The organism is Paenibacillus lutimineralis (assembly GCF_003991425.1).
In the GTDB taxonomy this organism is placed as follows: domain Bacteria; phylum Bacillota; class Bacilli; order Paenibacillales; family Paenibacillaceae; genus Fontibacillus; species Fontibacillus lutimineralis.
On sequence record NZ_CP034346.1, the window covers coordinates 5,132,517 to 5,190,187 of the forward strand.

Here is a 57,671-nt window from a genome sequence, read left to right on the forward strand (position 1 = left end):
GATACACAAAGGAATCATAAGAAGGGTGATATAAGCCATGATAAGCCTGTGTTTCAAGGTATTCGGAAGCAAATTGCGCCAGTTAAGCATCATGTAGGATCCACTCCCCAAAACGTAGTTAAATGTTCTTAAGGCACAAAACAATGAAGGTAAGTATTCGTTCAATCCAAAAAAATTGGCGGGTTCTTTGAGTAGGCAAAAAAAACCTCTTGAACAGAGGTTTTTTTTGCCTAAAGCATAACAACTTTGGTTCTTTATCCACCCGATTATATCACGCGTAAAAACGAAGCTAATAGATATAAAACTTATTGTTTTATATAACAATTCTTAGCGGAGACAGTTTGAAAAATCAGATGATTCCAAACAGTATAAATCCGATGGTGTTGATCGCAAGATTAGCAAACATATGGACCATCCAAGAGGCATAAATGTTGCCATTACGCTCATTCAGCCAGTTAAACAATAAGCCCGCTATTACCAGGGATATAATTAACAAAAGGAACAGCTCGATCGAGAACCAGCTTGTCATTATCGCAATATGATATACAGCAAAAGCCCCCGCACTGAACAGATAAGCAAACCTCCGTCCTGCCAGCTCCTTCAGCGTGAAAGAGGCAAAGCCGCGAAAGAAAAACTCCTCCAGCAGTGAATTCACGATCGATATGTACAGAGCTACAAACACAAAATTGCCTGCATTCACCCCCATATTCTTCTGCAAGGCCCCCGTTACGTTGGTGAAGTCAAATAAAGGACCCAATAGAAAATATCCGCTGAGTATAAGGGTAAATACGCCGAATCCTAGTAAAAGAGACATCAGGAGACCCTTTTTCTCAAAGGTGAACAACCTGCGGAACGGTACCCCACCAGCTATCCTGGCGTAGCTAATCGGCAGTGTCAGAAAGAGGATGATTTTAATGACCGATTTGACTGCGTAATCCGGACGGATTACAGCATCTACCAAACTCATGGCAAGACAGCTTAGGATAATGATGGCAATAAGTGAAGCTGTTTTCCTGCTTGATTTCATAAAAGAATCTCCTTTAAGCAGCTTTTGCGATTCGATCTGATTCGATATATTAGATTTCTATACTCGCCCTTTAATGACCTCTACAAAAAAAAGAAAACGCCCCTGTGTTATCAAAACACCAGAAGCGATTTCTTTATTCATAAGCTTTATGATACATAACAGGCCAGTGCTGCTTGATACGCGCTCTTTGGCCGAAGTCCAATCAGTTTATCCATAGGTTCTCCGTTATGAAACATGATCACCGTCGGCATGGACATGATGCCGAATTGAGCGGCAAGTTCTGGGGATTCGTCACAATCTACCTGATAAACGTCCAGACGCCCCGTCTCCTCTTGACTCAGCTCTTCCAAAATGGGAAGCAGCGCTTTGCAGGGCGGGCACCAGTTGGCTCCAAATTCAACAAGAGTGACCCCATTTTGTTTAATCGCACTTTGAAAGCTTGCTCCATCTATTCGTTGTAAACTCATTTTCATTCCTCCATTTCATCCCATTGTCGTTCATCCAGAATCGATTGCATGCGCTCCTCCAGATTCATTTTGATATGATTCAGCTGGTTTATTTGCGCATCAATCTCTGCGATTTTTTGGCGGAAAATCGGGAAAACCTCCGTGCAAAACGCCTCTTTGTTTTTCATGACGCAATGCAGGAAACCTGCAATCTGCTCGGTCGTCAATCCAAGATTCAGATATAACTGGATCGTGCGCACCTGTTCTTCTGCGAATATGGAATAATCCCGGTAGCCGCTCTCGTCACGAACAGGCTTAAGCAATCCTTGCTGCTCATAATATCGCAGTGAACGGACGCTGACACCGGTACGGGCTGCAAGTTCTCCGATTTTCATGCTATCTGGCCTCCTAGATGAACGATTCGATTTCATTGTAAACCCTGACATTAGTGTCAAGGTCAAGGGGATTTTGACTATTTTAATTTTTCCATAATTTATAGTTGATAGTTGCATCAGTTGAATCTTATTTTCTTCTCTTGAATTTACCTTTAGAGCTCTTACCCCATTGGGGCCAGCGATGCGGCGGCACATGCTGGAGCATCGTATCGAATACCGTTCCCCACTGTTCTTCATTCAGTCTCCCGATGGGATGTTCCCGATTCACCCCCAACACTCTAACCAGCCTCGCAATCTGGGGAAGCGTAAACACGCCCGATAGAGCGGCAAATAACGGTAGGCGTGGATCCCGCAGTCCGTAAGCTGCCAACGATGCAAACTTCGGCAGATGCTGTGTAAGAACGAGAGGATCCTCCCTCCGCTGGATAAAAAGAATGGCGGAATCCACTTTGGGAGGCGGTGCAAAATGATGAGGTGAAACCGCCCGCACGAGCCGGATTTCATATTGCATCCTCCAGCTCAAGATGCGCGGATCTATAATAGGAACTGCCGTAAAACGTTTGGCTGCCCCCTTCTCCACAAGCAGTACGGCTCGCTGCAGCGGAACGCCGGGATGATCCAATAACTTTCTCATAATCGGAGTAGTTATTGAATACGGGATATTGGCAACGACGGTAAAAGGACTTCTTGGGAGAGAGACCTCCAAGAAATCAGATTGCTTGACGCGAATGTTGCTTCTATCTTTCATCTTGTTGAATAGTCTATCAACAAACGCCGAATCTGTCTCGATGGCGAGCACATGTGCCGCTTTCTCTGCAAGCGGATAGGTTAATGCCCCCGTCCCCGCCCCGATATCGAGAACGGTATCAGTAGGGCTAATCTTAGCCAAAGCGATCATATCATGAATCAGTCGTTTGCTGATTAATAGATGCTGCGCGGAAAAGTTGGATTCTTTCTGCCACTTTTCACGACGATTTTTATTATTTTCAGACACCAAAAAGCACCTCATTCATTCGTATAGTAATGAAAAAGGTACAGCACAAATAATCCTGCGCATTTCATAAGAAAATGCCTGGATCTAGATGTTCTGTACCTTCATTAACGAATACGTATGAATGCGATGCAATACATTTTAGGACAGTCCTCCCTTATATGAAACGGCTCATATTACAACCACAGTATAACATAGTCCATCCGCCGATCTCATGGGGAATCTTCGATATAACGATTCTTTACCATCAGCGAACTAGGAAAAAACCTCTCCAGAGGTTTTTTCCTAGTCATATTGACTGCTATCCGCACACACGTATCTCTATAATCTCTGCCCGGGGGCAACCGTTGGTTGCATCCACCACCAAGCGGAGCCGTTCCGAAGAAAGCGATCGATCCAGTGTATGCACTGCTCTGCGCTTCCGGTTATTTCGGACTTCGGCAACGGTGACCCATTCACCATCTATATAAGCCTGCAATCGGTAATCCTTGACCAATTCTGGAATTGCCTCAAACGGTGTGCGGTGATGATGTAGATTGATCAGATCCTCATTCACATCATCGTTAAATGCCAGATGCACCGTGCGAATGGTGACCGGTGCCGGCCAACTTAGCTCCAGCCACTCCGGCGAGTCCTCCTGCAACGAGGCGGACGACCACAGATGCGGCCCCGCATACGGCCGATGATAACCGTCGATCACCTTATCGGGCGCAAAGGCATGTGTCGGCGAGAGAAGACGGAAGCAGATGGACTTGCGGACAAACGGGCGCATATTCCACTGCACAACCGGCTGAGCTGGCTGTTGATCGCCGAAGTCCGGAGATACGATAGGCTGTGGACCTTTCTCGAACACAAGCACCCCAGATTGCGGCTCATCAGACAAATGCAAGGTAATTTGCTCATTTGCTTTAATGATAAGAAAAGCGTTCTGTGAAGCGTCCGGCTTCCAATGTAAGTGCAGCTTAGCCCACTGCCCCACTCCTTTCGTTAACGGAGTCGACACCGCCGTCTTCATCGTATGCGGGACATAGTTTTCACCACGCCCAGTATCCCATAGCTCCAGCTCCAGCGTCGTGTCCTCTGCCGCATCAACAAGCAGATCAATTCCTGTCAGTTCCGGATCAACTGGCAAGAGCAAGCCGATATCGGTGTTTAGTTGATAGGATTCAACCGATTTCTGCACATTTAGCTGCGTCAATGTGCTGGAGGCTGCTAATCGGGCACTCCTTGCCAAATCGTCCGGATCCTCATTGCGGAAACCGATGATGGACGCCCCCTGGCGAAGCAGTGTTTGCTGAAGTTCCCGCATATGAGTCTGGTAGAGCTCACGCGGGAAGATCCCCTTATCTGCGCATAAAGCCGCCCCGGTGCCGGCGGCTTCACCAATAACTGCGCATGTCCCCATCACACGGGTCGTTCCAAACGCCACATGCGAAGCGCTGATATCACGTCCGGCCATCATCAGATTGTTCACGTTGACGGAATACAGTGAACGGAACGGAATATGATAGACCCCATCCGCATGCAAATGCTTAGATCCGCTTTCCACCGAATACATCCCTTGTGGAGGGTGCAAATCGATAGACCATCCGCCGAAAGCTACGCCATCTTCGAACTGGCGCTGCTCCACAATATCGTTCTGGTTAAGCACATAATCGCCAAGGAAACGGCGGTACTCCCGTTTGCCCGGAATCGAGCCCACCCACTCCAGCGTCATATTGTCGGCATCGAATTTGCCGGAATTTTTAATATAGTCCCAGATGCCATAAATCACCGCCCACAACTCGTCGCGGATCCGCTCATTGTCGTGAACCGTATCCATTTCCCCGCCCCACTCGATCCACCAATAAGCACATCCGTTATCGCCACTGCGAATAACGCGCTTCAATGGAATGGTCGTCTTCGTTATATCTATTGCAAAGCTTGGCGGTATAAACTTTACCGGAAGCCCCGCATCCTTCGTATAGAAGAACATCGTACTTCCCAGCGTGATGTCATCTGCAACCTGCGGTGCCCAATCCTCGTTATACTCTTCCTTCGCCTCTCGACCAATGCGATACTTGGCCCCGGCCAGAAAACCGACCAATCCATCGCCCGTACAATCCAGGAACATACCGCTTTCAAAACGAATACGCCGCTCAGAGCCCATCATCCAACCGGTAACAGAACGGATGATCCTGCATCCCGCATCGCCTTTGGCCTCCACTTCATGGACATCGGTATTCAAAAACAAGCGGATATTAGGCTCCGCGCGTACAGTTTCCAGCAAAATCATGTCCCAAATATATGGGTTCCCGTCGATATTGCGATATTGGTTCTCAAGGAATAGCTCGCCCATGATGCCGGTCTCTCGTGCATAACGATTCGTTCCATGAGCGGTAGCTCCGCACACCCAAACTCGTACCTCGCTGCTCGAATTTCCGCCTAGTACCGGACGGTTCTGAATTAGTGATACTGTCCTGCCCAAACGGGCAGCGGCAACAGCTGCGCTCACTCCTGCCAAGCCACCGCCAATCACTGTAATATCTGACTTTATAACTTCCTTTCTCATGATTGAACATCTCCTTAAGGTCGTATTCAATATCCTTGATTTCATCTTATACTGGACACTTCCTTAAATACATGCATCATGTTACGATGGAACATATACTTTATTTCACATATGAGTGGTGATGGAATGAGAAGTGACTTTGCGATCCGCCTAGTAACGCATCTATATTGGATTAAAAAAGAAGCGTTTGCTCTCGAACGGGATATCTACTCTTATTGGACGATATTTGCGGTGGAAGACGGCAGGTTTATTTACCGCATAGGAGATCAGCAGGGCGAAGCCGGACTTGGCAGCTTGGTGGTCTGCCCTCCGAACACCTGGTTTCATAGAAAAACCCTTGAACCTTTAAGCTTTCACTTTATACATTTCACATGGAATGCGGAGCCCTCTCTGGAAGAAATACAGTTGTTAAGTGGAGCTCTGAAAATCACCGACATCGAGCGGCTGCGTTCCAACTATCTCTACCTGCGGATGCTTGCATTGGAACAGGATAAAACCGCTATGGAGCGAAAACAACATCTGGTAAGCGATATATGGCGTTTATACGAACTGGAGACGAATATGCCCAGGGAAATAGGGTTAAATGGAATGCTGGCAGATGTGGAGATGCGAACGGCTGCCCAATTGATCATCGACAATGCATTTGGTCCCATCGATATGAAAAGTCTGGCGCTCTCGCTGCAGCTTACCCCGGTACAGTTGACCAGACGTTTCCGCGCAGCTTACGGAATGACTCCCTCTGAATATACGACCCGGCTCCGGCTGGACAGAGCCAGCAAATTGCTGTTGGAAACAGAGCTTAGCATCGAGAAAATTGCCCAGCTCTGCGGATATGAGAACGGCTTCTACTTAAGCCGCATCTTTCGGAGCAAACGGGGAATGCCTCCTTCACAATATCGCAGCATGCCTCGTGTCTAGCTGCTTCTCAACCATGATCCCTATAAAAAAAGCTTGTAGAGTCGTTGGTTCAACTCTACAAGCTCCCATGCTTAATTGATCTCTGTACCCGTTTTCAGTTGCTCTAACGGCATATCATCAATCCGCAATAGCTATTCTCCTCGCTACAGAACTGTGACGGATACATTAAAATTATTTCCTGCGGTGCTAGTCTTCATGATTCTTAATATATGTGTAGTAGTATCAAAAGTATAATCCTCTCCCGGAATCAACGAGACTCCGTTCAACTTCACATTCGATAAATCAGACAGCCCCGTATATACGTCCAATTCCTCAAAAGGATGATCAAAGCTCATATTGAGTGTCTTGGAGCCGGTATCCCAATTCATGGACTTAAGGTTAATATCCTGATAGGAATGTCTGGTGTCCGTTCCTATTAGAATCGGGTAGACTCCCCCATAGCTCTCCTTCAGCTGGTTGAACAGGATTTGTCCCCAGGCCTGGGATTCGCCCATGCCGGCATAACCCAGCTCATTTCTGATAACGAGCGCATCATCTGTATCCCATTGCGGAAGCTGCAAGAAATAACTCAAGGCGCTTAGCGCTTTTGGGCTCTGCTTGTCGCTATATCCCAAATAAGTTTTGGTAGTGTAGTAGCCCTTATTATTATTGGCATTAATGTCCTGCAAATGAGATTCATAGTTTGCCGCTTTGGGATCGTCAATTCCTTTGAATTTCCTTATTCCAAAAATCACGTTCCCCAGCCCATCATTGTCATTAGCAAACAATCCGGAAGCTTCCGCAGGCAGCAGGTCATATACATATTGAGCGATCTGTGCATAAGTTTTTCCTTCTATAGTTGTTGTATTGTCCAGATCCGCCATAACAGATAATCCATAAAGAAGCGGCCCCAGCTCGCCCCAATATAACGAACCGTTCGACTTGTCATCATATGACGCCCAGTTATGCTGCCCGTAATTCATTAAATTCCGATAATAAATACCGATCGCCTGATTCAATACTTCCCTTGCATCGTTATCTGCTGGATGGCTGCTGCACCATGAGGCTAAGCCCATGATCGGGTAGCCGTAATTCATAAGCCTGCCAAACAAGTAATTATCATACTTGGTCGAGTTATATTCTGTCGGTTCATAGCTGTCAGCGGTTCCTCCCAGCATATGAGAACCAAATCTTATTTTTTCAAGGTATTCGCTCCAGGTCTCACCCTCGGCAATCGTTCCGTTGTATTTAAAGTAAGAGCTACCGTTGGACTGCAAAATCCCCTCGAATCGGTCCGGATTGTTCTTCGCAAGGTCTTCTCCCCTTACAAAACCTTTTCCGTCATCATAGAGCAGCCAGGCATCGCTTCCCCATTGTTTGACGGAGCCGAAAAGTTCCGCTTCCCCGATGCCGTCGTCGCTCAACGCTTTTACAATCAAGCGCGGATTGGTAATCGAACCGCTGGTAGGCGTAATGGAGCCCTCAATCTCGGCTACACCTCCATGAATGCGGACCTTAAAATACACATGGACATTGTTTTCGTCTTTAGTGAACTCAACGACCATTGTATTGGTATCTTCATCAAAGGTAACCGATCTGGTCGTGGGATTGGCAATTTCCACTGGAGTCAAACCATCATAGCCATAAGCAAAGCGAAGAGCTCCCAACGGATCGGAACCATAAGTGCTCTCCGCAAACGTTAATCGAGGAACAGATAGATCACCCGTTACAAAATACAGACCATTATCAAACTTTAGCTGCGGATCTACAAACACACTTGGACCCTGTCCATACCTGAAATCAGCCCATCTGTGAGTAGGTAAGCCTCTTGGCATGCTCTCCTTTACGAAATCAACCAGATTTTGCGTCGTATCCTGCGCATAGGTTTCAGGCAATGTCTGCAAGCTCAGCAATATCTCGGCGGAATCCGTGCTCCATCTCATACTGCTCTCAATATAACCTCTGGTTTCCGTATTCCTGTAGTCCCCTAATTGAGGATCATAATAAATTCTCTGACCCCTCTCCTGAGGCTTGACGGCATAGCTGGATACATTTCTGACCTCCGCCTGATTCGATCGCGCAATGGTGTCCCCATTTAAATCGCAGACATCAACAATATAGACATATGTTTTTTCTGCTTCAAGAGAACTCACGTAGGACAGCGTATTTACATCTGTAATTGTGGCATCAAGGTAATAAGGATGCATTTGGGGCAGATATTGAAAATTTTTATTCCAATCTCCCTCCGTGTAATATCTAAGGCCCGGATATGTCTTGGGAAATTTATAGACTTTATAAGACCCGAAATCATCCCCCTCATACTTCACCCAGTTGATCGTTGCTTGGTTGGAAGCGGGAGCACCCGCAGACAGGGAAAATTCAGGGTATGGAACCACATTAATATCAAACCATATCCCCAGATCAGGCAAAAAGGTGCCATCCGCCTTAATAGGACGCAGATAGATTCTGCTTGTCCCAAGCTCCTCCTGGCCTGTAAAGCTGAACATAAACCTTCCTGTACCTCCGGTTTCGATCCCGGAATAGTTTGGCGCAGCCGGTCTGCTGAACGTAAGCCAATTATTGTAACCGGTAAATATAGAGCTTGTCTCATAAGAATAGCTGGCGTCCATATTGGCCAAGACGACTTCATTGCTTGGCCATCCGAATAGCCATGGCTCGCTGCCGTTATTTTTGAGGTCAACCCAAAACTCTCCCGTCTCACCTGGATGTACAGTAATGGACGAAGCGCTCTCTTGAACATACTGGGCGCTGAAATTGTTATTCGCGTAAGCTACAGGCACGAAGGCGGATAAAATCAAAAGGATCAATGAGCTTGCAAACAGAACCTTCCATTGTTTTCTCCCTTTCCTCATGTTAGCTAATCCTCCCTTTCGGATTGAATCAACACGGTTTCTCCCTCCTGGTATAACGGAGCCTCCTATCTATTCCTTGGCGGCAGACAGGAATGCATCGACCTGCTGCTGATATTCCTCAATTACCTTGTCCAGTCCGGCTTTTTTAAGCTCAGCGCTGTATTGGGCAATCGCTTTTTCCGGCTCCAATACGCCCGCTGCAATTCCGTATTTGTATTTATTCTCTATCGTACTAAGAGCAGCCAGCTCGGTCTTAACCGGTGTTTGATCGAAGTTGAAGCCCATAATCGGACTCAACAGTTTGGTATCCTTATCGAAATTCAGCAATTGCTCCATAAAGTCCGGAGCATCGGTGGCCTTTGGCTTCAGGAACTTCGGATTTTGCCACATCCACTCCGGTGGTGCATATCCAATCGTCGATGCATCTACTCCATCGGGAGTAACAATCTTGCCGTCCTTAATGTCAAAGTGAGTGCCCTTCAATCCATTGGTCATCATATCGTAATTATCTTCGTTTTCCTGAATCCAGTTCAGAAACATAACGGCTCTATCGATGTTTTTCGAAGTTGCGGCAATGCTTTGGAAGTTCCAAGTGGTCGTTGGCATATAAGGCTCATCGGTCAACAATATTTTTACGAACTCAACCTCGGCTCCAGGTACGGAAATATTCCGATAATAGTTGTTATATTCATATACATCCCCGCCGCCAATCGCTGCTTTTCCTGAGTTGAAATCTGCCCGGATGTCACGACCAACCATGACGTCCTTATCGATATATCCTTTTTCATAAAGCATCCGTAAATATCTCGCATCCTCCAAAGTTCCCGGAAGGTCGTATTTAGCTACCGCTTTCAACGTCTTGAAGTTAAATAAAATGCCGTCAGAAACTGTGCTTTGCAACACTTCCCCTGTCTGGTATTGGGCAGGCGGCTCGTTAAATACGATCATTTCCGGATTATTCTTCTTCACCGCTTCGGCATAGGCTAACAGATCATCCATGGTCTTGATCTCAGGCAGGCCGTACTTTTCGCGCAAGTCCTTGCGAATTGTCGCCGTATAGTAGCCCTTGGTCGTACCTAACGCCCCTGCCGGCACGCCGTACTTCTGACCGTTAATCGTGACCGGAGGCCAATATTTACTGTCAAGCGCATCCATGATGGCTTGTCCATATTTGGAGAGAGGCTCATCCAGCGAGGCAAGCGAGTTGGATTTGGCGAACGTGCCCAGAAGTCCCGGATCCGTCCACATAATATCTACTTGATTTCCCGTGGCTAGCATAATCGGCAATTTTTGATAGTAATCCCCCCAAGGAATGTATTGATACTTCAATTTCACGTTAATGCCGTCCTCGGCCAGCTTCTTCTCCAAGGCCGCTGTTACCGTATCCTGATCCGGCTGCGGATCACCCGGATATACGATGTTCAGAGTCACTTTCGGCAAAGACTCCGTGCCGCTGCTTTGAGCTGATCCATTCTCTTGGCCAGCGTTTGTCGCCGCTCCATTTCCTCCATTGGACGAGCAAGCGGCCAAAGCAGCTATCAGCAGTACACTTGCCAGAAAAACCCCAAACGTTTTACCAAATAATTTTTTCATGACCAGACCTCCTGTTTATGATGAGTGCTATCTATACAAACCCTTTCGGGGTGTATACAAAGAAACATGCGCAGGCTAACCCCATATTCAGCCTTTTACACTTCCAATAGTCAGACCTTTGACAAAATAGCGCTGCAGGAACGGATACAACAAGATGATGGGCCCAATGGTCAGAACTGTGGTTGCCATCTTGACGCCCTCCTCCGGAATAGATGCAGCTGCGATCGATGAATTGGATCCGCTTGAGGTCGCGTAAGAAATATTGGAAGTAATCGCCCGAATGAGCAGTTGCAGCGGGTAAAGCTCCCTTTCGTTGATCAGCATAAGCCCGAGCCACCAATCATTCCAATAGCTGATGGCATAAAACAGGCAGATAGTGGCCAGCCCGGGCAATGCGAGCGGTAATGCAATCCGGAATAATAGCTGAAATTCATTTGCTCCATCTATTTTCGCGGCTTCAAAGATTGAATTGTCAATGCCAGATATGAAGCTTCTCAGCACAAGAAGATTAAATGCGTTAATGGTGTAAGGAATAATCAAAGCAAGCAAACTATCGTGCAAGCCCAGATACTTCGTCGTTATGATGTACCATGGAACAAGACCGCCATTAAACAGCATGGTGAAATAGACAAGAAACGAGATTGGCACCGCCATCTTCCATTCCTTTCTCGACAAGGCGAATGCCATCATGGTGGTAATCAGCATGCTAAACAGCGTTCCAACCACCGTAACAAAAGTCGTGACTTGGTAAGCGTCCAGAATGGTGGAGCCTCTTCCAAGCACATATTTGTATGCCGCCCAGGTTACTTCATGCGGGAATATATCAAAGCCGTTCGCACGAATATATTGCTCATCTGTAATCGATGTAGAAATAATGGTCATGAATGGAATAATAGCGACGATAACAAACAAAATCATATAAATATAGGCAAAAGCGGAAATGATCTTATCACTGGCAGACTTGGTTTTCATTCATTATCACACCTATCTGGATTTATCTTTTAGAACAGCGCGGCATCCTTGTCATACTTTCTCACTACGGCATTGGCCGTATAGACAAACAGGAAGCCAATAACGGATTGTAGCAGTCCGATGGCCGAGGACATCCCTACGTCATTCAAGGTTCGAAGCGCCCGGAAGACGTAAGTATCAATGACATCCGTAGTGGAGAACAACAGGCTGTTATCGCCAACCAAGCCATAGATCATGCCGAAGTCGCCATAAAAGATCCGGCCTATAGCCAGCAGAAGCAAAATAATGATCGTCTTGGAAATACCGGGAATGGTAATATGCCAGATCTGCCGGAACTTGTTCGCTCCATCAAGTGCAGCAGATTCATACTGCTCCTGATCAATTCCCGTGATGGCGGCAAGGTAAATAATGCTGTTGAAGCCAACCGACTTCCAGGAGTACAGCAGCACGAGGATGGCCGGCCAATACCCGGCCTGGTTGTACCAACTGACCCCTTCCAGGCCCAGGTTCTTTAACCAATTGTTCACGATGCCGAAATCCGTATTCAGGAAGTTGTACGCAAATACAGCAACAATCACCCATGAAATAAAATTGGGGAGGATTACGAGCGATTGGGATATTTTCTTGAACCAGACCAACCGGATTTCATTAATCAGAACTGCGGTTATTACGGCTAATGCAGTACCTATACCAATGAATAAAACATTTAGGAATAGAGTGTTGAAGACAACCCTCAGTACGGAAAGCGTATCTACGGTTAGAAATTTAAAATTGTTCAGTCCATTAAACGGGCTCCCGAAAATCCCCAGATCCATACGGTATTCCTTAAAAGCTATGACAATACCAGCCATGGGCAAATAACTGAATAACAGGAAGTAGATTAATCCGGGTAACACCAACAAATATAGAAATTTGTTTTTGACTAAATCGGTAAACCTTACATGCAGGGCTCTCCTCATTTTTGCACACCTCATTTTCTCTATGTCGATTCTCTTGCCTCAGGGCCAAAATATAGCGCTTTCAATATCAAATCACAAGTTTAAAAACTAAATATTCCTTTTAATAAAGTAGGTTAGACACGGCAAAAAAACATACATAATGCCGATCTATGCATTTCAAACCTCAATCTGTGTAAATATCCTCAGTATCTTCCAAAAAATCGTCGTTAAAAAAAGACGTCCCTGGGGAACGTCTCAAACTCAAAAGCTAGTGTTTCTTCCGGTATTCGGTTGGAGCCAAACCCGTATGCTTTTTATACCAGGTTACAAAATAGGAGGAATTCAGGAACCCTACTTTTTCCCCGATTTCCTTGACCGTTAGCTTGGAATCCTTCAAATATTGATTCGCCTTCCGAATTCGCAGCTCCGTAACATACTCAAGAAACAGACTGTTAAACAATTCTTTGAACAGCCTGCCGAAATAAATGCCGTTGTAGTGAAATCGTTCGGCTACCATTTCAATAGATAGCTCGGGATTACCATACTGCTCCTCAAGAAAAGCGGCAATCTTCTCCGCTAAATCCGACTTCTGCTGCTTTTTGTTTTCCTTTGAGCGGCAAATGGTCGTCCCAATAAACTCAACAAACCACTCCTCGATTTGCTGCAAAGATTCCTTCCGCTCCAGGCTCCCCAGCATTTCAATAAAATTGGAGGAGGTTGTCGAAACCGAGGGATTAGCAGAGGTAGCTGTAATCACGGAAAATAATAAATGATGCACCGAAAGCCGTATCTTATGATATGGCGCGAGTCGTAAGGAAGCAAAAATGTCTGCTACAGCCGCTTCAACCTTATCCTCCCTGCCTGCCTTGATGATCTCAAGAAGTGTTTTCTGTTTGGCATTTGGATAGTCAAAATCGTTATTCAGCCGTGATATCGCATCTTCGTAAGTAATAATGCTGCCCTCTCCACGAACAAGACGGTAAAGGGAAGCTTCTTTCGCACTTATATAGGAGTCGCTAATCTCTTGAGCGCTCAGAGCAGCACGTCCAATACCGATGGTTACCGTGATCCCATAAGTGCGAGCAACCTCCTGCTGAAGCTCCAGCATCGCGCTCATCACGGCATCAGGCAGAGCCGCTTCTTCTCCGCTGAATATAAGCACGATATCATGATCTACCTTAACCATTTCACTGAGAACGCGGGACAGCATAAACTGCTCGGTGAAGCTATACAGGACCGTGCTGATGGTATGGTCAATCTCTTCCTTCCGTTCGGCCAGTTCACGAATGTTATCCAGCTTCAGAACAGCCACATACAAAGCGGCGCTTTTCAGTAGATCGACATGCAGCTTATACTCCTCTATATCCTCCGGCTCCGGATTCCGTACCCCATGCAGCAGCTCCTTAAGGTATTCAGCCTTTAGTGATACTCGCGATTTTCGGCTAGAAGCTTCCAACTGTTCAAATTGTGTAGCAATATTGGAATAAAATCTTGTCAATATCTCCATTTCGCTAAGTTTTCCTTCCGGCAGCTGCCCCGTATAGGCCTGGAAGCGAAGCGTATTGCGGGCAAGCCTGGATAGCGGTGAAGACAGCAGCCCGCTGAGAAGCGCAGACACACCCATGGCCAGAACAAGCAGCACCAGGCAGGTTATAATCGCCACCTGTCGAATTGCTGAGATCTGCGCCGTAGCCGTATCGTATGGAATGACAGAGACAAAATACCATCCAAGCTGCTCCGAATAAAGAGAAGACACCATGGACAGGGTCTGATCTATCTTATCTGTAAAGCTTTCATTTTGATCTGCTTCTATAATACGCTGTACGTAATTCCGCTGGGAAATATCAGCAAGGAACCCGCTCTCCTCGAAGCCAAACACGATATGACCTTCCTGATCCAGGATCATAAGGCCATCGTTGCTTTTCGTCTCATCCTCTTGATGATTCACAAAGCTGTCTATGGTCAAATTGACTATAATAGCACTAGTAATATCATTGGTTTCCAGATTTTTATCATAGTAGAAAATGGTATATACGTTCTGAACAGACCGCGTCGCTCCCTCGATGGACAGCTTGCGGGGAACCGCGCGGCCCAGACTCTGGACGGGAGCCTCTCTCAGCCACTCGATCGTTGCGGCTTCGGCATGCGCTTTATCGCGATCCGTCCCGATTAGCGTTTTGCTTTGTCCGTTATATAACGTTATAGAATAAATATTTTTATTGGTCAGCATCAGGTCATTTATTTTTCTCAAGGACGCATTATTCAGATAATAGTCGCCCGCCGCTTCACGGCTGTTGATGGATCTTATAATGTCATTATCCACAGATAATTGCAGCGTAATCAGTCTGGCCTGATCGATGATGAACTCGAACATGCTTGAGCTTTGCTCCAGCCGTTTTTGCGAGATTTCATTGATCTGTTCCGTTGAGCTCTTGGAGAAAGCATGGTACAGCAGGACGGTCATAGTTAAGGTAACAGCGGCAAGCAGCACAACGAAAGAAAAAAAGAACTTGACAAACAGCGACCTCAAATGGATTTTCTCTCTGATATACTTCATCCTAGTCCCCCTTGTGTTGTTACCCGCCACAATCATTATAAAGCGCTTTCATATTGATGGTAATTAATGATGTTAATTATACCACACCTGTACATGCATGTTTCCCTCGATTCGTATCCGGGCCCGGATAGGTGGTTGATTTAAAATCATACTGCAGAAATTACTTTGAAATGATGTTTCCGTAACCTGCAAAGGGGTAGTCAATCACGATTCTTCCTGCCTCTGTATCCCCTATGCCGCTATACAGGTCGCATTTTCCGTCCTCGCGCATCACGATGCCTGAAGAGAAGGCACAGTCCGTCAATTCCGGCTTTTTGGCCGGACCGTCGGGATAGCAGGTTCGGGTGCCAATGATTTTCTGATCCATAGCAACATGATGATTCACATCCAGAACAAATGAAAAATTCATATAGACCTGCTTCATCCCGCCGTCTTCCTCAGTAGTCTTGTAACAGATATGACCAATGACGCCAATATTCCCGCTGTCTAAATAATAGGCCTGGTTGCAGCCTCCCCACTCATTTTGCTCAAATAAACCATAGATGTAAGGTGCATTCTCGACTACCTCCATCGTGAGCTCGTCAAGACTGTTAATGACGGTGAAGCCGATCATCGATTCACTGCCAAATGTCCTGCGGATCTCCTCGCTCCGTGGTCTGGAGAATACCCCAATCCTTCCCCCGTCCATTTCAACCAAACGTATATCCTTCATATACTCGGGTCCTGTAGTGAAATAATGCAAATCGTAAATTTCCGTACCTTTGTAAAAATATCCGAAATACGTATCGACGCTGTTTTGCTGGTAACGCACATGTGTTCCGCCCATAACCAAGGTATCGCCGATTAGGCAGATATACGGATCTTCCAACGGATAGATCATAGAATCAGGGACCAGCGTCCATTGGTCTTTGCCAGTCTTTTCAAACAGCCGTACCCAGGAGCGGGCCCATTCGCTGCGTCTTTCCATTCGACCGAAAATATATTCCCTCCCTTTCCACTGGAACGGAATCGAGACATTATATACATCGTAGCCCTCTACTCCATAAAATGTAAGCTTTGCCCTTTCATAAATAGACTTATTCATCTCAAAATGCTCTCGCCGCTCTATCAAATTCATTGACCATTATCCCTCCGTTTGTCTTCGTGACTTGTCGATTAGTTTATCATGGACCGGCACCGGAATCTTACTTATATTTAGCCACGGACTACGCTATTTTTGCATTTACACAAACACCTTTCGAATAATATACCAACAGTTCAAGCTTTATATAATCCAAATAAGCTATACATTATTAAATAGAATATGCTATTTTGATGTTAGATAAGGAGGGAGCCGAAGGATGAACATTCAGATTCAGAAGCTGACCGCAGAGGGAGGAATTGACGCCGAGTCGGAGGGACATTACAGGGATATAACGGGGATTGAAAATACATCAGGCCCCCACACCCATGATTTTTTTGAATTTTTCGTCATCATTGAAGGATCGGCTTATCATTGCATTAATGGTAAAAGAGAACTGCTGAATGAAGGCGCGCTTGTGTTCATGCGTCCGCAGGATGTCCACTATTATGAACAATTGCCCGGCACCGATTGTCGGCTGATCAACCTGTCATTTTATGAAAAGACGCTGCTGGATTTGCTTGCCTATCTCGGTCCGGGATTTCCCAAGGAATCGTTCCTTAGTGCGGCTTTTCCTATCGTCATCCAGCTATCCCAGCAAGAAAAGCGGCTGTTACAGCATCGTATGGAAAAGCTCTATCGAATTCCCCAGCATGAGAAGCAGTGGTATCGGGCCGAGCTTCGAGCTCTTTTAGCAGAAGTATACAGTCATTATCTAATGCATTCCGTTATTCCAGGAGTTAGCCAAAAACCCGCATGGTTTCTCGATCTTTGCAAAGAAATGAAAAAGCCGGAGCACTTTATTGAAGGTGTCCCGGCGATGATCCGCTTATCCGGCAAATCTCACGCCCACTTATGCCGTATGTTCAAGGAATGGGAGCATGAGACGCCTCTGCAGTATTTGAACCGGATTAAACTGCAATATGCGGAAAATTTATTACTCCATTCCGACTGGAGCATACTGGATATCTCATTAGAGGCCGGGTATGGAAATCTGGGGCATTTTTATAAATCGTTTAAAAAGCTGTTCGGCAGAACGCCCCAAGCCCACCGAAAAATGCATCATACCAAGCTCACTCCATTGGTATGAGTTATACAAAGCAGGGCAACGCTAACCACTCCCGATCTTCAGGGCCAACATCGCCAGCGCCGTCGTGTTCAGTCTCGTCCGCAGCTTGGCTGACTTTTCAGTTTAACCAATTCAGCTTGTACGATCGTGAGGCGGACGTAAAAAGCGCAAAGGCTGCTTGCCTTCGCGCTTAACTTTTGTATGCTTATTCCAGGAAAAATTGCATCGTCCGATCCGACGACTCCGGCAGATACTCGTGTCCAAAGTCAGGATAAATAACGAGCCGCTTCTTCGCATTCATTTTATTGTAGGCTGCAAATTGCGTTGACGGCGGACAGATGGTGTCCATCAATCCAACGATCATCATCACTTCGCCTTTTATCCGTTCAGCCAGAAACTGTATGTCGATATAGCCGAGCTTCTCGAATATTTCCTGCTCGCGCTCATGCAGCAAATCATAATAACGGAAATATGTGCGCAGTTCACTGTAGGCTTCCTGATCCAGATCCATGTCCCAAGTGCGTTTGTAATCGCTAAGGAAAGGGAAGATCGGTGCCAGTTTCTTCACCCTTGGTTCCAATGCGGCACAGGCTATTGTAAGCCCGCCTCCCTGAGATCCACCTGCTACATATACGCGATCCGGGTCAACTTCTGGAAGTTCCATCGCTATCCCAGCAAGTTGTGCCGTATCCAAGAATATGTGGCGGAATAGCAGTTCATCCGGACGATCATCCAGACCGCGGATAATATGTCCATGGTGGGTATTGCCCTTCACCCCGCCTACATCCTCCGAGCTTCCCCCTTGGCCGCGGCAATCCATAGCAAGCACAGAGAATCCTAGCGAGGCATAGGCCAGTTTCTCACTCCAATCTCCGGCATGGCCAGAATAGCCATGAAACATAACTACTACCGGGTGAGGCGCCATTGTATGCTTGGGGCGCACATATTTCGCGTGAATCCTCGCTCCCTTCACACCGGTGAAATACAGGTCGAAGCATTCTGAATTCGGTACTTGAAAGCTACTCGGAACAAGCTCAATTTGCGGGTCCACCGTACGCATCTCCGCCAGAGCCCGCTCCCAGTATTCATCAAAATCCGCCGGACGCGGATTGGTTCCTTGATAGGTTCTTAATTGCTCCAAAGGCATATCGATAATTGGCATATTTCCTCTCCTCTTCCCCCCACATTCGGCTCTCTTAACTTAACTTGGAACCGGCAACACTGATGAGTCACTCCCTTCCTATTTTCTTCAGTTCACCCTCAGCTTCCCTATGGCTTGTCTTCTTGTATCGGGAGGATAATTGTCACCGTGGTGCCTTGAAATTCCTCGCTCTCTATCGAGAGCTTCAACGGCTCCCCATAATACAATCGCAGACGCTGATAGACATTTATTAGTCCCACACCGCTGGAACGGCCCGTTGAATTCCGAACCCGAGACCGCTGCTCAGCCGCTGCCTCCGGCTCCAACATCAGCGATTGTCTGACCCGCTCCAGCTCCTCTTCGCTCATGCCGATGCCATTATCTTGTACGGTTAGCATCAAGACAAGACCGGACAACTTGGTGCGAATAAGCAGTTCGCCTTTGCCATATAAATCCTCGATTCCATGCTGCAGTGCATTTTCAATGATCGGCTGAAGAATGAATTTCAGAACGGGCAGCTTCATCGCCTGATCATCCAGCTCCCAGCGGACAATGAATTTGTTCTGGAAGCGCAGCTCCTGAATCGTCAAATAATTACGCGCATGCTCAAGCTCATCGGATAGGGCTACAACCTCGCTGCCTGTATTGATCGTGAACCGGAATATTTTGGCCAGCGATTTAACCATCGTGCTTACTTCCGTTGCTCCATACTGACGTGCCCGCATATTAATCGCTTCCAACGTGTTATACAGAAAATGCGGATTGATTTGCTGCTGCAGCATGCCTAGCTCAGCCTTCATCCTGGACGTAACAAGCTTCTTCTCGCGAATTTCTTTATCCACATTTTCCTGCATTAGCTCGTGAATTTGTCGAAGCATTTGATTGAAACTGGCAACGAGCCGGCCGATTTCATCACGAGGCTGCGCTTCATCGGTATCCGTTCTTCCCACCAATAGCGGTTCCTCATTCTCGATAGCCTGCTTCAACCGCTCGATCGGTCTAACGAGCAAATAAGCGATCTGTCTCATTACAAGGAGTATGATCATTATGATGAGCACAAGTAGAAGGCCGAACCGGTAGAACATCGAATGGATCTTCAGATAAACGTCATCGATGGTCATGAAGATATACGAATACCAGCCTGGCTTCTCAAGACCGCGTTGAATAACCACTTGGTTGCTGCCTTCCACCTGTTGAATCTGCACGTCCAGTTCTTCCTTATTTGGAACGCTCCATTGACTGACCGCAGCTTCCTGGAATGATTTGGGTGTAAGATGCGAGTAGATTAATTTACCCTCATGATCGAGGATAACGAAGCTCTGCTTACGGTCTGTCGTCGCATACGAGAAGGCATCCTCCTTCAATACCACCTGCAGGAAAGCCGTAGTCGGCCTGTCCGCCACACCGGACGAAACCTCCAGCTTCTTCACAAGCATTAGAGCCGGGTGGCCGTATACATCCTTGAGTCCAGTCAACCAGACCATCTCTTCCGCTTCAAGCTGCTCCAGCACATTCTTCTCATAGGAATGCAGCTTGAACAAGGTGCGATTATTATTAAAGACTGAGGAATATTTGGCTACTCCGCTCACATCATAGATTACAAAATAAGAAATATCATTGAGTCCCGGATAGCTTGATACCGTGAAATCATCCATATTTCCTCTATATAAATAAGGTGAGGTCAGGTTCGTCAGCCTACTGTCCGTGGACAAACGATTTGTTAAATTCTCATACCGTTCCACTCGGCTCTGCAGCTCAGTAACTAAATGATCCGAGGACTCTACGGATAGATCCACCGCTTTATCAAATACATATCTGTACATTAAAAAAGCGTACATGACGATAGCAAGCAACACGGGAATCAAGACCGAGGACAGCAACATAATGAGCATCTTCTTGCGGATCGTAAACCTTGATAACCAGCCGCGCGAGAAGCGCTGCTCTGGTATGCTCCGAAAATCAAGATCATTCTCCTTCTTCCAGACTGCTCGCGCCAAGGCCTGATAGGGATACATCACTGCATTGGCCAGTCGGTAGGCGATCACCAAGCTAAGCAGCATACTGCAGGCGAGGAAGATAATAAAAGTATAAGTAGTGCCCCACTTCCCGATTGAATCATATTGCATCTGCTCAAAGATAATGACACGTATGCTATAAGGGGGAACGGGAACAGTCCTGACATAGTAACGGCCGTCCAGAGACTGCTCCCATTCCGTCTCGCCGGAAGCGGCCAGCTTGACCGCCTTCTCCATAGCTTCCCGTTCAGGCACATTCGTCCACAAAATCTGCTGATTCTCATCCAGAATCCCCGCGTATCCGCTCCAGATTCGGGATGAAGGCAGCTCGGCCGTAAGGATACGTTCGTCGAATACTATGACTGAGAGCACATTAAGCGCATTGACTCCGTTATTAATAATTAAATGTCCTTCGATACTGGAAGTGAATTGATTTAACCGTTCCCATGTCTCCGGCGGCAGCAATCCCCTCTTCTCCTCCAGCACGCTGGAGAGCATTCCTTCTGGAATATAAGCCGGCATACCGTAATAACGAGTCAACAAATCTAACAGCCCGGCATCCTGCAGATCCTCGATCCACGGAATTTGACTGTCATCAATCGATTCGCCTGATTTCATTGACTTACCGAAGTTTTTCTGGTTGATGTTATCGCCTATGAAATAGATACGTTCCACCATCTCCGGCGGCAGATGAAGCTGTTCCAGACGCGACGACAGCTCCTGCCGTGCGATCAGCTCTTCCTCAGGAGGGCGCAGGCTATAGAATGAACGTGCATACAGAATAAAGTCATTCTGCTCCAGCTGCAGAGCCAGCGAGTTCATTTCATTCAGCTTCGAGATCATTTGGCTCTCGATATGCCGTGCAATATTCTGCTCGGATGCCCTTCTAATCTCGGAGCCTGTATCATTAATATTCCAATAGCCGATTCCGAATATAGTGATCTCGGATAATAGTGTCAGCAGCAGCGCTACACTGATAAGCATATTGCGGTGATAGCGGAACCTCACGACAGTTCTCTCCCATAAGCCGCATTGCGGTATTCAAGCGGAGAGAGCTGATTATATTTTTTGAATACTAATGTAAAGTATCTTGGATTCTCATAGCCGACCATTTCACCCACCTCATGCACCTTATGATTGGTATGCCGGAGCAGACTCTTGGCCTTCTCAATCCGGAAGGAGGTAATATAATCGATATACTTCTGACCCGTCAGTTCCTTGAACAGGAAGCTTAAATAGCTAGCGTTCAGGTGTACATATTCGGCTACATCATCAAGCGTAATCGTCCGGTCATAATTGTGCTCAATAAATTGCTTAGCTTCTTGAATTAAGCGGTGTCCGTTGTTAATCTGCTCCGCATTACACGCAGCCTCTTCCGGGTCTGCCGCCTCTATGCCCGGCAAATTCTTACTGGATGTATCGTCCTGCCGAAAAAGCGCAGCTGCCTCCTGATAGGATCTGCAAATTTGGTTTGGCTGCTGTACAACTGTCCCAATGGAATAGATCAGCTTAGATTTAAACAGGCCTCGAAATCGCTTCAGACGTTGTATTACCTGCTCAAGCTCAACAGCCAGCGACTGCGGATCTTCCTTATAGCCGTCAATCGCCGCCCGATCCGTCCAGATCAGCGCACATTGCCCGTCGGCATCGACATAGTGGTAGCCCTTACCCCATAGATCCTGCATCAAATTATCCAACGTAAATAAAATAAGGGCCCAATCCTTATCTCCAACCCCTCTCGGCCGTCTCGGATATTCTGTAAAACGCAGCAGGCACACAACATACTCTGTGTATTCCTCCAGCATAATTTCCGCAGCGCTGCTCTCCAGTTCAATCGCATCCTCTTTCATCTCGCTATACAGAAGATCGCGTAAAAAGCGCTTTCGTAAATGCTGTACCGATAGCTTTGCTTTGCGTTCCCAGGCTGCACGCTGCAGCTCATGCACCCGCTCCTGCTCGACCATCCGCACCGCCCTGGCCAATATTTTTCCGTAATCCTCGAAATCGAGTGGCTTCAGCAAATAATCAAGTGAACCATGTTTCATACAGGTTCTCGCATATTCGAAATCATCATAACCGGACAATACGATAATCTTCATATGGGGATATCGGGAGGCAACCTTCTCAGCCAGCTCCAGGCCATCCATAAGAGGCATACGAATATCTGTCACCAGCAGGTCGATCTGCTCATTCATCATCGTCTGCAAGGCAAACAAGCCATTCTCACAATCTGCAACAACGTCAATATGATAAGAGGAATAGTCAAAGCTGCGTAGGCCTTGTCTAATTTCATATTCATCGTCAACGATCATCAATTTATATCGGTTGTCACTCATAGCTGCCCTTCCTTTCTTGTCTGCCATGCTCTGGATGCTGGTATATAGGATCTACAATCAGGAAACCGTCAGATTTTTTACAAATTCATTCACTTTGAAAGGCAGATTCTCCAGCATTTCTGCCTGCTTCCCGCCGATATCCAATCCTTCAATATGGACGCCATCAACGATATGCGAAGCATCAGAACCGTGAAATAACGAAGCTGTCCCCTCTGGAATCTTAATATTACGAAACGTAATATTAAGAATCTGGCCCGGCTCCTGATCGACCGACCAGCGGTCCTTGAAAATAAGACAAATCATCGCATGCTGCCGTTCTTCCTCAATGGTTATATTCTCAAAGCGGATATTCGAAATCGTTCCCCGGTCACCAACGACAATACAAAGCGAACCGACCTCCTCCGTCCATACTGCCGTGCTGTGAACCACATTGCAGTTTTCGAATATGACGTCTGAAATATCTGTTCTCGTCTCTCCGGCAATTCCGAAGCAGCGTACTTTATCGTTCCATACTGTGCAATCGGATACATAAATATCACGACCTCCTATCGCTGGCGGCGCATCCATCGCCTTTACAGCAACAGCATCATCGCCAGTACGAATGAAGCAATCGGTCACTCGAATCCGCTCGCAGTTCACAATATCGATTCCATCACTGTTCTCACGATAACCGATCAATGTCAGATCGGCAATGGAGGAATCGACACAATTGGACAGATGTACTGTCCAGTGTGAGGTACCTACAATCGTCAGACCTTCTATCAATACATCTCGGCAGCCTGTCAGCAGCATCGCCTTGCGCGCATGCCAGTCCAGCATCGACATGTCAATAATGCCTCTGCCATGAATTCGTATACTCTCAGCTTGGTCAGCAGTAATAAAATCAACGTAATTCGGCTTATTCGCCCAGTCGCTGGCAACAACAGGTGCTTCATCCTCCGGTACATACAGCTGCAGCACCGCTCCACCGGCAATATATAAAGATTCGCCGGACTGCAGTTCAAACGAGCTTACCTTATGCAAACCCGGACCATAATATTTCACCTTGCTATCTGTCGGATCGGCTGCCCCTTCTTCCTTGGCGTGCAAAGTAATAACTAGAGGACGCTCCGTATTCCCATTGGCCTCCACAATGATTTTCGCGGGTCTGTCTACCGGAATATGAATCTCTTGCCCAACCAACTTCGCCTCGATCCCTAAAGAGAGCGGGCGGATCACAGCCGAATCGGTACTCCCTCTTCTCTTGGCAATCAGATTGAAGCTTCCTGGATCACCGACGAAGCTTAAGGAGGCAAAAGAGAGCGGCCCTCCATTCGTAATTGGCGCAGCATATACAGGCACTGCCTGGCCTTCCACATACAACTCCCAATCACGGGACAGCACAAGTCCTTCCGGATCAGGTGCAAAAGCGTCTTCGCCCTGCTTTCGCAATCTATCCTCATCCACGGCATAACCTATTCCAACAGGTGCACGATCTATTTTAATAATTGTTCCATTACTAGTTATGATAATTTCTGCTTCCATCTTGATCTCTCCTCTGTAATTCTGCAACTCTCGCTGCTTTTTATGACATCAGCATTAAGCGCCCCGCCTGATAGGCTGTATTAAAGAAGGCCGGACGTTCATAAGGATGTGTATTCGGCAGATGCAAGGAGACAAGCAATTGTCCCTCAAAGGTTCGGAACAGCATGCCATGACCGCCGTTCTTCTCGAACAGCTGCTCACGCTCTTGAACCCATGGCCCTGTAATGCTGCCGCTCTCAGATCGGGCTATTCCGATTGCGTAGCCGTCCTTACCGTGGCTGGACCAGATCATCAGCAGCTTGCCGTCAGGTGCTTGATAAAGGAAGGGACCGTCGGTTACAAAGTTCCCAGACCCTTCTTCCTCCACTGGCCAATGTGCATCGGCAGCCCGGAACAAGACGAGCGGATCACTTGCTGGCTCAGACAAATCCGCCGCAAGTCGCATCGCACACATCTCGCCATTTCCCACCTGCGTCCATTCATGGCAGAAGATCATCCACGGATCACCATACTCATCCGTGTACAGTGTACCGTCAAGGCATTCCCAATTCGCCGGCGTAACCGGCCCTTCCCCCATAGGCACAAATGGCCCTAGCGGAGCATCCGCTTTTAGAATCTGAGTCCCCCGGCATTTGCCCTCAGCTTTAAAGCTGGCGAACATATAATATCCGCCCTCATAATAATGCACCTCTGGCGCCCAGAAATGATGGTCCGCCCAGAAGCCCTCAGGCTTCCGAAATACTGGGAACGGGCCTTCCCAATGGTGCAAGTCGCGGCTGCGGTAACCGTCAAAGCCAATAGCAGCGCCGCCCCATGAAGTCACACCCATCGTTCCGTACATGTAACAAAAACCAGCGTCTTTATCGACATATACGAACGGATCACGGATGTGTATATCGCCAAGCTGCAGTAGCTTCTCTTGCGCTTCCTGATACGGCAAGCCTCCCGGCTGCATAGCATCCTGCTTCATCATATCTCGATTCAACCTACCCGCCCCCTACTTCACTTCGATATTCTTAGCATAATCGTTCACGGTAAATAAAGGATCGTCTTTCTTCAGCTTCTCGCCGTTTACTCTTATATTCTCAAACCGGACATTTGAGATCAGCCGATCCTTGCTCCAGCCCTCAAGTTTAATTTCATTAGAACCGTCAGAATAGGATTCGATATTCCGATATGTGATGCCGCTGATCTGTCCAGGCCAAGCCCAGTTACCCTGCAGCGCACCGAAATAGAACGTATCTCTCATCTGGATATTGATTAAGCGCTTCGCCTTTTCAACCCGGATATTCTCAAATGTTATTTCACTGATCTCCGTCCCATGCAGCGCAAATATGTTGATGGCCGACCGGTCCGGCAATACATCAGGGTGATCCCGATCATCATAATTGTGCAAAATATCGATATTACTGAAGGTGATAGTCCTGAAATAAGGCGCTACGGTCTCTGCACCAATACCAATCGCATTATTCGCATCCGCCCAAAGTTGGGCATTTTTGTACGTAATATTGTAGACAGGCAGTGCATCCTTCGGCTCCTCATGGGACAATCCCTTAATAGCTACCGCATCATCAGCGGAATGAACAAAGGACCCGTCGAACACAATGTCATGGCTGCTGTTAATGTTAAATCCGTCACTGCTTGCAAACCGCGGACTTACCGCCTTATAGTTAGTCACCTCTATATTGCTGCTGCCGTGCATCGCCGCTGTCCAACTGCTGGCATCCCGGTTGACAATAATATCCCGAACGACAGAATCCGTTACAAAGCCTAAAGTCAGAGCTATATCATCATATTCATCATTGGAATGGTAATCATTAAGCAGTATGCCTCTGCCGCGGATCGTAATGTTGCTGGCCTGATCCGCCCGTACTCTGCCACGCACCACAGCTCCACCGCTAATATAGAGCGTCTGACCCGATTGCAGCATCAGCGGCGGTTCACCGTAATCTCCCAGATCATAAAAGCCCGGTTCAAAAAATATGACATTCGGATCATTCTTATCAGGGATATCCTCTTCCGGCTTCTGCGCGAACAAGTGCAGCACCTTCCCCTGATAATCGCCGTTGAGGACAAGCGTAACTGGAACCTGTCTATTTAATTCAAAGCGAATGGTATTCCCTTCACGTTCTCCCTCAATTCCTAATGATCTTGGAATAATCTCAAAGCTCTCGAATGGAAAATCCGGTGTAATCGCCATTTTACTGCGGCCCGGCATGTCAAAGTAACCGTAAGAAATCGGCTCATTCCAGCTATTAAGACCCGCGTTATACAAATCTATCTCCTGCTCTCCGGCAATAACTTTGAAATCATAGGAGCGATAATTAGCGGGTAGGTCCTCAGGTGCTTTATAGTTGATAATCGGCTGGTCCTCCTTCAGTTCAGGAGGCAGGAGCGCCTGCTGTCCCTTAACGCCTGCTGAAGAACAGCCCGAGATCATAGCTGTTAATAGACCGATCAACAGAAGTACAGTCACCACACTGCTACCGTGAGCTTGTGGACAGAATACCGCTGGCTTCTTATTTCCCATGACATGTCACCTCTCAGCCTTCAATTTCTTTTTACCAGTCAGCCCTTATAGGCATTTAGCCTTTTACAGCAGAGGCTACTACTCCTTCTACCAAATAACGCTGGCCGATAAAGAAAACAACAATAATAGGCAGCACGAACATGACCAATCCAGCGCTCTGTACCTGCGTCATTGTAATATCCTTCTGTCCCGGGAAGACATAACCGATCGAGAACAATGCGGTGGCCAGCGGATATTTATTGTCCTGCAGGAACATAAACGGTGTAATATAGTCATTCCCCCATGCGCCGTTGAAAGCCAGGATCGATACGGTCGCAACTACAGGTAAAGAGATCGGCAGGAATATATTCCAGAAAATACGGAATGTCGTGCACCCGTCAATTCTGGCCGCCTCCTCCAGATCACGCGGAAAACCCGCGAAGAACTGGCGGTATAAGAAAATGCTGAATGCACTACCGCCCAGGCCCCAGAAGAACCAAGGCCAAAATGTATTAACAAGACCTAGCTTGAAAAAGATGACGTAGGTCGGAATTTGAGTAACGATCCCCGGCAGCATCATCGTAGATAGCATGAGTAGGAACAGTACATTTTTGCCGGGTCCTCTTAATCTGGCGAAGCCATAGCCGACGAACGCGCTGGTTACTGTAGGAATAATGACCGAGAAGGCCGTAATAATGATTGAGTTCTTCGCATATCCCCAATAATCGATAAATGTGAGGGCATATTTATAGTTAATAAAATGCAGGCCCGTCGGCAGGAATGTTGACGCGGCTCCTACCTGCTGCAATGAATTCGTAACCAGCCAATATAAAGGCATCACGAACAATACGGACAATGCAATGAGCAAAGCATATACCGTTATTCGGAAAGGCAGTCTCTTCATCCCCGCGTTTACCATGTTATTTGCCCTCCTGATCTACTTCATAAAATACCCAGAACCTGCTTGTCGTGAATACAACAATGGTTAGAATAAGAATCATTACGAACAGCACCCATAACAGCGCCAGACCGTAGCCAAACCGGCCGTAAGCGAAGATTTGCTGAAAAGCATGCACCGAATAAACATAGTTCGGCCGAAGCGGCGTCGAGAGCAAGCTGTTCGAATTGGCCGCAAGCAGAATTGGCTGCACGAAGATCTGCAGCGAGCTGATAATGCTCATAATAAATTGGAAGAACAGCACTGGCGTCACTAAAGGAATCGTTATTTTCACAAAACGCTGTATTGTCGTTGCTCCGTCAATCGCTGCCGCCTCATATAGATCCTTGGACACCCCCTTTAATCCTGCCAGATAGATAAGTATCCCTCCGCCAACACCCCACAGGAGCATAATAATCAGCGGATAGATCGCGTAATCGTATCCAAGCCAATCCACCGCCTCCAACCCCAGAGCTTCCAGCATCTTATTCACAATGCCATCATCGACGAACAAGGAACGCCACATCGTCCCTACAGCGACTACGGGAATAATCGACGGAATAAAGAATAGAGTACGGTAAAAACCGATGCGCTTAATATTCTGATTCAGCAGAACAGCTAACAGAAAGCCTAATATAATCGTAGATGGCACCATAATCACCGTAAAAAATAAAGTCCTGCCCAGCGAATACATCGCATCATTATCCGTAAAAACCTTGCGGTAATTGTCCAGACCGACAAACACCAGACGGTCCATATTGAAACCTGCATAATTGGTAAAGCTCAAATACAGGCCATATAAGAGCGGAATTAATCCGAGCACAATAAATACGATGAACCATGGAGATATGAACAAATAAAACTCTATCGCCTCTTTAAAGCTTCTTCCGCGAAACCTGCTTCGTTTGCTGTGGAAGGCAGCGTCTGTCTCATGCACAACCTGTCTGTTCACCAAAAGCCCTCCTTGCTACCGAGTTAAATTTAAGAAGGGCTGCCGAAAGCAGTGCTTCCGCCAACCCTTCTGTGATTCCCTTATGGGCTAACCAGCTGCTTGCCTTCCGTAATGAGCGTGTTCAGCTCCTCTGTCATTTTCTGAACAGCTCCGTCGACTGTGTCCTTATCGAAATATACTGGTGTAAAGTATTTATCGATAATGGAGTTCACGGCTTGATAGTTCAAATAAGGGTTATAAGGCAGACTTCCATCTGTATACTGAAGTTCATTCTGAATAAAGTCATAGTTCATCTTGTCAAACGCCGACTCCTGAGGCAGCATTTCCGTCAATGTCTTCGTACCTGGCAAGCCATAACCTGCTTTAGCACGTTCAACGGCAGGCTCTGCTCCGAAGAACCATTCAAACACTTCCCAAGCTTCCTTTGGATGCTTCGTATTTTTATAAATAATCGCGCCTGTGCCTGCGCCTGTCGGCGAGATTCGCTTGCCACCTTCCACTACCGGAGCTGGTGCTACGCCAAAGTCATCCAGACGGTCCTTTGTTAATTCATTAGTCTTCAGGAAACCAGAGAACCAATAGCCTGCAATAATAATCGCTGCCTTGTTATCTACGAACAATTGGCCGCCCCAGTCTGTCTCCTGCTGCAATGGGCTAGGCCCGATTCCCGATTTTGCTGTATCTAACCAAAAGTTCAGCAAATCCTTCGTTCCCGGTTTATCCAGCTCAGCTTGGCTGAAATCGGCGCTGAACATACTGCTGCCCCGCTGGAGCAATTGCAGGTTCAGCAAATCCTGATTTGCTGCGATCGTACTGTTGTAATAAGCAAGACCGTACTGTGTTGTTTTCTTGCCATTTTTTACAGTCAGCTTATTAGCAAGCTCAACCAACTCCTGCCAGGTCATCGCTTCTGTACTGCTAGGGAACGGCACTCCGGCCTCTTCAAACAACTTCTTGTTGTAATAGATCGTATAATCCGGCGACCAGTCTTTAGGGAAACCGTAGATCGCTCCCTCGCCATGCTTGCCGGAGGCAATATCATACTTAAATTGATTCACTACCGGAAGGAAATCTTCTATGTTAAACACTTTACTGGCTTGGAAATTTTCAGTCAGATCCATCGCCATTCCTTTAAGTACAAAGCCTGGAAGCTCTGTAACGGAATTGGTACGAATAATATCCGGGCCGTTGCCCGCGGCCATCATAGCCATCAGCTTGTTATAGTCCGCCGAGACAATCTCGACCTTAATATTTGGATGCGTTTTCTCAAATTCAGCTACGAGCTCACTAGTAAATTCCGTGTCGTACATCGTATGACGGATGACCACCTGTTCCCCGCTCTTCGCCGTATCCTTCGACTCTCCGTCTGCAGCGTCACTGCCCCCGTTATTGCCCGGTGAATTAGTCCCATTACCTCCGCCGCATGCGCTCATCAACAGCAGACTTGATATTACAAGTACAGACAAGCATGCAGTCCACCAAGATCTTTTCATTGAAATCCCCCTCGCAATCACTTCTGTTGTGTTGTACACCTCAAATTATAAAATCGATCTATACCTCCAACAACGTAGTATCTTTTTTGATTCGTTCATATTTATTTGGGATTTGCCACTCCCATTAAAAAAGCCCGCTTCTCTCTAACTAAATTAGAGTAGAAACGGACTTAGTAATAATATATAGCGATTCCTGGCCTTATTTAGGCTGGATATATCCTTCCGCTTTCAGCAACTCAGCGATTAGGACAGCACCGCCAGCGGCGCCGCGCAAGGTATTGTGCGACAAGCCTACAAATTTAAAATCGTATAACGAATCCTCGCGCAAACGGCCGACGGATACGCCCATACCACGCTCGATGTCACGATCCAGCTTCGTCTGCGGTCTGTTCTCTTCTTCAAAGTACGTAATGAACTGCTTCGGCGCACTTGGTAGACCAAGCTCCTGCGGACGTCCAGCAAATTGGCTCCAGCGCTTAATGATCTCTTCTTTCGAAGGTTTATTCTCAAACGAGACAAACACTGTAGCCAAGTGACCATCTGTTACAGGAACGCGAATGCATTGAGTTGTAATCAACGGCGAGCTGGCCTTAACGATTTCTCCGCCTGCAACATGACCCCAAATTCGCAGCGGCTCCTGCTCGCTCTTCTCTTCTTCCCCACCGATATACGGAATTACATTATCCAGCATATCCGGCCAATCTGTGAAGTTCTTACCTGCTCCAGAGATGGCTTGATAAGTGGAGGCAACCACTTGGGTTGGCTTGAAATCAAGCAAGGCATTCAGCGCAGGGACATAGCTTTGGATCGAACAGTTTGGCTTCACGGCGATAAATCCGGTCTTAGTACCAAGGCGCTTTCTTTGGGCAGCGATGACCTCGATATGCTCTGGGTTAATTTCAGGAATCACCATCGGAACGTCTGGCGTCCAGCGATGAGCTGAGTTGTTGGAGATGACAGGCGTACCTGTCTTGGCATAAGCTTCTTCCAAGGCAAGAATCTCATCTTTTTTCATATCTACAGCACAAAATACAAAATCCACGTCAGCCGCAACTTCTTCTACCTTTGCAGCATCCTGTATGATAATATTTTTCACTTGTTCCGGAATGGGGCCAGCCATCTTCCATCGATTCTGGACCGACTCTTCGTAAGTTTTACCCGCTGATCTGCCGCTAGCTGCAATACTTACCACCTCAAACCATGGATGACCGTCCAACAGCTGCACAAAACGCTGCCCGACCATGCCCGTTCCTCCGATAATCCCCACTTTAAGCCTTTCTGCCATGTTATCTCCATTCCTTTCCTCATTAGCTTAATATTTTGTTTATTACATCCGCCGGCGTGTTCCGAACGGTAAATCCCATCACTTTTAAACACGTACTATTAGTAGATGCTTATGCGAATCCTCTGTAACAGGTACCACAGCTTTATTATACAAAAAAATCTCACCCCTAAGACTGCAGTCTCAGGGACGAGATTTGGATTCTCGCGGTACCACCCTAAATTTACCGATATGTCGCCATATCAGCCTCTTCAAGTACAGCAGAAGCGCATATACTTTAGCTCTGTAACAGGAGCTCCTGGCACACCATCTCCTGATGATCTCAGGTTTCGGAGTGCTGCTCAGAGTCTTTTTTCGGATAAGCGATTCTTTGCTCCTTTTCAGCGTAGCGGAGCTCTCTGGAAAAGAACCAGTTTACCTACTCTTCTCTTCATCGCATTTGGTATTACTGTTTATAATATAAAAAAATCGGCCGGAGGTAAACCATTTTCTATTCTTTTATTCAATCTCCGGCTCCCCGATGTTCTCAAATACCTCTAACCTTTGGAAGCCCCTGCAGTTAGACCTTCGACCAGATTGCGCTGAAGGAGTAGGAATAGCATCGTTATAGGTACCGCGACGAGCACGGCTCCAGCAGCGAACATCGTAAATTCGGTCGAATTCCGCTGGCTCACCATTCTGTATAAACCGACGGCCAACGTCCGCTGATCTTCCGTCCTCAACACCAGATCGGCGAAGATAAAATCGAGGAAGGCGCCGTTAAAGATCATAAGACTCGCATAGGTCAGCATCGGCTTAGCGAGCGGGATAATGATGGAAAAGAACACTTTCAGGTGGCTGGCCCCATCGATTCGTGCCGCATCCTCCAGGCTTTTTGGGATCGTATCAAAAAAACCTTTGGCTACGAATACATTCGATATAATCGCACCCGAGCTATAGACGAGAATCAGCGCCCAATGAGAATTGAGCAGTCCCATCGTATTCAGCAGAACGTAAATAGCGATCATAGCCATGAATCCCGGAAACATCTGAAGTACAAGTAAAGTGTTCAGGGCGAATTTACGGCCCGCGAAGCGGAATCTTGAGATTGCATACGAAGTAAGCAGCAGCAGAAACGTACCGAAAAGGGTTGATAGTACCGCGACCTTCAGTGTATTCAAGAACCACAGAGGGTATTTGGTCTTCTCGAATAAATCCCGATAATGTTCCAAAGTAAAGCTGCGTGGAAATAAAGTATCGCTGTAAAGACTGTTGCCTTCCTTTAAGGAAGACATGATTATCCATAATGCGGGAAACAAGCTTACGCAGGATAAAATGATAAGCAGCATATAGCTGATCCCAAGCTTGACCCGAGCGGACCGGCTGTTCATGCTATCATATCCTCCTCTTTATAAGATCTGGTGCGGCGGTAGCTAATAATTGATAAGGTAGCGATGATTAGGAAGATAATGATACCAATCACCGACGCGAAGCTGTATTGCGATTGATTCAAGGCCAGCTTGTAAAGCCAGGTCACCAACAAATCCGTATGCCCGGCGTATTGGTAATTCGAATTGACCGGGTTACCGTCCGTCATGAGATAGACGACATTGAAATTATTTATATTTCCAGCAAATTGCATAATTAGAATAGGCGCCGTCGAGAACAACACCATCGGCATCGTAATGGAGCGGAATTTCTGGAACGAGTTCGCTCCATCAACATCAGCCGCTTCGTACAAATCCCTCGGAATCGTCGTCAGCACCCCGATAGCCAATATCATCGTTACTGGGATACCGATCCACATATTAACAAGAACGAGTGTGACCCTTGCCCAGATCGGATCTGTAAGCCATGGTATTCCATCAAAGCCGATCCAGCGCATGATTTCGTTAACCGGGCCAAACTTGTTGTTAAACATATTCCGCATCACGAGCAGAGAGATCATGCTTGGAATCGCGAACGGAATGATCATAACCGTACGCCAGAACATCTTGAAGCGAATGCGGGGCTGTTGAATCAGTACTGCGATTAGGATACCGCCAATATAAGTCGTTGCCGTAGCCAGAATGGCCCAGATAACCGTCCAAAGCAGGACGCCGAAAAACGTGTTACTCCACACCTTCAGGCTGACCAGCTTGACAAAATTGCTGAAGCCAACCCAGTCAATCAGATTGGCAGGTGGGAGAATCGGATCTGCATAATTTGTAAAGGCCAGCAAAATAGAGAAGATTAATGGAAGAATCGTCAAGAACAGAACCGTGACGGTAGGTAGCGCAAGTACGAGATAAGCAAAGTTTTTCTGATTTATAAGCTGAAGCGACTGTCGAAAGTTATTCGGGGCAATCCCCGCATCTCTTTCCTTCCCCACTTTGTAGGCATCCCTGATATTCAGGGCGTATATCACACCGACGAGCAATAAAGATAAGGCCGCCATTAGCCCTTTGATCATAAGAAATATCGAGTGGTCGCCTTCGACCATCTTCGTAATTTTACCTACCTTCACCAATCCACTAGGTTGTTCTCCCAATGTAATAAGCCCCTTCAGGTAAGAAGAAAGTCCAATCACCGAAGATAAGTATATCGCAGCCAGGCCTGTCGCCAAGAACAAAATCCCTTTCATCCATTGCCGATTGTACAACTGTCCGAGACCCATAAAAAGAACCGACAGGGTGGTACTTATTGTCTTTCTTTGCATGCGTTAAACAACCTCTTTTCTTGCGATTTGACTGACTTCACCCGACCGCCGTGGCGACCGGGTGGTGTCTCTGAAAGATCGAACTATTTGGATGAAATACTCGTCTTAATTGTATCGACCATCGTATCCAGTGTGGTCTTGACGTCCGCCTTTGGATCGTCCCAGATTGTTCTAAACGCCGCTTGAAGCGGATCCCATACCGCATTAATCTCCCCGATAGTCGGCATCGGCGTGGAGTGAGAGAACTGCTCAAAGAACCCACTGATTATCGGATCATTCTTAATTGTCGGGTCCTCTCCTGCTTCCTTGTTCGCTGGAATGGCTCCCGTCATCTGATAGTTCAACAGCTGGTTCTCCTTATTAGCCGCAAAGTTGGAGAAAAGGCGAGAAGCAATCGGATATTCGGTGTAAGAGTTAACAAAGTAAGCTTTTACGCCAGAGAATGAGTGAGATACTTCGCCGTTCGACATCGCTGGCAAGGGAGCCACTCCGAAGTTGACTTTGTCTTTGAATGCCGCTATCGACCATGGACCGTCGATATTCAAAGCCAACTTGCCTTCCTGGAACAACTGCGTCTTCACGTCATAGGACACGTCTCCCGCGTTCATAGGGAGAATTTTTTTAAGACTCTTCAGCAGCTCGAAACCTTGAACTGCTCCTTCGTTATTCAAACCGATATCGGTCAGATCGGTGTTATCATTACCGAAGAAGTAGCCTCCGAGCGTGCTAACGAATGGATAGGTATAATACCCAACGAACTCCCACATAATGGCGTATTTATTTTGCTTGGTATCCGTGTAAGTCTCCGCGAAGCTTATAATTTCGTCCCAAGTTTTCGGAGCTTCAGGGAAGATGTCTTTGTTATAGTACATGGCGTACGTCTCAACCGATTTTGGATAGCCGTACAGAACTCCATCATAAGATACTGCTTTGATTGCGGAATCCTCCATGACAGCGCGTGTCTCATCCTCGAACAAATCGTTAGGCAGCAGAAGCCCTGCTTTAACCGCTTGGGCGATCTGATCATGAGGCATTGTAAGGACGTCTGCAGCAAGCTTCGATGGTCCGTCAGTTGCTAGACGGGTGCCCTGATCCCCGCCGGCAACGACTTCCAGCTTGACCGGCACTCCATACTGCTTTTCGAATTCGGCCGCGATTTTCTCCATATACTCCACTTGCTCTTGAGATTCCCATACCGTCAACTTGGCTCCAGGTTCCGGTAGATACTCTTCTTCGTTCTCGGTAGAAGCCGGAGGCGTATCCGATGTGTTAGATGGTTGTGAACTGTTCGGGCTTGAATTGCCTCCGTTGCTGCCCCCGCATGCCGATAGACTAAGAACCAACACTACACTAACCAGACCCATAACCCATTGTCGCAACTTCGCTTTTTGTTTCAACCTCACATTGTCCACCCTTTCTTGATTTAGTTTCTTTTTCTTTGTGCAAACGTTATACCAAGTTTGTAAAAAATACCTCTACCCACTAACTCCTTGTGGCTATAAAAAAAAGAGTACAACTCTCTACAAATCGAATGATTGTCGAGGTTGTACCCTTGGGTAGCAGCGCCTTTAAATTGTCTCAAGCGGTTGTATTCTCCACTAGAACTATTAAGACACTTTCATCATAAGCTTAACGAGAAAACGTTTGCAAATGTGGGAATCGAGGTAATTTAGCGTAATATCGTAGAAATTTATTAAAAACATCAACTTTTCCTCCGTTATAGTCCAATATCTCCCTTTTTCTCTTAATTACTCACTAAAAAATAATTATTATAAATAAATACCTGTCCGCCAAGCCAACTTGTTAAAGCTGTTGCCAACATGGAAACCATGTGTTAAGATGGGGGAAATTTAAAGGCAATGAAACTTTCGGGTTCAACCTCGGTTTATTCAGAGGTTGGACCTTTTTTGCGTTCTCTTGCCTGAAGGAGGCCATCATTAATGATTGAACTGGAAGCGATATATCATCGCAGCGGACTGAATTGGTCCTATGCCTATAACGAATCGACAGTGCACATCCGTCTGCGCACGAAGCGCGGCAATGTGGCCCAGGCGCAGCTCGAGTGTGGTGACAAATACAACTGGGATAAATATAACGAATCCATTGCCATGGAACAGTTCGCTTCAGACGGCCTATTCGATTACTGGCAAGCCGTTATATCACCACGGTTTCGGCGGGTCGTCTATTATTTTGCCCTCTATGGGGAAGCGGGAGAGACCGTCTATTTTCTGGAGAAGGGATTCTTTGATACGCCTCCAACGATTCTTTATGAGGGGCTGTTCGATTTCCCTTATCTGAGCCCTGAGGATGTTCACTCCCCGCCAGAATGGGTCAAGGAAGCGGTCTTCTACCAGATCTTCCCCGAGCGATTCGCCAAGGGCGACCCATCCATCGACCCGGAAGGGGTGCTAGAATGGGGCGATGTGCCAAGCCCAACCAATTTTTTTGGCGGCGATTTGCAAGGCGTGCTTGATAATCTGGATTATCTTGTTGAGTTGGGAATCAACGCGATCTATTTCAATCCGTTGTTCTCCGCGACCACTAATCACAAGTACGACACGAAAGATTATATGCTTGTCGATCCACAATTCGGCACGAATGAGAAGCTGAAGGAACTGGTTAACGCCTGTCATAACCGGGGGATTCGGGTACTGTTGGACGGCGTCTTCAACCATTGCGGGCACACGTTTCCGCCCTTTGTTGATGTTCAGCAGAACGGACCCGCATCCCGCTATGCCGACTGGTTCCATATCAGGGATTGGCCGCTCAAGGAGGAGGACGGCATTCCGAACTATGCCACCTTCGGCTTCGAACCGATCATGCCGAAGCTGAACACAGGCAATGAGAAGGTCAAGGCCTATCTACTGGAGGTCGGGCGGTATTGGATCGGCGAGTTAGGGCTGGACGGCTGGCGTCTCGACGTGGCCAACGAGGTGGACCGCCAGTTCTGGCGTGAGTTCCGTCGCGAGATCAAGAGGGCGAACCCGGACGCCTACCTTCTCGGAGAAATTATGCATGATGCGATGCCGTGGCTTCAGGGTGATCAGTTTGATGCTGTGATGAATTACCCGTTCACCAACATCGTGCTTGATTTCTTCGCCAGAAGATGTGCCGACGCCAATCAGTTTGCCCAACGTATAAACACCCAGTTGGCCAGCTTCCCTCAGCAAGTTACCGAGGCGGCGTTTAACCTACTAGGCAGCCACGATACCGTCAGGCTATTGACGCTATGCGGCGGCAATAAGCGGCTAATGAAACTGGCAGTACTGTTCCAACTGACCTTTCTAGGAGCTCCCTGCATCTACTACGGGGATGAGATCGGCCTCGACGGAGAGCATGATCCCTACAACCGTAAATGCATGGAGTGGGACCCCGGTAAGCAGGATCGAGAGCTGCTGGGCTTCTTCCGCCGCCTTATCGCCATGCGCAAAGCTCACCCTGCATTACGCGGTAGCGGCCTACGCTTTCTGACAGTCACCGGGCACCCTCAGTTGCTCGCTTACGAACGACGCGACGAACAGGACCGCTTTCTGCTGCTCCTGAACAATAACGAGACCGAATGCTCCGTCACCCTGCAGAGCAGCGGGATGAACAGAATGTGGCTGGATGCCTGCAGCGATGCCGATGTCCAGAGAGACGAGGGGACGATGCAAGTGGTACTCCCTGACTTTGGATACGCCATCCTGCATATTTCTGCTGATACTGGCAGCGACGCAATCCTTCTATCCGCTCGTTAGAACTCGTTCCAGACCCGGTGTTACCCAGCACTGTAGTCCAAAACTTTTTACTGTTAGTATTTGACAAAAATAGAATGGCCATTTAAAATGAAGGCGCATTCTTGTTTTTATTCTGCAAAGCTGGGCAAGGGTGCCGATCTACAATTTGAGGGCGCTGCTTTCCTGATCATATTCCGAAATCAGGAACAACCCCGTAATCTTCAAACGAAGATTGCGGGGTTATTTGCATTGGCGGCGAGAAAGGAGGAGGCCGACTACATTCAGTGCTTGGCTTGGTGTCCATGGTAGTGTGTACCTGCAGAAACAGTATAAAAAGCTTGAAAGGCGGTTTGATCAATGAAACGGATGATTAAAAAATCAATTATCACACTGCTTGCTTCCACCTGTCTCTTTACAGCATGGCTCGCTCCGTCTTTTGCTGTTCCTACGGCAAACGCCGCTCCCGATACATCGGTTCTGAACAAGCAAGGGTTCTCCACCGATGTCATGTATCAGATCGTTACCGACCGCTTCGCGGACGGAGATCCTTCCAACAATCCGTCCGGTGCGGCATTTTCTCCGGGCTGCACGAATCTTAAGCTATACTGCGGCGGAGACTGGCAGGGAATCATCGATAAAATCACCGACGGCTATTTTGCGGGAATGGGCATCAGCGCGCTGTGGATCTCCCAGCCTGTAGAAAATATATACAGCATCATCGACTACTCCGGCGTAAACAACACGGCTTACCATGGCTATTGGGCTCGCGATTTCAAACGGACAAATCCGGCGTTTGGCAGCATGAGCGATTTTCAGGAACTGATCGACACCGCTCATGCCCATAATATTAAAATTATTATCGATTTTGCGCCGAATCACACTTCACCGGCTTCCGAGACGCAGCCCTCCTTCGCCGAAAACGGGCGGCTGTACGATAATGGCAGCCTGATCGCCGGTTACACTGGGGATACGAACGGAATTTTCCATCATAATCAGGGAACGGATTTTTCATCGCTAGAAGATGGCATTTATCGTAATCTGTATGATTTGGCTGACATCAATCACCACAACAACAAAACAGACGTCTACTTCAAGGAGGCCATCAAGCTTTGGCTGGATATGGGCATCGACGGCATCCGCGTAGATGCGGTAAAGCATATGCCGGAAGGCTGGCAGAAGAACTGGGTAGCTTACATTTCGGGATATAAGCCGGTGTTTACCTTCGGCGAATGGTTCCTCGGAGTCGGCGAGAATGATCCGAGCAACGTCAGCTTCGCCAATGAATCGGGCATGAGTCTGCTGGATTTTCGATTCGGGCAAAAGGTACGCCAGGTATTCCGCGACAACACTGACAATATGTACGGCTTGAACAGCATACTTGCAGGAACCGCAGCCGATTACACGCATATTCAAGACCAGGTCACATTCATTGACAATCATGATATGGACCGCTTCAAGCTCGGTAACAATAACCGCCGCCTGGAGCAGGCACTGGCCTTTACGCTTACCTCGCGCGGTGTTCCGGCTATTTATTACGGTACGGAGCAATACATGGCGGGCAACGGTGATCCGGCAAACCGCGCCTTCATGAGCAGCTTCTCGACGGCTACCACAGCCTATAAAGTCATCGGCAAGCTGGCGCCGCTTCGCAAGTCCAATCCGGCTATTGCTTACGGCAATACCCAGGAGCGCTGGATCAATAACGATGTTTATGTTTACGAGCGGAAATTCGGCAGCAGCACCACGCTGGTTGCCATTAACCGCAGTGAGACTGCCGCCGCATCGATTACCGGCCTACAGACATCACTCCCTGCCGGCACCTACGCGGATATGCTGGGAGGATTGCTCGATGGCAACGGCATAACGGTCGGCACTACGGGCTCCGTAACGGCCTTCAACCTGCCGGCCGGAGCCGCTGCCGTATGGCAATTTACCGCTGACGAGACGGCTCCGATCATCGGCAATATCGGACCCGATCTGGGGACAGCCGGCACGAAACTGACGATCGATGGGCGGGGCTTTGGCGATACCAAAGGAACCGTCTACTTCGGTACAACGGCGGTCTCTGGAAGCCAGATCATTCAGTGGGAGGATTCCCAGATTCAAGTGATCGTTCCGGCGGCTACACCCGGCACGCATAACGTGAAGGTTCGTAGCGCCTCCTCCGTAGAGAGCAACAGCTATAAAAGCTTCAACTTGCTGACGGGGAATCAGGTGTCGGTCCGCTTCATCGTGAACCATGCCAGCACCGTATACGGCGAGAATGTCTATCTGACAGGCAATACTGCCGAGCTCGGCAACTGGGACCCGAACAAGGCGATCGGCCCGTTATTCAATCAGATCATAGCCGCCTACCCGTCCTGGTACTATGATGTCAGTGTGCCTGTCGGAACGGAGCTGCAATTCAAATTCATCAAAAAGAACGGTAATGCTGTCACCTGGGAAGGCGGAGCCAATCACAGTTATATAACACCAGCCAGCGGTGTCGGCACTGTTGTAGTCGACTGGCAGCCGTAAACCCTAACTCAAGAGCTCAAAGGTCCAGCCGGGGGCATCCCCTTGGCTGGACCTTAATTGAAATCAAATGATTTATTAGTAAAATATCATAGTTCTCTAACTATCGGCATTCCCCTAAACTGATAAACAGCAAAATATCATGATTATTCATCTTCTTTGTTTATTGGTTTCAGGATTAGTTCAAAGGTAATCTGCTTCTCTTCAATCCGGTACCTTTCGGCCAGTTCTGGTCCGCAAGAATTTGAGCCGACCCCGCTCATTCGATAATCCAGGTGGACATAGGTCTCTAGCCGTCTCTTCAGCTTATGACGGTGAGTGGCCTCGGTAAGATCCTGCGCCTTATAGTGGGCAGCCTGGAATGAGAACGGCTGTGGTGCATCAATACGCAATCCCATTCCCTGCTCATTCGAGACAATAGCCCAGTTCGTATCATATCGCGAACCAAACTCCTGCGGCACAATGTAAGGTACAAACATTTGATCTACGCTGGTCAAATAGACACCTTGTCGTACGCTCAGGCGCTTGTCGATATAACTCTCGTGTGGCCCGAACCCGGAGTATTCCACTTCCTCATTTCCAGGCGCTAATACAAGCTCAAGTCCGAAGCGCGGCAGCCAAGGCAGCTTTTCTCCCACTTCCGCTGTCGTCTTCAAGGCCAATTCCCCGGATGAGGCCACCTTCCACTCCATCCGTCCCCGTAGAAACGGCGCATGAATATAAGCCCCGAGCGAGTACTCGATACCTATGCAAATGCCACCGTTCGAGTCTACCTCCCACTCAGACCGATAAACCTTCATCACCGCCTTGTCATAGCCAAGCTGCTCCCAGACCTGCCGGATATTGCGATCATTGTCTGTAGGCGCACGCCAGATGCTTAGCATCGCGGGGGCTGCCAACCGTTCGAGCCCATCCCGTTCCAGCTTAGTGAGGGCCCCTCGATTCAGATCAAACTCATATCGGAAATCAAAGCCATTTAGCAGCAGCTTGCCATCAGCCTCTAAGGCGCTAAGCCTTCCTTTAGCTGGCAATGCCCGACTTGCACTGGCTTCCCTTGCAGCTCCCGCCTGTTCTATAGGAAATTCCAATTCGGCGAATGTCAATTCATAACCAGGCCCCGCCCACTCCATCTCCCGATCAAGCCGGAAGGAGAGCTGGAACACCAGGCGTCCAGGGTTAGGAGGGAGTGTGTATGGCAGAATTACGGTCTCCCATTCATGCGGCGCCGCATTTAGTCCCTGTAATTTGCCTTGATCAATAAGTACATCATCCTCCAGGAGTCTCCAATAGGTTGCGATATGAGAAAGATCCATAAAATCATAACGGTTGCCGATTCGCACCCGGCCGGCAGCAAGATCTATCGCCTCCACCCGAACCGGTGCAAGCACTTGCTTCAGCTCCAACAATCCGGCGTGAGGTACACGATCTGGGGATACCAGTCCGTCTATGCAGAAATTGCCGTCATTCGGCTGATCTCCAAAGTCTCCGCCATATGCATAATAAGGGGTTCCCTCCTCTGTATGAGTCAGAATCCCATGGTCCACCCATTCCCACACACACCCCCCCATCAACTTAGGGTAGGCCTCGAATACTTCCCAATAATCACGCAGATCGCCCGGACCATTGCCCATGGCATGACTGTATTCACATAGAAAGAGCGGCTTCTTATTCTGTTCGTCGCGTCCATATTCGGCGCAGCTCTCTACAGAGCCATACATCCAGCTATCAACGTCGAGGCTGCGGGTACGCTCCGGCTCAGACTGGGAACCAGGTGCCCCTTCATAATGAACCAGACGGGATGGGTCCCGCAGTTTGATCCATTCAGCCATAGCGATATGATTATCCCCAAAGCCTGACTCATTGCCAAGCGACCAGATCAGTACAGAGGGATGATTCTTATCTCGCTCCACCAAACGCTCGGCACGATCAAGATAAGCATCCCGCCAGTCCGGGTCCTCGCTAAGAGCATCCGTCTGAGCAGAAGTCCATGGCGTCCCTACACTCATTCCATGGCATTCCAGATCCGCTTCATCGACCAGATAGAAGCCCAGCTCGTTGCAAAGCTCCAGGAAGCGAGGATCGTTCGGGTAATGGGAAGTCCGCACCGTGTTGATATTATGCTGCTTCATTAGCAGCAGATCACGCTTCATATGATTCTGCGGGACCGTCTGTCCCAGCAGCGGATGCGAATCATGCCGATTGACGCCCTTCAATTTCAAGGCCTGACCATTCAGCTTGAATACACCGTCCGCTACTTCCACGTGGCGGAATCCCACCTGAAAAGCGAAGCTCTCTTCACCAGCCCGTACATACAAATCATATAAATACGGCTGTTCCGCATTCCAGAGGACAGGGCGCTCCACCTGAATGACCAGTGTGGAGGAATTGTCGACGAGTCCTTCAGCAGAACCTACGAGCTGTGCTTCTGCATCCCGGAGTTCAGCCTGCACCTGTAGCGGCCCCGTTGTATCCACTTCGACATGTAGTATGGCTTTTTCGTAATCAACATTAAATTCCTGACGGTTAAACACGTCGCGAATATGTGTTTTGTCGCGAGCCAAAAGATAGACATCGCGGAAAATTCCCGAATACCGCCAGCAATCCTGATCCTCCAAATATGTACCATCGCACCACTTAAGAACCAGCACAGCTATCCGGTTGACTCCCGCCTTGAGATAAGGGGTGAGCATAAATTCTGCCGGATTGCGGCTGCCTTGACTGTAGCCGACATACTGTCCATTTACCCATAGATAGAAGCAGGAGTTAACCCCTTCAAATACGACATATTGCTCCTTGGCAGCCCAATCGACTGGTACCTGAAAATCACGCACATATAATCCCGCAGGATTATCATCAGGCACATAAGGCGGGTCTAGGGGAATCGGATATCTCACATTCGTGTAATGAAGCTGATCGTATCCGTTAACCTGCCAACAAGATGGAACGATGAGATCGTCCCAATCGCTCACATCATTCTCTTCGTTGTAGAATCCATCGGGTGCATCGACCACACTTGAGAAGTATTGGAATTTCCACTTCCCATTCAGGGTCTGATAAAATGGCGAACGCCCCCGCTTCCGGGACTTGGCGTGCTCCACCGTCGCATAGGGAATATAATGAGCGCGTGCCAGCTCTCGATTTTCGTGCAGTTTTCCTGGATTTTCCCACAATTTAGGCAGGTTCTTCATGAACACTCATCCTTTCCTCCGAATCATAAGATAACAACTGCAAGCCTTTAACGAAACGGACTAAAGAAACTTGTTTCGATAATCGGTTGGTGTTAAACCATAATGCTTCTTGAAGCTATCCCGGAAATGATCCTGATCTGTATATCCGATCTGATCACAGATCTCATAAATTTTGATCGTCGGATCCTTAAGGAGCTTAACCGATGCTTCCATCCGTATCTGGATAATAGCATGGTTCAATGTCGTGCCAGTCACCTCCTTGAACACCTGGTTCAAATATTTTTCACTCAATCCAACATGGGAGGCAATATCGTTTAAGGTCAGGCTTCGCTTCATGTAATGAGCCAAAACATATTCAAGAGCCTGATCCACCAGCTTTTTCTTTTTTACATTTCCGCCTATGCTGTTTAGTGGCATTTGACCTGATAGATTGGGGAGCTGCTCTCTCACCAATTGCTCCGCCATAGCAAGCCCATTGCGCTCCTCTTCTTCCTTGCGAAGCTGGGCAACGGCAAGCCCTACCACTCGTTGAATCTGCTCCGGGTCTACCGGCTTCAAGACGTAATCCAGCACTTGCAATGAGATCGCCTTGCGGGCATACTCAAATTCATTCAAGCCTGACAGTATAATGCATTTCATATCCGGATACCGCTGCAGCACACCTATGATCAGCTCGATGCCATTCACCTTTGGCATACTAATATCCGTTAATAGAATATGGGGAGCAAGGACATCCAGTTGTTCCAGAACCTCCTCACCGTTACTCAGTGCTCCGACGACCTCTACCTCAAGCGCACGCCAATCAATGGAGCGAACAATGGCTTCTCGAACAGTCCTTACATCTTCTGCTACCAGCAGCTTATACATTATTCATCCTCCATTCTCTCATCCGGTGCAGGATTTCCGAACAAGCTAGGTCTAAGTCCACCTTCATTCTTAATCGCTTCATCAGCATCAGCGATTAGTGGCATAACCGCTTCCACACAGGTTCCGTTTGGAACCCTGATATACCGCAGACCATAATCTTCCTTCCGTTCCTTGCAGTTCAGTAAAATTCTGCGATGCACATTTAAAGTTCCATAGCCCCCCTCCGAACTCTTCTCCTTGCTGTTCTCTCTAGCTAATCGGTAGTTCATCAAGTCCGGATCTACTCCACTTCCATTGTCCTCCACTCGGAGGATAACGCTTTCAAATTCTCTTCTAGCTGAAATCTCGATTCGACAATCGCTCGTCTTATTGGCAAATCCATGCACAATACAATTTTCCGCAAGCGGCTGCAAAATTAAATGAATCACCTGTACAGAAGCCAGTTCCTCCGGAATATCTATGCTGATCGCTAGGTCATCCAGCATTTGCTTCTGAATGTCTAAGAAAGCTTCTACCTGACAAGCCTCATCCTTAAGAGGGATCCATGTCTTGCCTTTATTTAATCCATAACGGAACATATTGGCAAGCGAACGGACGATCATGCTGGTCTCCATATCTCCGGAAATCAATGCCCGACAGTTGATCAAATCCAATGTATTGTACAAAAAATGAGGATTGATTTGAGCTTGCAACAATTCCAGCTGCAATTGGCGCCGCTCAATTTCTTCAGTGAAGCTCTTCTCAATCAGCTGCCGAATCATAACCAGCATGGCTGAGAACTGTTGGTTCAACTCGTTAATCTCATAGATTTCTGAGATGTCGCTTGGCAGGGGCTGCTCCAGCTGCAGCACATCCTTCCGCTGCATGGCCGTGACTAACCGGGATATCGGAACCGTCACACGAGTAACAATCGAATGCATCCAGAACCCGGATACCAATAGCGCAATAATACCAATAACTGCACAGATCATCGAGATCATAAAGGTATAGCGGCTAAAATGACTCTCTGGAACCAAGGCCACTAGCTTCCAGCCATTGTCGAACGAGTTGTACATAATTCTGTACGATTCATTATCTACAGTTGCTTTCACAGTCCCTTTGGCCCCATGAAGTGATTGAACATATGGCGTGCTGTTCAAATTCTCCATAAATGAATGCCGGGCGCTATATATCACCCGGTTCTTCTCATCCAGCAGCAGATAGTAGCCTTTATCAATAGGTGCATTACCGATTACGCCCTGGATGCTTCGAGTATCCGCACCAACCATCACCGTGCCTATATTCCGGCCATCCTTATAGCTAAGCTTGCGACTAGCCAAATACACCACATTGCCCGTTCCAAAAGGTTGAGCCCACCACACGCCTTCACTCTCATTACGATTCAACCGTTGGTACCATTCTGCATCTATCAGGTCATTAGCCTGATAGATGCCAGTTCCCCCGAAAAAATGGGCGGGTGAAACACTATAAAGACTGCTGGTGGGTTCCAATAACATAGATACGCTATACGTCGTCTGGACTGCATTATTTGAAGCAACATTATGGAGCAAAGACAAGAGAGATAGATTTTGCAAATTCTTCTCCAGCTCAAAAAAATCTCCGATCGACTCATAATCATCCTTATATTGACGATCAATGAGGTTATCAATAAATTGATTGGATCGCACAAACGCACTTACATTTTTCATGGTATCAAACTGATACCAGACATTCCGATGTACAAACTCCATCGACTGCTCCGCCATTTTCAGCGTATGGTTGTTCTGAACTTGAATCAGAATATAGCTGGAAGCCGTCGTGGACAGGACGATAAATACCACAATCAAACCTAAGAGTGGCAAGCTCAACTTGTTGAACAAGCGTGAGGTTTTACGCGATGCGCTCTGTCCCATCTTCTCACCCCCTGCACATGGAATATCACCCCTTAACGGAGCCTACCATCATCCCCTGATCAAAATATTTTTGAACAAAAGGATAGATAATCAGCATCGGCAAAGCTACGATTACGATCGCTGACATTTGGATGCCAATCGTTGGCGGAGGTGTAGTTCCAGCCGCCTCTAACAGCTCAGGAGGTAAGCTGGAACTGGCTATAATGGTGCGGAGCACTAATTGCACCGGTGCCTTGTTCCAATCCGTCACATACAGCATAGCATTAAAGAAATCATTCCAGTAGACTACCAAATACATTAAACCGATAGAGGCCAAAACCGGCATGGACAGCGGCAAGACAATTTGCCACAAAATGCGGAATTCCGAGGCTCCGTCGATAGCAGCAGACTCCTTCAAGCTTTTGGGGATCCCCTCAAAGAAGGTTTTCATAATGATCATATAGAACGCGCTGAACGCCATAACTAGAATCAATACATACGAGGTGTTCAGAAGCCCTAATTGCTTGATCGTGATATAGGTAGGGATCATTCCCCCTCTAAATAACATCGTAAAAACAAAAAACAGAATAAGAATTCTACGTCCAGGCAGCTTTTTCTCAGCTAATGCATAGGCGGCGCCAGAGGTCAGAATTAGTGCAAGAATCACGCCCCCAACTGTGTTCTTCAGCGTATTCCCATAGGATTGATATATCAGTGAACCCTTCTCCAGCAAATACTTGTAATACTCTAGGCTAAACGAAGCTGGGAACAAGACCATGCCATTCTTGGCACTGAATATATGATAAGGAGTAACGGATACAGTAATGACATACCAGAAGGGCAAAATAATAACAACGGTCATGAGCGACAAAAGAATATAGTTAGAGACAACAAATAACTTCTCTGTAGCGGTAAGCTTCATGATTCGGTCTCCTCTCTAGAAAATGCCCGAATCATTGATTCGTTTGGCAAAATGATTGGCTGTAACTACCATCGCTAATCCGATAATTCCTTTGATAACATCTGCCGCAGCGGCCACGCTAATATTGAATTGCTCCACCCCGACGCGATAAATATACGTATCCAAATTATCACCGACCTGCAGGACCATGGGGTTGTACAGATTGATCACCTGATCAAGACCCGCGCTCATAATAAAGCCAACCCGTAAAATAAACATGACTACGATCGTACCTGATATCCCCGGCAGCGTCATGTAAATGATGCGCTGGAAGCGGGTGGCTCCATCCACAACAGCCGCTTCATTAACTTCCGGATTCAGGCCGGCGATGGCCGCGATATATATAATTGCCGCCCATCCCATCTCCTTCATTGCGTCGGTCACCACCAAGATCGTTCGGAAGTAATGATGATCGGCAAGCAAATAAGCAGGACTTCCGCCTAGAAGCTCGATCAGCTTATTAACAATCCCGGTTTCCGGAGAGAGAAGTAGAGTAATAATTCCCCCGTATACGACCCAGGAGACGAATCTCGGCAGGTACACGGCTGTTTGCAGCGTCTTTTTGAACCATTTGATACGAATTTCATTTAAGGCAAGTGCTAATAGAATTGGACAGATAAAGCCGCTAATCATCTTGTACAAATTAATGATCAGCGTATTTTTAAAGGCCGTCCAGAACATATCGGACTCAAACAATGCATGAAAATATTTTAGTCCTGCCCATTCACTACCACTGATTCCGCGAATAAAATTGTAGTCCATAAAGGCTACGCTGATCCCGAAAACCGGGAGATAATCAAAAATGAATACCCACAAAAATGCCGGAAGTAAAAGAAGATACAACAGTTTAAACTTCCATATCCGATCCAGCACTTTCTTCAATCCTGATTCAGGCACAGTTCCAACGATCATTTGCGCCGATTCCAACTCGCTCCCCATTCTTTTTATGCCTCCTTGTTCCTTCTATAGCCGTTTCGAAAGGGCTTTCATAAATAATATATCTAATCCCCCCTTATCCGAAAACCGGACAGAAGCGAAGTATTACAGGGGAAAAGTCGAGTTTTCGATTACTATGAAAAAAGAACAGGAGCAGGCTGCCCTGGGAGGAGCGGACCTATTCCCGTTCTTTGTTTGTGCGTTCAATGGGCCTGTGATTTGCCCTACCCTGAAAAGGGATTACTTGCCCTGTTTTTTCATGAAGGATGCTTCCAACTCGCTTAAAATTTGCGATCCGCCTTGGGACTTCCATTTTTCTACGAATTCATCGAACTTCTTGATGTCCCCGCCCATAATAATCTGAGTAAATACAGAGTCGCGCATCGTATTGAGCTCCACCAGCTTGGCAATTTTGGTTGGAGAATCCAAGAAGTTGGAGGCATCAGTGATTTGATACTTATTCGTGATAGCTACATCAAGCGCCTGGAAATGCCGAAGCGGCAACGATTCTAAGTAACGCGGCCAGCCTTTCAGCCCAGGGGCAAACAGATAGCTTTGGATACCGCGGAAATTACCGTCTTTGTCTTGCATTGTTTTAGGATCTACCAGATCCGTCACAACCGACATTTTATCATTCTCAATTTTGTAGTCTTCGCCTTCAATTCCCCACACGGTAAGCATCTGATTCTCCAGTGACAATGAATCCTCAATAATCTGCAGCACCCGTGCAGGATCTTTCGTCTTGACGCTAATTGCCGTCATTTGGTTGAATGGGGCACCTGCAGGAGCTACTGCCTTACCATCGGATCCGACGAGGGAACCTGTCAGTGTTAAGTATTTGAAAGGTGAATTGGATTGGTCAGGCAAGCTGCCATCCGATGCCAGTTCTCCGCTTTGCTTCAACAGATTCGTCTCGATTTGTGTATCATAATCGTTAGCTGTAGACCACCAGCCCATCCAGGAGAACAGCTTGCCGCTATACAGCTTGGTCCGCAGCTGTTCTTCCTTGATCGTCGCGAATTCCTTATCAATAAGCCCTTCCGAGTACATCTTTTGCAGGTAAAGAAGTGCATCTCTCATTTTCGGATCGATATCATAATTGCTGAACTTGCCATCCGTTTCCGTGAAGAAGCCTGGCGTCACCCCGAATGCGCCAAAAATATGGTCAAAGGAATTGTTGGCATATTTTTGTTGTCCGACCTCCGCGTTATAACCTCCGAGTGGAATAACATCGGGATTCTCTGCCTTGATCTTCTTGAGCAGATTGTAATAGTCATCAAGCGTCGTCGGCACCGGTGTGCTTCCCAGGAGATCTGCACGCATTACCAAATCCCAGCGGTAGCCAGCTCCCGGACCACCCTGATAAGGAATTCCGTATAATTTACCGTTGACCAAGGCCTGTTCGAACACTTCCGCAGGCACTTCTTTAACAATGTTTGGCGTATCTTTCTCATTGATCAGATCAGTCAGGTCAACAAAGGCGCCCTGCTGCGCATATTTTTGGAAGTCATCAGCAAAATCAATTCTGACCACATCAGGAATATCTCCGCTGGTCATCTTCAGATTCAGCTTCGTCTTGTACTGCTGCACATCCACCATTTCTGGTACGATCTCAATGTTCAGTTTTTTCTCAATTGCCTGCTTCACGACATCCTTGGAATAATCATACGGCTTCGATATATCCTGCCCTTTCAGCCAATTCAGCTTATAAGGCTGATCTGCAGTGTTCGTCTCCTTTCCCTCAGACGGTGAAGAAGACGGCGAGGCAGACGGTTCTCCAGAGTTGCCACATCCCGTTAATGCTACCGTACCTGCTAGAACAACAGCCAGCATACTACTAGTCAACTTTCTCCCTAATTTTGTCATTTACTAGAAGACCTCCTCAAATTGTACTCTATTTCCCCTTAAAAACGGACTGACCTAAAGCTGAAAGGAAAGCGTTCACATGTCAAAATTAATAAAAAATACCTTCCCTGAAAACCGGGGAAAAGGACGATAATACCGGATAAAAGTCTTATTTGCCTGCTATGAGTGTAACAAGCCCTGCGGGCGGAACAGAAATTTGCTGTAGCCCTTCAATTCCCAGCTTGTATTCCTGCACCACACGTCCGGTAGTGTCCTGTACCGTAACTGCTCTGGGACCAGCGTTAGCTGCCCACTCCACAATTATTCCATTCTCTCGCATACCATTGATCAGTATCACGGTCTCCGGCAGCTCCCTATCAAGGGGAACTACAGTCCGCTCATAAGCAGTGGCGATTAATATATCACTCGTTACAGCTACGACCACAGGGTACAGAAGCTCCGGATGATAAGGCTCGAGCTGTCCATCCAACAAAACATGCCGATGTTTTCTCCAGAAGCACAGCCAAAAAGCTGCCATTTCTTGATGTCGCACAGGAAGCTGATCCAATCTAACCGAGATTTGCGGCACAGCAAACAATACATTGATGAGCTGAAGTGCTGCCGATTCTACCGGATCTTTGATGCTCCACATTATTGGATCAGCGTGTGCAGCCGTGCTGCCGCACAGAAGTCGAATATCCAAAGTGCGTACCCGATTCTCGATAGAATCATTTGGGCAATCGGACGCTCGGAACATATTGCCGTATTTGCGCATATGCGGCCCAATATAAGATTGGCGGAACTCAATCATCACATTCGGTTTGATCATACGCAGACGATGCATAATGTCGGTCATGAGCCGATCCACCGCTTCCGATACCGATACATAATCCCGTCCGTTGCCGTACTCCGGCTTCTGTCCCCCTGGGGGCAGGAAGCTGTCCATAAAATCCAGCTTGAAACCGTCCAAGTCCCATTCTAACAGCGCTTTTTCATAGATTCCGATTAAATATTCACGTACCTCGGAATATCGGGGGTCCACGATTCCCCAACCCCGCTCTTCAATCGTATACAGCATTTTATCCTTAAATTTGCTCCAGGCCCGGCTGTGCATACCTACAAAAGGAACGGAATACCAGAGCAAATATTTCATTCCTAAGCGATGAACCCGCTCTATATGCCCCTTCATATCCGGTATTTTGTCCGGACACACGATCCAATCGCCGCAGTATGCATATCCGCGCATATTGTCCGCGGTTTGCCACCCGTCATCAACAATGATGGACTCACACCCCATTTCCTTGGCCAGGCTGCACTGCTCCTCAATCCCCTCCGGCACTAGTCGCTGGTGATAGCTGTACCAGGTTGAGTACATCGGTTCGCGAGCAGAGTCTGGAACCGGGGCAGGAATCAGACCAGGAATGCCGCTCCACCAATTCTGAACTTCATTCAGGGCCTCGCAATAGAACAAGTCCCGGCAATCCACCCTAAGCGTCGCCTCATAATGGCTTAGCGGTGCCACCGGCTCCTCAAATAGGACCACCGAACAATGAAACTCCGCGGTCTCCTCATGAATACCGGCCTTCATCACAATCGGATTCAGAGCATCCGAGAAAGCAAATGTCATCTTGTTTCGGCCATTTCCACTAAAGAGACATATCACTGGAGAGGAGTTCGTCAGTCGGCTGGCATAACCAGCACCCCAATCCGGCACAAATCCCCGGTTCCTTCCGCAGTTCGGATGCCATACCCCATGAATATCAGCTACCGGATGTTTCCAAGTCAATTGAACACTTAGTGGTGTGGCTGGCTTTTCCAGGCTGATTCGGATGTGAACAAGCTCCACCCCAGCTTCAGGAGTCTCCGTCGCAATCTCCGTCTGAACGCCATCGCCACCGTAAGTCCAATGAAAGTGATGTTGCATCATAGACATCTATAGTCCCCCTGTATTCGCTTACATACTTTTAAAGATGTTGTTCAAAAAGTCCGCTTTTGATCACGAAGTGAATCAAGAAGTAACTAAGGCATCGAATCTTGATTTCAGCCGGGCCTAAGCAAATGCTTACGAAGTCATGTTTCCTACGGAAACATCTCAGGTGCTCACGTAGGTTCTGCCTACGCTCCGCTCCTTTCGTCCCTGGCTTCATCCAACCTTCTCGGTGTTGAAAACCGGCCTTTTTGAACACGCACTTGAAGAATACTGCCCCCTAAACATACCTCAATCTAAAATAAGAGAAAACCGGGGAGAAGAACGATTTTACCAGGGGAAATCCTGATCTTGTGTCACACTCATAAAAAAAAGGCCCCGCTTAATGCGAGGCCTTGTTCCAATCGAAGCCGATGACGTTTAGAAAGGCTTTGGCCAGCACCATATGGCCAACTGCATTCGGATGAACCCGATCCCAAGCCATCGTCGCCGGGTAAATGGACTCAAGCACAGAAGCAAATGCTTGCTGTGTATCAACGAACATACATCCGTAATTATCGGCAACGCGCTTCACGACAGATCCATATCGATCCATAGCCGCTCTCATCAGATCATTTGAGTTAGGCTCCAGATAATACGGGGTCATAAGGATAAGTCCTTTCAAAGAGGGGAGCGTCGATTCGACCAAATCTCTAAGTGTCGACTCATATTCCTCCAGATATACATGCCCCTCCGTTATATGCGGCGTATCAAATTGTCTCCACACATCGTTGATCCCAATCATAATAGACAGCCAATCTGGCTTCAAGTCTAGTACATCAGTAGTCCACCGTTGTTGCAAATCCCGGATCGTATTGCCGCTCACGCCCATATTCATGACTCGAATGCCTCGCTCAGGATATACGGACTGGATCAGGGCGTCTACCATCATGACATATCCTTTTCCAATTCCCCCAAATAAGCCTTCTCCATAAGGACGTGCCCTCTCACAATCTGTCACAGAGTCGCCAATCATGATCAGCTTCTCGTTATTACCTATTAACATAGCTGTCTCTCCCTTCGTCAAATCAATTACAAGAGAACTTCACTAGAAATGTGTTAATTTCATAAGGTTTGAACCTATGACGGATCTCGGGACCGTCCACTGCTTCCAATAAAGGGCGTTCCATCATATCGCATAACTGCCAGGAGTAGACCGGGTAATCGCTAGTTAGTGTAACCTCACTACGTCCACCCAGATATTCGTGAAGTCGGACGATCAGAGCATCGCCTTGCTCTGACAGCTTCACCGCATCAATCGCGATACCTTCGGCATCAGTCCGGATTAGCGACCTGCCAGCTCCGGCGGTATATCCCCCCTGCACCGCCTGCAACGGGTTATTCAGCGACCACGCTTCCTCTACCGTGCGTCCGGAAGCCCAATCTCCCAAATGCGGCAGCAAAGCGTAAGTGAAGAGGTGCTCGCCTTGATCAGCCTGCCAGTCCGGCTCTGTGGCCGACTTAATCAATGACAGCCGCATCACATGATCCTTGATGTCGTATCCATATTTGCAGTCATTGAGCAGGCTCACACCATACCCACGCTCCGACAAATCGGCCCACTGATGCCCCACACTCTCGAATCGGGCATAATCCCAGCTCGTATTCCAGTGTGTTGGCCGCTTCACATTGCCGAATTGAATGTCGTAAGTGGCTTCTGTGGATCTTACCGCAACCGGGAACGCAACCTTCATTAGCTGCTGCCGTTCATGCCAATCGACCAGTGTCTCGAAGTCGATCCTCCGATTTCCCGTGTACACCTTAACCTTCTGGGTAATGGTAGAGTCCATATAGCCCCATTTCAATTCCAGTACAGCGGCCAGCGGCCCGCTCTCAATCAAGGACATAGACTGCAAATCTGTAATCTCCCGCATTTTCTCCTGGTAGAACAGATCAATATCCCATGCCTCGTACATTTTGGGCTTATCCTCGAACACTTGCAGTACATTGCCGCACTCTCCCGTGGCGAGTACTTCCCGCTCCGCTTCACGGTCGTAAATGCGGGTTATTTGTCCCGACCCGTTCCATTCTAGAATATAAAATGGAGTGATCAGTCGGGAATCTTCCCAGTGGAATGGCACATCCAACTGGGCCGGTTCAGCCGGACAGGCTTTAAGAATTGCAGAACCCATCATAGGAAGATCAGGAACTTCAATCAGCCATTTGTCTCCCTGTCTTTGTGAACGCAGCACGCGTCCGCTTCCATCTCTCCATTCCCTGTCTTTGCATTCCGCATCCGCTAAAATAACAAGATCGCCCCGGTTATAGAAAGCACCGTTGAACACTGTATATTCTATTTCATCTCTCCCGTCGCTTAAGGTCATTAGACCCGCCTTGGCCGAAGCGGCGGCTTCCTCGCCAATCCGAAGTGCTTCCGCATATTCTGCTCGGGAATCCTCATATACCTCGCGGATGGATGAGCCAGGAATAATATCATGGAACTGATTGCGCAGAATGATTTTCCAACCTTCATACAGCTGCTGAGCCGGATACCTGGATAAATCCCCCGTCTCCGCAGCCAGCATCGCTTGCAGCCATTCAGATTCCCGGTACAACAGCTCCAGCTTCCGGTTCATTCGCTTGTTATATGCCTGGCTCGTATATGTGCCTCTATGGAATTCCAGATACAGCTCTCCATCCCATGTGTGGACATACTCGTCAGTGCTCTCAATCGTTCTCTGCAACCGTTCAAAATATTCATCAGCCCGCCCCGTCTTCACGTTTGGAACTCCTGGAATCTCATCCAGTCTGCGTCGCATTTCCAGCATCTCACGATTAACTCCGCCGCCACCGTCGCCATACCCGTAGGACAGCAACAGCTCCCGGTTCAGATTTTTGTCCCTGTATTGGTCCCAGATGCCCTGCACGGAAAACGGCTCGATCAGCCCGTTGTATGTATAATACCAAGCGCTGGACTCGGGCCCTTCCGGCGTCGTAATGAAATGGGCCAGCACCTCGGTACCGTCGATGCCTCTCCAATGGAACGTGTCATGCGGCATACGATTATATTGGCTCCAACTGATCTTGGTCGTCATGAAGGTGTCGATGCCTGATTTGCGTAAAATCTGCGGTAGGGCCCAGCTGTAGCCGAACACGTCTGGCAGCCAGAGATATTTGCATTCCGCACCGAATTCCTCGCGGAAGAATTTCGTACCGTACAGAATCTGACGGACCAGCGATTCTCCGCTCGTCAGGTTGCAATCCGCCTCCAGCCACATCGCCCCGCCAGCTTCCCAACGCCCTTCCTTGACGCGCTCAGAAATTTCGGCGTAAATCTCTGGATAATCCTGCTTGATATAGTCGTACAGCTGCGGCTGGGTCTGCAGGAAGATATACTCGGGATACTGCTTCATCAGCCTCAGAACGGTAGAGAAGGAACGCGCCGCTTTCTCCCGCGTATGGGTCAGCCGCCACAGCCAGGCGACATCGATATGGGTATGGCCAACTGCCGTAACCGTAACCGGATGCTCACGCTTCATCGCCGCCAGTTTCGTCTGCAGCAGGGCACTACCAGCGGCGACGGAGGCATAGAATGCTTCGCTGCCAGGCCGCGTCCAATCCAGCTCAGCAAACGCACGATTCAGCGTTGCGATTAGCTCCTGTTTCTCCGGCTGGCTGTCCGCTAGCTGCCTGCTCACGGCAAGTACAGCTCGGCCGGTGAAGTATAAATGATCCGCCGCTTCGTCCAAGCAAGCCAACTCTGCCAGCTTGATGCGATGCTCCTGTGGCGTTGGCTTACCGCCACCTTCAAGACCAGACCACAGACGGAAAGCAAAATCCAACGTGCTTCCCGCAGTATCTTCCTCCAGAAACACCTCCTGGTGATTGGAATCCACGCCTTGATACGGCTTCCCATTCAGGAACAGTAGTGATTCAAATCCGCTATTGTTGCCTCCCCCTGTCCGTCCGAAATCAAAGCGGCCTACAATTCGCCGGCCTTTCCAGTCTGCCGGTACATCCACCCGCTTGTACATCCACAAATAACGGTCGCGACCGGTCCAGTAATCCCCCAGGTGGATAACGGAATGGCCGGCAGGCTGCGAAGGATATTCTCCATTGGCTCCATCCTCATCCTCTTGTACCTGCCATTCCACTAACTGCATAGCTTCTCGGTAACGATAAGTTCCCAATTCCTTAATACGCGCTTCCAACTTCTCTTCCGTCCAAAACATCCACTTCTCCTCCTTTGAGTAATAACACGTGTTATATGCTATGAAATAAGCGGTTACCCACAAAGTGGGACCGCATTTTATAACCGATGCAGAACTAAGTATACCTTCACCGTCTTCTTCACCTGCACAACCTGTTACGCACTTTCACCCGGTCTCAGAATGGCCGGCAGCCATACCTTTTCAGACAGCTCCTGTTCCTCCTCGATCTGTCCCAGTACACAGCGCACCGCTTCCTCCCCCATGCTTACATAGGGAATCTCTACGCAGCTTAATGTGGGGAGACTTAGACGATGGCCCTGAATCATATTGTCCGCGGCCATGATCTTTAGTTCATCACCGATGTGCAAACCCAAGCTGTGTGCAGCCCGGTAAAGATCGGGAACCGCATTGGACCAATTCACGAGCACTGGAGGCAGCGTTTCTCCGGCTCCAGCTTTGGCTACACCCTCTAGCCATTCCAACCAATTTACTCGGCCTTCCTTCTCTTCATGACGGGAGACCTCTGGACTCAAGCTATACTTGCGACACCAGTCCATATAAGCGTTTCTGCGCATCTTTTCCGCCCAGATTACACGACCTGCAGGTGCTCCGTAAACTTCAGCATATAGCGGAGCCGTTTCCATATTAGGGTTACGCTTCATCAGATACTCCAGCGCCATCGTTACACTGCCTTTATAATCAGCCAGCACGGAAGTTACCCCTGCCGTCTCCGCATAACCTTCAACCGATACGTAGGGTACACCTACAGCTTTTACTTTTGTAGCCCATTCCTTGCTACGATAGCTTGTGCTATCCAGTGTAACGATTCCGTCGATCTTTCGCTGATGGTAGAGATCCAGCAGCTCATTCCTCGCTTCTCCTGATTGTCTATATCCTGGAGAGCACAGCAGAATATGATATCCTCTGGCCTCGCATTCCCGCTGCATGCCCTCCAACAGGCGTATGAACAGTGGATGACGGGTGTCGCCAAAGGCAGCCAGTGTCATACTGCGTCCCGTCTTCATGCTACGCGCCTGGGCGTCTACATGATAGTCCAGCTCGTGGATCGCAGCAAGCACCTTCTCTCGTGTCTCCGCGCTAACCCCAATCCCGGGCGTCGCGTTCAGCACCGCGGATACTACGCTGCGGGATACACCGGCCAGCCGAGCCACATCATGGCTGGTAATTCTTTTTTTTCCCATATTAGCACCTCGGCAAGATTATAACACGTGTTATCAAGGATGTATAGGCGTTTTTTTTCCGTAAGTAAAAAACCGCTTAGCCCTGCCGCTAAACGGTTCATTACGTTACATCTGCATCGATTCAATCATCTCATGAACGGAATTCTGCCATTCATCCTT

40 protein-coding genes and 1 other annotated feature (2 of these 41 cut by a window edge) are annotated in these 57,671 nt (G+C 47.9%); of the genes, 4 read left to right on the forward strand and 36 right to left on the reverse strand.

The window, feature by feature from the left end; all coding sequences use genetic code 11:
- The 6 genes from EI981_RS22700 to EI981_RS22725 all read right to left on the reverse strand — a co-directional run.
- Positions 1-18, reverse strand: the 5' portion of a protein-coding gene (locus EI981_RS22700; RefSeq protein WP_227011548.1) for a sensor histidine kinase. 1,707 nt of this gene lie to the left of the window's left edge; 18 of the gene's 1,725 nt are visible here — the first part of the coding sequence; the start codon lies at positions 16-18; the stop codon falls past the left edge of the window.
- A 331-nt stretch (positions 19-349) separates the two neighbouring features.
- Entirely contained in the window at positions 350-1,027 is a 678-nt protein-coding gene (locus EI981_RS22705) for a CPBP family intramembrane glutamic endopeptidase (protein ID WP_127002138.1), read from the reverse strand.
- A gap of 146 nt (positions 1,028-1,173) precedes the next feature.
- A complete protein-coding gene (locus EI981_RS22710) occupies positions 1,174-1,494 on the reverse strand; it encodes a thioredoxin family protein (RefSeq protein WP_127002140.1) in 321 nt (106 codons plus the stop codon).
- 2 nt (positions 1,495-1,496) lie between these two features.
- A complete protein-coding gene (locus tag EI981_RS22715; RefSeq protein WP_127002142.1) occupies positions 1,497-1,868 on the reverse strand; it encodes a MerR family transcriptional regulator in 372 nt (123 codons plus the stop codon).
- Between the two features lie 127 nt (positions 1,869-1,995).
- On the reverse strand, positions 1,996-2,862 hold the full coding sequence (gene erm / locus EI981_RS22720; RefSeq protein ID WP_127002144.1) for a 23S ribosomal RNA methyltransferase Erm: 867 nt from the start codon (positions 2,860-2,862) through the stop codon (positions 1,996-1,998).
- A gap of 298 nt (positions 2,863-3,160) precedes the next feature.
- Positions 3,161-5,410 (reverse strand): FAD-dependent oxidoreductase, encoded by a 2,250-nt coding sequence (locus EI981_RS22725; RefSeq protein WP_127002146.1) that lies wholly within the window; start codon positions 5,408-5,410, stop codon positions 3,161-3,163.
- Positions 5,411-5,521: 111 nt separating this feature from the next.
- On the opposite strand from EI981_RS22725, the gene EI981_RS22730 reads away from it, so the two are divergent.
- The gene (locus tag EI981_RS22730; protein ID WP_227011549.1) at positions 5,522-6,328 is read left to right on the forward strand and encodes a helix-turn-helix domain-containing protein; all 807 of its coding nucleotides are present in this window, start codon (positions 5,522-5,524) and stop codon (positions 6,326-6,328) included.
- A 143-nt stretch (positions 6,329-6,471) separates the two neighbouring features.
- Here the strand turns inward: EI981_RS22730 and EI981_RS22735 are convergent, their stop codons facing one another.
- From EI981_RS22735 to EI981_RS22760, 6 genes are all read right to left on the reverse strand, one after another.
- The gene (locus EI981_RS22735) at positions 6,472-9,180 is read right to left on the reverse strand and encodes a hypothetical protein (RefSeq protein ID WP_127002150.1); all 2,709 of its coding nucleotides are present in this window, start codon (positions 9,178-9,180) and stop codon (positions 6,472-6,474) included.
- Positions 9,181-9,249: 69 nt separating this feature from the next.
- Complete coding sequence (locus tag EI981_RS22740) at positions 9,250-10,773, reverse strand: extracellular solute-binding protein (protein WP_127002152.1); 1,524 nt, start codon at positions 10,771-10,773, stop codon at positions 9,250-9,252.
- 87 nt (positions 10,774-10,860) lie between these two features.
- The gene (locus EI981_RS22745) at positions 10,861-11,745 is read right to left on the reverse strand and encodes a carbohydrate ABC transporter permease (RefSeq protein WP_127002154.1); all 885 of its coding nucleotides are present in this window, start codon (positions 11,743-11,745) and stop codon (positions 10,861-10,863) included.
- Positions 11,746-11,774: 29 nt separating this feature from the next.
- Positions 11,775-12,704, reverse strand: coding sequence for an ABC transporter permease (locus EI981_RS22750; RefSeq protein WP_127002156.1), 930 nt, complete (start codon positions 12,702-12,704; stop codon positions 11,775-11,777).
- 247 nt (positions 12,705-12,951) lie between these two features.
- A complete protein-coding gene (locus tag EI981_RS22755) occupies positions 12,952-15,240 on the reverse strand; it encodes a helix-turn-helix domain-containing protein (RefSeq protein ID WP_162616251.1) in 2,289 nt (762 codons plus the stop codon).
- 160 nt (positions 15,241-15,400) lie between these two features.
- Positions 15,401-16,357: a DUF1861 family protein gene (locus EI981_RS22760; RefSeq protein WP_127002160.1), complete on the reverse strand. Its 957-nt coding sequence runs from the start codon at positions 16,355-16,357 to the stop codon at positions 15,401-15,403.
- A gap of 223 nt (positions 16,358-16,580) precedes the next feature.
- Here EI981_RS22760 and EI981_RS22765 point away from each other — a divergent pair, with 223 nt between their 5' ends.
- Positions 16,581-17,450, forward strand: a complete 870-nt coding sequence (locus EI981_RS22765; RefSeq protein ID WP_127002162.1) for a helix-turn-helix domain-containing protein — start codon at positions 16,581-16,583, stop codon at positions 17,448-17,450.
- 184 nt (positions 17,451-17,634) lie between these two features.
- Here EI981_RS22765 and EI981_RS22770 read toward each other — a convergent pair whose 3' ends face one another.
- The 13 genes from EI981_RS22770 to EI981_RS22830 all read right to left on the reverse strand — a co-directional run bounded on the left by EI981_RS22770 (position 17,635) and on the right by EI981_RS22830 (position 35,698).
- A complete protein-coding gene (locus tag EI981_RS22770) occupies positions 17,635-18,591 on the reverse strand; it encodes an acetylxylan esterase (protein WP_127002164.1) in 957 nt (318 codons plus the stop codon).
- Between the two features lie 107 nt (positions 18,592-18,698).
- Entirely contained in the window at positions 18,699-21,593 is a 2,895-nt protein-coding gene (locus EI981_RS22775; protein ID WP_127002166.1) for a histidine kinase, read from the reverse strand.
- The gene (locus tag EI981_RS22780; protein WP_162616252.1) at positions 21,590-22,921 is read right to left on the reverse strand and encodes a response regulator; all 1,332 of its coding nucleotides are present in this window, start codon (positions 22,919-22,921) and stop codon (positions 21,590-21,592) included. Before EI981_RS22780 ends, EI981_RS22775 begins: the two co-directional genes overlap by 4 nt.
- Before the next feature lie 57 nt (positions 22,922-22,978).
- A complete protein-coding gene (locus EI981_RS22785) occupies positions 22,979-24,445 on the reverse strand; it encodes a glycosyl hydrolase family 28 protein (RefSeq protein ID WP_127002170.1) in 1,467 nt (488 codons plus the stop codon).
- Positions 24,446-24,485: 40 nt separating this feature from the next.
- Complete coding sequence (locus tag EI981_RS22790; protein WP_227011550.1) at positions 24,486-25,430, reverse strand: glycoside hydrolase family 43 protein; 945 nt, start codon at positions 25,428-25,430, stop codon at positions 24,486-24,488.
- Between the two features lie 12 nt (positions 25,431-25,442).
- Positions 25,443-26,975, reverse strand: coding sequence for a glycoside hydrolase family protein (locus EI981_RS22795; RefSeq protein ID WP_127002172.1), 1,533 nt, complete (start codon positions 26,973-26,975; stop codon positions 25,443-25,445).
- 55 nt (positions 26,976-27,030) lie between these two features.
- Complete coding sequence (locus EI981_RS22800; RefSeq protein WP_120463130.1) at positions 27,031-27,873, reverse strand: carbohydrate ABC transporter permease; 843 nt, start codon at positions 27,871-27,873, stop codon at positions 27,031-27,033.
- A gap of 1 nt (position 27,874) precedes the next feature.
- Positions 27,875-28,843 (reverse strand): carbohydrate ABC transporter permease, encoded by a 969-nt coding sequence (locus EI981_RS22805; RefSeq protein ID WP_127002174.1) that lies wholly within the window; start codon positions 28,841-28,843, stop codon positions 27,875-27,877.
- 80 nt (positions 28,844-28,923) lie between these two features.
- Positions 28,924-30,336, reverse strand: a complete 1,413-nt coding sequence (locus EI981_RS22810) for an ABC transporter substrate-binding protein (protein WP_127002176.1) — start codon at positions 30,334-30,336, stop codon at positions 28,924-28,926.
- 199 nt (positions 30,337-30,535) lie between these two features.
- Positions 30,536-31,621 (reverse strand): aspartate-semialdehyde dehydrogenase, encoded by a 1,086-nt coding sequence (gene asd, locus EI981_RS22815; protein WP_127002178.1) that lies wholly within the window; start codon positions 31,619-31,621, stop codon positions 30,536-30,538.
- A 179-nt stretch (positions 31,622-31,800) separates the two neighbouring features.
- Positions 31,801-32,061: a binding site (T-box leader), on the reverse strand.
- 93 nt (positions 32,062-32,154) lie between these two features.
- Positions 32,155-32,988: a sugar ABC transporter permease gene (locus tag EI981_RS22820; protein WP_120463134.1), complete on the reverse strand. Its 834-nt coding sequence runs from the start codon at positions 32,986-32,988 to the stop codon at positions 32,155-32,157.
- Entirely contained in the window at positions 32,985-34,295 is a 1,311-nt protein-coding gene (locus tag EI981_RS22825) for a carbohydrate ABC transporter permease (RefSeq protein WP_127002180.1), read from the reverse strand. The genes EI981_RS22820 and EI981_RS22825 overlap by 4 nt, the downstream gene beginning before the upstream one ends.
- An 83-nt stretch (positions 34,296-34,378) precedes the next feature.
- The gene (locus tag EI981_RS22830) at positions 34,379-35,698 is read right to left on the reverse strand and encodes a sugar ABC transporter substrate-binding protein (RefSeq protein ID WP_335926245.1); all 1,320 of its coding nucleotides are present in this window, start codon (positions 35,696-35,698) and stop codon (positions 34,379-34,381) included.
- Between the two features lie 537 nt (positions 35,699-36,235).
- On the opposite strand from EI981_RS22830, the gene EI981_RS22835 reads away from it, so the two are divergent.
- Positions 36,236-38,032, forward strand: coding sequence for an alpha-glycosidase (locus EI981_RS22835; RefSeq protein WP_127002182.1), 1,797 nt, complete (start codon positions 36,236-36,238; stop codon positions 38,030-38,032).
- 336 nt (positions 38,033-38,368) lie between these two features.
- Positions 38,369-40,528, forward strand: a complete 2,160-nt coding sequence (locus EI981_RS22840) for an alpha-amylase family glycosyl hydrolase (protein WP_127002184.1) — start codon at positions 38,369-38,371, stop codon at positions 40,526-40,528.
- 143 nt (positions 40,529-40,671) lie between these two features.
- Here EI981_RS22840 and EI981_RS22845 read toward each other — a convergent pair whose 3' ends face one another.
- The 11 genes from EI981_RS22845 to EI981_RS22895 form a co-directional block, all read right to left on the reverse strand.
- Positions 40,672-43,713 (reverse strand): glycoside hydrolase family 2 TIM barrel-domain containing protein, encoded by a 3,042-nt coding sequence (locus tag EI981_RS22845; protein ID WP_127002186.1) that lies wholly within the window; start codon positions 43,711-43,713, stop codon positions 40,672-40,674.
- 60 nt (positions 43,714-43,773) lie between these two features.
- Positions 43,774-44,580, reverse strand: a complete 807-nt coding sequence (locus EI981_RS22850) for a response regulator transcription factor (RefSeq protein WP_127002188.1) — start codon at positions 44,578-44,580, stop codon at positions 43,774-43,776.
- Positions 44,580-46,472 carry a sensor histidine kinase gene (locus tag EI981_RS22855; RefSeq protein ID WP_127002190.1) on the reverse strand — a complete coding sequence of 631 codons (1,893 nt, stop codon included), beginning with the start codon at positions 46,470-46,472 and terminating at the stop codon, positions 44,580-44,582. Before EI981_RS22855 ends, EI981_RS22850 begins: the two co-directional genes overlap by 1 nt.
- Before the next feature lie 25 nt (positions 46,473-46,497).
- A complete protein-coding gene (locus EI981_RS22860) occupies positions 46,498-47,373 on the reverse strand; it encodes a carbohydrate ABC transporter permease (protein WP_127002192.1) in 876 nt (291 codons plus the stop codon).
- Between the two features lie 15 nt (positions 47,374-47,388).
- A complete protein-coding gene (locus EI981_RS22865) occupies positions 47,389-48,351 on the reverse strand; it encodes an ABC transporter permease (protein ID WP_227011551.1) in 963 nt (320 codons plus the stop codon).
- Between the two features lie 237 nt (positions 48,352-48,588).
- Positions 48,589-50,214, reverse strand: a complete 1,626-nt coding sequence (locus tag EI981_RS22870; RefSeq protein WP_127002194.1) for an extracellular solute-binding protein — start codon at positions 50,212-50,214, stop codon at positions 48,589-48,591.
- Positions 50,215-50,362: 148 nt separating this feature from the next.
- The gene (locus EI981_RS22875; protein WP_127002196.1) at positions 50,363-52,126 is read right to left on the reverse strand and encodes a glycoside hydrolase family 36 protein; all 1,764 of its coding nucleotides are present in this window, start codon (positions 52,124-52,126) and stop codon (positions 50,363-50,365) included.
- Between the two features lie 376 nt (positions 52,127-52,502).
- Positions 52,503-53,165: an SGNH/GDSL hydrolase family protein gene (locus EI981_RS22880; protein ID WP_127002198.1), complete on the reverse strand. Its 663-nt coding sequence runs from the start codon at positions 53,163-53,165 to the stop codon at positions 52,503-52,505.
- Positions 53,166-53,187: 22 nt separating this feature from the next.
- Positions 53,188-56,331, reverse strand: a complete 3,144-nt coding sequence (locus EI981_RS22885) for an alpha-mannosidase (protein ID WP_127002200.1) — start codon at positions 56,329-56,331, stop codon at positions 53,188-53,190.
- Between the two features lie 134 nt (positions 56,332-56,465).
- Positions 56,466-57,512 carry a LacI family DNA-binding transcriptional regulator gene (locus EI981_RS22890; RefSeq protein WP_127002202.1) on the reverse strand — a complete coding sequence of 349 codons (1,047 nt, stop codon included), beginning with the start codon at positions 57,510-57,512 and terminating at the stop codon, positions 56,466-56,468.
- Positions 57,513-57,617: 105 nt separating this feature from the next.
- Positions 57,618-57,671 carry the end of a hypothetical protein gene (locus EI981_RS22895; RefSeq protein WP_127002204.1) on the reverse strand. 537 nt of this gene lie beyond the right edge of the window, so the window shows 54 of its 591 coding nt (coding positions 538-591); the start codon falls outside the window, past its right edge; its stop codon occupies positions 57,618-57,620.

Coding starts and splice junctions, on each gene's coding strand:
- EI981_RS22705 (WP_127002138.1), bottom strand. CDS start 1,027: ATGAAATCAAGCAGGAAAACAGCTTCACTTATTGCCATCATTATCCTA.
- EI981_RS22710 (WP_127002140.1), bottom strand. CDS start 1,494: ATGAGTTTACAACGAATAGATGGAGCAAGCTTTCAAAGTGCGATTAAA.
- EI981_RS22715 (WP_127002142.1), bottom strand. CDS start 1,868: ATGAAAATCGGAGAACTTGCAGCCCGTACCGGTGTCAGCGTCCGTTCA.
- EI981_RS22725 (WP_127002146.1), bottom strand. CDS start 5,410: ATGAGAAAGGAAGTTATAAAGTCAGATATTACAGTGATTGGCGGTGGC.
- EI981_RS22730 (WP_227011549.1), top strand. CDS start 5,522: ATGAGTGGTGATGGAATGAGAAGTGACTTTGCGATCCGCCTAGTAACG.
- EI981_RS22735 (WP_127002150.1), bottom strand. CDS start 9,180: ATGAGGAAAGGGAGAAAACAATGGAAGGTTCTGTTTGCAAGCTCATTG.
- EI981_RS22740 (WP_127002152.1), bottom strand. CDS start 10,773: ATGAAAAAATTATTTGGTAAAACGTTTGGGGTTTTTCTGGCAAGTGTA.
- EI981_RS22745 (WP_127002154.1), bottom strand. CDS start 11,745: ATGAAAACCAAGTCTGCCAGTGATAAGATCATTTCCGCTTTTGCCTAT.
- EI981_RS22750 (WP_127002156.1), bottom strand. CDS start 12,704: ATGAGGAGAGCCCTGCATGTAAGGTTTACCGATTTAGTCAAAAACAAA.
- EI981_RS22755 (WP_162616251.1), bottom strand. CDS start 15,240: ATGAAGTATATCAGAGAGAAAATCCATTTGAGGTCGCTGTTTGTCAAG.
- EI981_RS22760 (WP_127002160.1), bottom strand. CDS start 16,357: ATGAATTTGATAGAGCGGCGAGAGCATTTTGAGATGAATAAGTCTATT.
- EI981_RS22765 (WP_127002162.1), top strand. CDS start 16,581: ATGAACATTCAGATTCAGAAGCTGACCGCAGAGGGAGGAATTGACGCC.
- EI981_RS22770 (WP_127002164.1), bottom strand. CDS start 18,591: ATGCCAATTATCGATATGCCTTTGGAGCAATTAAGAACCTATCAAGGA.
- EI981_RS22780 (WP_162616252.1), bottom strand. CDS start 22,921: ATGAGTGACAACCGATATAAATTGATGATCGTTGACGATGAATATGAA.
- EI981_RS22785 (WP_127002170.1), bottom strand. CDS start 24,445: ATGGAAGCAGAAATTATCATAACTAGTAATGGAACAATTATTAAAATA.
- EI981_RS22795 (WP_127002172.1), bottom strand. CDS start 26,975: ATGGGAAATAAGAAGCCAGCGGTATTCTGTCCACAAGCTCACGGTAGC.
- EI981_RS22800 (WP_120463130.1), bottom strand. CDS start 27,873: ATGGTAAACGCGGGGATGAAGAGACTGCCTTTCCGAATAACGGTATAT.
- EI981_RS22810 (WP_127002176.1), bottom strand. CDS start 30,336: ATGAAAAGATCTTGGTGGACTGCATGCTTGTCTGTACTTGTAATATCA.
- asd (WP_127002178.1), bottom strand. CDS start 31,621: ATGGCAGAAAGGCTTAAAGTGGGGATTATCGGAGGAACGGGCATGGTC.
- EI981_RS22820 (WP_120463134.1), bottom strand. CDS start 32,988: ATGAACAGCCGGTCCGCTCGGGTCAAGCTTGGGATCAGCTATATGCTG.
- EI981_RS22825 (WP_127002180.1), bottom strand. CDS start 34,295: ATGCAAAGAAAGACAATAAGTACCACCCTGTCGGTTCTTTTTATGGGT.
- EI981_RS22835 (WP_127002182.1), top strand. CDS start 36,236: ATGATTGAACTGGAAGCGATATATCATCGCAGCGGACTGAATTGGTCC.
- EI981_RS22840 (WP_127002184.1), top strand. CDS start 38,369: ATGAAACGGATGATTAAAAAATCAATTATCACACTGCTTGCTTCCACC.
- EI981_RS22845 (WP_127002186.1), bottom strand. CDS start 43,713: ATGAAGAACCTGCCTAAATTGTGGGAAAATCCAGGAAAACTGCACGAA.
- EI981_RS22850 (WP_127002188.1), bottom strand. CDS start 44,580: ATGTATAAGCTGCTGGTAGCAGAAGATGTAAGGACTGTTCGAGAAGCC.
- EI981_RS22855 (WP_127002190.1), bottom strand. CDS start 46,472: ATGGGACAGAGCGCATCGCGTAAAACCTCACGCTTGTTCAACAAGTTG.
- EI981_RS22860 (WP_127002192.1), bottom strand. CDS start 47,373: ATGAAGCTTACCGCTACAGAGAAGTTATTTGTTGTCTCTAACTATATT.
- EI981_RS22865 (WP_227011551.1), bottom strand. CDS start 48,351: ATGGGGAGCGAGTTGGAATCGGCGCAAATGATCGTTGGAACTGTGCCT.
- EI981_RS22870 (WP_127002194.1), bottom strand. CDS start 50,214: ATGACAAAATTAGGGAGAAAGTTGACTAGTAGTATGCTGGCTGTTGTT.
- EI981_RS22875 (WP_127002196.1), bottom strand. CDS start 52,126: ATGTCTATGATGCAACATCACTTTCATTGGACTTACGGTGGCGATGGC.
- EI981_RS22880 (WP_127002198.1), bottom strand. CDS start 53,165: ATGTTAATAGGTAATAACGAGAAGCTGATCATGATTGGCGACTCTGTG.
- EI981_RS22885 (WP_127002200.1), bottom strand. CDS start 56,331: ATGTTTTGGACGGAAGAGAAGTTGGAAGCGCGTATTAAGGAATTGGGA.
- EI981_RS22890 (WP_127002202.1), bottom strand. CDS start 57,512: ATGGGAAAAAAAAGAATTACCAGCCATGATGTGGCTCGGCTGGCCGGT.